This is a genomic window from Flavobacterium sharifuzzamanii (assembly GCF_003254585.1).
In the GTDB taxonomy this organism is placed as follows: domain Bacteria; phylum Bacteroidota; class Bacteroidia; order Flavobacteriales; family Flavobacteriaceae; genus Flavobacterium; species Flavobacterium sharifuzzamanii.
Window position 1 is genome coordinate 403,699 of sequence record NZ_QJGZ01000039.1, and the last position, 57,671, is coordinate 461,369.

Genomic DNA, 57,671 nt, shown 5'->3' on the forward strand with positions numbered 1-57,671 from the left:
AAATTTGCCAAAATATTATTCTGATCGGCTAATATTCCAGAGTAATATCTATTATCGTAAAAAAGCGTTAATCCGCCTACTGCATTGCCTTCAATTTCCATTTCAACTTCGGCGGAATAAGAATGTCCGCCCGGAACAATTACAAGCGGAGAACTGTTTCCTACTCCATCGCCTTTTCCTTCAATAGTCAAAGTGTTATTAGCCACTTTAAATCTTGAAGCTTCTACTCCACTATAAAATTTCCATTGCGGTTTAAGAGCCGAACCTCCAAAATTGTCACTCAGAGAAAATTCAGGAAGCGTTTTGCCTTCTGGTTTAGCAATTGGTTTATCGGTCTGAATGTTATCTGGAATTTTATACCAGCCGTCTTTTGTCCATTCAACAGGTTGCAATAAAGTCTGACGTCCTAAGTTGTAATAATCCTTTTCGTAACCATGAAAAATCATCCACCATTTTCCGTTTGCATCTTCAAAAACAGTGCTATGTCCTTTCGACCACCACGTTTCAGAACTGCTATTGGTTCTCACAATCGGATTATGAGGCGAGTTTTCCCAAGGGCCAAGCGGCGATTTTGATCTTGCCGAAATTACCATATGACTTGTTGCTGGACCCGCAGTTCCACCTTCGGCAACGGTTAAATAATAATATTCACCTCGTTTAAACAATTTTGGTCCTTCCATGCAAAAACATTCAATGCTCCATTCGCGCGGAATTTTCCATCCATCATAAACATGTTTTAATTCACTTGTTACCGAAAGTCCGTCTTTTGATAACGCCACATAACCTCCGTTGCTAAAATATAAGAATCGGTTTCCTTTATCATCAGTAACATGTCCAGGATCAATATTTCCGATTTTTAAATCCACAGGTTCGCTCCACGGACCATTGATAGAATCTGCTGTAACGACAAAATTGGTGTTATTGGCAGGAAAATAGATGTAATATTTATTGTTGTACTTAATTAGATCGGGCGCCCAAACAGCTCCAACATATTTATGAAGCGCATTGGTTACAGGTTCCCAATTCATTAAATCGGTCGAATGCCAAATTAAAAGTCCAGGATAATAATCGAAAGAAGAATGCACAACATAATAATCTTTTCCGTCGCGCAACAAACTCGGATCGGGATAATCGCCCGCAAAAATTGGATTTGAGTATTGGTTTTGTTTTAGACTTTTTTCTGGTTGTGATTGAGAATAACCGTAAAGCGAAAACAGTATTAAAAAGGTTAGATATATTTTATTCATGTTTTTGATATTTTTTTCAAATATAGTCAAAAAGACTATAAGATATAATTAGCCACAGATTAAAAGGATTAGAAATGATTTTTAAATTGCGTCCAGCTTTAGCTGGATGTAATAATAGACATAACAAAATGGCTTTAGCCAAAAATGATCATGTTTGGCTAAAGCCCTGCCACTTCATATTGCATAACCTCCAGCTAAAGCTGGAGACAATTGACATTTCAAACTAAAATCTTTTTAATCCTTTTATCCCGATAGCTATCGGGAGTGACTAAATAAAAACTTAGCCAATCTTTGTCGAGCTACTTGCGAAGATTTCTCCTTACGTCGAAATGACAATATTGAGGAAAAACTCTGTGAATCTTTGTGGAATCCTCTGCGAATCTCTGTGAAAATAAAAGTGAATCTCCACGTAATATTAAAATCTCAATTCTATTGCTTATTTTTGCACTCAATAAAATTGAGTTATGACACAGAATCCAAAGAGATATACTATCACAGCAGCATTACCTTATACTAATGGACCAATCCACATTGGACATTTGGCGGGAGTTTACGTGCCTGCAGATATATATTCGAGATATTTAAGATTGCAAGGAAAAGATGTAGCATTTATCTGCGGAAGCGATGAACACGGAGTTGCAATTTCGATGAAAGCTAAAAAAGAAGGAATTACACCACAGGAAGTTATTGATAAATATGATGGAATTATCCGCAAATCGTTTGAAGATTTCGGGATTTCATTTAACAATTATTCTAGAACTTCGGCAAAAATTCATCATGATACGGCTTCGGAATTCTTTAGGACTTTGTATGATAAAGGCGATTTTATTGAAGAAGTTACAGAGCAATTGTACGATGCAAAAGCAAATCAGTTTTTAGCAGATCGTTTTGTTGTGGGAACTTGTCCAAAATGTGGTAATGATGGAGCTTACGGAGATCAGTGCGAAAATTGCGGATCTACTTTGAACGCGACTGATTTAATTAACCCAAAATCGACTATTACAGGAGAAACTCCTATTCTTAAAGAAACAAAACACTGGTTTTTACCTTTAGACCGTTATTCTGATTTCTTAACAGAATGGATTTTAGTTGGTCATAAAAACGACTGGAAAACCAACGTTTATGGACAAGTAAAATCTTGGATCGATGCAGGATTAGAGCCTCGCGCCGTAACACGTGACCTTGATTGGGGAATTGATGTTCCTGTTGAAGGTGCTGAAGGCAAAAAACTTTATGTTTGGTTTGATGCGCCTATCGGTTACATTTCTTCTACTAAAGAATGGGCAGCGCGCGAAGGAAAAGATTGGGAACCGTATTGGAAAGATGAAGAAACGAAATTGGTTCACTTTATCGGGAAAGATAATATCGTTTTTCACTGTATCATTTTCCCAGCGATGTTAAAAGCTGAAGGAAGCTACATTTTACCAGACAACGTTCCTGCAAATGAGTTTTTGAACTTGGAAGGAAACAAACTTTCGACTTCTAAAAACTGGGCAGTTTGGTTACACGAATATTTAGAAGAGTTTCCAGACAAGCAAGATGTTCTCCGTTATGCTTTAACATCAAACGCTCCTGAAACAAAAGATAACGATTTTACTTGGAAAGATTTCCAAGCTAGAAATAACAACGAATTGGTTGCCGTTTTCGGAAACTTCGTAAATCGTGTTGTGGTTTTAACCAACAAATATTACGATGGTGTTATCCCGACTCTGAACGAATTTACAGAAGTTGACGAACAAACTTTAGCAGAATTAAAAGCGTATCCAGCTGTGATTTCAAGTTCGGTGGAACGTTACAGATTCCGTGAAGCTTTGGGCGAATTGATGAATGTTGCGCGTTTAGGAAATAAATACCTTGCAGACGAAGAGCCTTGGAAAGTCATGAAAGACAATCCAGAGCGTGTAAAAACTCAAATGTATGTGGCATTGCAAATTGCTGCAGCGTTGAGCGTTTTGGCTGAGCCATTTTTACCTTTTACGGCTGCGAAACTTTCTAAAATCTTGAATTTAGCTGACCTTAAAGAGCACTTTGCAGGTTTCAGTAAATTCTTGAAAGAGAAAGATCGTGATGCAAAAGATATTTTCCTTGATAAAACTTTAGGTTGGAATGATATTTCTGAAACTTCAGATTTACTTCCGGCAGGACATAAAATTGGCGAGGCAGAATTACTTTTCGCTAAAATTGAAGACGAAGAAATACAAAAACAAATAGACAAATTGGAAGCGACAAAAACCGCAAATATTGCTGAAAACAAACAAGCAGAACCACAAAAAGATTTAATTCAGTTTGAGGACTTTGCGAAAATGGATATTCGTATCGGAACTATTTTGGAGGCTGAAAAAATGCCAAAAGCAAACAAACTTTTAGTTCTTAAAGTAGATACAGGAATTGATGTTCGTACAATTGTTTCGGGAATTGCTGAAAGTTTTTCGCCAGAAGAAATCATCGGAAAACGTGTTTCTGTATTAGCAAACCTTGCTCCAAGAGCTTTACGCGGTGTTGAAAGTCAAGGAATGATCTTAATGACAACAAATGCTGAAGGAAAACTGGTTTTTGTAAATCCAGATGCTGATGCACCAAATGGAGCTACGGTAAACTAAAGTTCTTTCAAAAAATCGAAATATTAAAAACATGAGAAATTTCTCATGTTTTTTTTTCTTTTATATAAGTTTATAATTTGTAAGTTTGAACCGACAAAAAACCTTACAAATAATATTGAAACTTTATTAAAAGTTAAAATAAGCGAACTCTCGCCATGATGACCCTATGGAAACTCGGGAAAATCTATCTGTAAGGATATTTTGTCACATCTAAAGCGAGAGTTTCGTGCGTTTAATATTTTCGTATATGACAAAAGAAAATCAAAAACCGACACACCACGATGTAATGCCATCGATGGCAAAATTTCTTTCAGACTTATGGTTTGAAGGCGATTTTAGAGAACAACCCTATTATCTGTCTGAAATTTTCAGGCGAATTCTTGAAACAGATTTAGGAGATGACAAAGAGCTAAGATCCAAAATGATGGAATGCATCAAAACCAGTGAAATGCTTGCTGAAACACTCGAACCGTTTTCGGATAAACAAATTCAGAAAGCTTGTAGTAAAATTTTAGCTGCTTAAAACAACAAAAAAGCGTGAACCGATTACTATTTTTAATCGATTCGCGCTTTTTCCTTTCAAAATAGTCGCTTTCTAAGTTATCTTTGAAAAATAATACACGATTAAAATTCATTCAATGAAACTCACAAAACCAAGATTAGCCCTAATCTGCGGTATACTCTGCATATCTATTTTCCCGATATTGGTAAAATTACGTTTAACACCAGGATTAATTTCGGCTTTTTACCGAATGTTTTTTGCTGTGGTGCTGCTTTTGCCTTATGTTATTTTCAGCGGAAACTTCAAACTTCCAAAACTTAAATTTGCTCTTTTGGCAATACTTTGCGGTATTTTATTCTCGTCTGATGTTGCGGTTTGGAATATCGCCATTCAGGAATCAAGCGCGACTCAGGCTTCGTTGCTGACCAATTTATCTCCAGTTTGGGTTGGAGTTGGTTCTTTCTTTTTTCTGAAAGCAAAACCTGCCACAAATTTCTGGATTGGAACATTGGTCGCTTTATTCGGAATGGTAACTTTGGTCGGTTTTGAGTTTTTTATCGATTTAAACTTCGATAAAGCATTTCTATTTGCTGTTTTATCTGGAATTCTATATTCCATTTATCTTTTGGTCAGCAAAAATGTGCTTTCAGAAGTCGATGTTCTTTCCTTTATGACCATTAGTTTATTTGCTTCAAGCATCTATTTAGGAATTTTATGCTACGCATTAGGCGAACCTTTCACCGGATTTTCAAATACTGGCTGGTTTGTTCTCGTGCTTCAAGCTGTTATTTGCCAATTATGCGCTTGGCTTTCGATTAGTTATGCGACTCAGCACATGCGTGCAACGAGGGTTTCACTAAGTTTATTGAGTCAAGCTGTAATTACCTCAATTTTAGCTTGGTTGTTTTTGGAAGAACAAATAACTTTACAAATGGTTTTTGGCGGAATCATTCTGCTTTTCGGAATCCGAATTACTTTTTACGATAAAACAATTTCTTTGAAAGGGCTTTTTTCTAAGTAAAGAACAGCTCACAGATTTCCACAGATTTAAAGGATTAACACAGATTATTAATTAATTTTAAAAAAAGTTCTCCTGCTCCCGATAGCTATCGGGATGGCAGATTAAGCAAATAAAAAATCCTTTTAATCTTAATAATCTGTGGCTAAAAAATTAGTGCAATTCGAGTAATTCGTGGCTAAAAATAAACTTGACTCGTGGCTAAAAACCTGAAACAAAAAAACACTTGAAACAAAAAACGCTATGTTACATAAAACTAAAATACCAAACCTAAAAGTAATCGCATTTGATGCCGATGATACTTTGTTTGTCAACGAACCTTATTTTCAGGAAACCGAACATAAATTTTGTGCTTTGATGGAAGATTATCTTTCGCATCAAGGTATTTCTCAGGAATTATTTAAAATCGAAATTGCCAATCTTCCTTTGTATGGCTACGGAATTAAAGGTTATATCCTTTCGATGATTGAAGCGGCGATGAATATTTCGAACAATACCATTCCGATGGAAGTCATTGAAAAGATTATTCAATATGGAAAAGAATTACTAGAAAAACCAATCGAGCTTTTAGACGGAATTGAAGAAACTCTCGCTGCTTTAAAAGGCAAATACAAATTGGTTGTTGCTACAAAAGGTGATTTAAAAGATCAGCACAGCAAATTGCATCGTTCTGGTTTGGGGCATTATTTTCATCATATCGAAGTAATGTCAGACAAACAAGAAATCGATTATCAGAAACTACTAGGTCGTTTAGATATTGAACCGCACGAGTTTTTGATGATTGGAAATTCATTAAAATCAGATGTTCTTCCAGTTTTAGGAATTGGCGGTTATGCCGTTCATATTCCGTTTCACACCACTTGGGAACACGAAAAAATTAATCACACTATAGAACACGAACACTTTAGTTCATTTGAAACTATTGCAGAAGTCGTTCCGAATTTATTATAATGAAAACACTTTTAGACCTAGAAAATTGGAATAGAAAAGAGCATTTTGCCCATTTTAAACAAATGGAAGAGCCTTTTTTTGGTGTCACCGTAGAAATCGACTGTACCAAAGCATATCAAACCGCAAAAAGCATCGGTGCTTCTTTCTTCATTTTCTATTTGCATAAAACTTTGGCTGCAGTCAACGCCATTGAAAATTTTAGATATCGAATTTCAGAAGACAAAATATACATTAACGACCAAATACATGCATCGGCAACTATTGGTCGTGAAGATGGTACTTTTGGGTTTTCTTTAATTGAATATCACCCAGATTTTAAAACATTCGAACAAATTGCATTAACCGAAATCGAACGCATTCAAAACACGACTGGACTTTTCACAAGATCTTTTGATGATGATAATCTGATTCATTTTTCGGCAATTCCGTGGCTGAATTTTAGTTCGATAACTCATGCACGCAGTTTTACGTATCCAGACAGCTGTCCAAAAATTTCTTTTGGAAAGATGATGGTTTCAGAAACTGGAAAAAGAACGATGCCAATGGCGGTTTATGTTCACCATGGTTTGATGGATGGAATGCATGTTGGTCAATTTGTAGATCTTTTTCAAGAGCTTATGAATCAATAAAATAAGCGGAACGATTTTTGCGCCCAAAAGCCTATGAAACGAATTTTCCTTTTTTTGTTTTTAATCTCAAGTACTGTCTTGCTAAGTCAGACAGTGCTGACCTCTTATTCTATCGATTTAAAAAATAAACAAGGACAATCTGAAATCATGACTGGCGAAAATTCCGCTACTCACGACATATTTGTTTTTGCCGCAAGCGCAGACAGTCTTTCGATATTAAAATATAATAGCGCCTTATTTTTAAGAGATAAATTTGTCACAAACCGCCAGTATACTGAAAACAGATCTTTGATGGGCTATAGTTTCAGCGAAGACGGAAATCCGACTTTGTATTGGTTTTCGAAAGAAGAGAAATCAATCATTTTGATTAAATATTATCTGGAAAACAAAACTTCAAGAGCATTAAAATTTCAAATTCCGCTTGAAGAAAATTATCTCTTAACGCAATATCAAAAAGATAATAACTTCTATTTATTGTTGCAAAGCAAAACGAAACAGGCATTGACTGCTTTTGTTTTTAAAAACGGAATGGCTGAGGAAAGATTTCTAGATTTCAGCTCTTTCAAATTCATAGATAGAAAAACTCAGCCTAAAACATTCAACCAGATTTTGAATGAAAATCCGATTGAAAAAATGGATTCTGGCGAGTACAATCCGCTCTATAAAGTTAGCGCTAAAAGCAAAATCTATACGCTTCCAAACCGTTTGATTCTAACTTTGGATCAAAGTTTTAGAAAGACACAATTGTTTGATATTAATTTAGAAAATCAGGAAATAATAGAAAAGACGTTTATGAAGCCTGTTGGAGAGAAAAATCCAAAATCATCTAACTCTTATTACCATGAAAATAAATTATATCAGATTAATGTTAACGCTGACGAACTTTTGTTTGATATAAAAGATTATGAATCTGTTGAATCTATAAAATCATTTGCCGTTACCAAAAAAGATACAATCCGTTTTGCTAATTCACCTTTACTGATGCAGATTGAAGATCGCCAACCTAAGCAGTTAAAGAATACAGCAAAGTTTTTAAAAGTATTGTCTTCTCTTGATGCCGGGCTTTCGGTTTATAAAAATCAAAAAAATCTCTTTATTACTATAGGAGGTTCGGGCAGCGATTTAAAATCGATTTCTTTGAACGGTTTTAATTTTAATGACTCTTTTGGAGATTTCCCTTCAAACGGTTATTACAATATTGAAACAAACTATTCCGCTTTTTTCGAAAGCATTTGGAGCAAAAAGTTAGAATTAACCCAAGAAACGCACGAGCCTTTTGCTGCTGATAAAGTCTACTATTTTCTAGATTCACATAAAGAAGCTATTCTTCCAAATACGCTTAAACTTAGTAATTATACTATTTTAAGCTATTATGACATTGTTGCAAAACAACTGGTTCTGCGCAAATTTGCTGACGGATTCAACTAAACAAATCTTTCTCAAATACTTACAACAAAAAACTGCGCGTTTATTTTTATCATCCTTTCTGTTTAAAGCCTTGATTTTTTGGCTGTTGTCTTATTTTAATACTTTTTTGACTTTTAAAGAAAGTTTTTACTTACAATTTGTTGTTGTTTTGAACCAAATTTAAAATCAAAAAATAATGAAAAAAATTGTAATGACTCTTGCATTTGCCCTGGCGTTAACTGGAGTACATGCGCAAACAGAAAGCAATAACAATTTTAATAAATGGTCTATAGATTTAGGCGCAGGTTTTAATAAACCGCAACGACCATTTAATAGTGGTTATACGACTAACACTGTAAGTCCGTGGACTGGAGATTTAGGAGTGCGCTATATGTTTAACAACAAGTTTGGTTTGAAAGCAGACTTTGGGTACAACAGTTTTGATCCAAAAGGAAGCTCTATCGATTTTGATTCAAGATACTATAGAGTAGATTTACAAGCTGTTGCCAACTTAGGACGCATCATGAATTTTGAAACTTGGACTAAGACTATTGGCTTATTAGGACATGCTGGTTTTGGTTATGGTCAACTAAGAAGCGATAATTTTAAAGGAGCAGACGAGGTAGCTAACTTTATTGCTGGTGTAACTGGACAAATAAGATTATCAGACAGAGTCGCTTTAACTGGAGATTTCTCAACTATTCTAAATGCATCTCAAGATCGTACTTTTGATGGAGCATATGTTGCTGAAAACAGAGGTTTTTCTGGATTGCTTTTTAATGCAACTGTTGGTTTAAACATTTACTTAGGTAAAAATGCAAAACATGCAGACTGGACAGTAATGTCAAGCGAAGGTAACAATACCGATATTACTGCATTGGAAAACAAAGTAGCTGATCTTGAAACACAAATCAAAAACAGACCAACGCAAAAAGAAGTAGTTGTAGAAAAACAAGTAAATAATGCACAACCAACTGATAATGATTTAATCAAGAGAATGATTAATGACAAATATTACAGTGTGTATTTTGATTTCAATAAAACAACTCCAATTGAGAACTCAACTGCTGCGATCGATGTTGTTTTAAATTACTTAAGAAAAAATCCTTCTGCTTCTCTTGACCTTGTGGGTTATGCTGATCAAGTTGGAAAAGCTGAGTACAACGAAAAACTATCTAACACAAGAGCAACAAACGTAAAAACTATTTTTGAAAAGGCTGGAATTGCTTCTTCTCGTTTAAACGTTATTGCAAACGGTGCAGATACATCAATCCAAAAAGATTCTGATGAAGCTAGAAGATTAGCTAGAAGAGTTACTTTTATTGTAAAATAGTTTATTTTTAGACTTGAATTAAAAAGTCCTTAAGATATTTCTTAAGGGCTTTTTTTATTGCTCAATTGTAAGATGATGAAAACCATATTTTCAAATTCTGCTAATTTTATGAAAATTGATTCCAATTAATTTTAACGGAAATTAATCTCAAAGTCTAATGTTTTAGAGGTTTCTCAAAAGTGTAATGGATAATTTTTCTTAATTTTACCAAAAAGACACTTATTATGTTAGCAAAAAATATTGAATCGGCTTTAAACAAGCAAATCCGCATAGAAGCAGAATCTTCGCAAACTTATCTTTCTATGGCTTGTTGGGCTGAAGTACAAGGATTAGAGGGAATTTCTCAATTTATGTACACACAGTCAGACGAAGAGCGTGCACACATGCTTAAATTGGTTAAGTATGTAAACGAACGCGGAGGACACGCTCAGGTAACAGATCTTAAAGCACCAAAAACAACTTACACCACTTTCAAAGAAATGTTTGAGGAGCTTTACAATCACGAACTTTTTGTTTCAAAATCTATCAACGAATTAGTGCACATTACTTTTGAAGAAAGAGATTATGCTACACACAATTTCTTGCAGTGGTACGTTTCTGAACAAATAGAAGAAGAAGCTACAGCTAAATCTATTTTAGATAAAATCAACTTGATTGGAGATGATAAAGGCGGACTTTATTTGTTTGATCGTGATATTCAGCAATTAACCGTTACAAGTTCAATCGCTATCAATCCAAAATAAAAAAAGTTAAAGTTTATTTAGAATATTTAAAAATAACTTTTTTGGTTTATATTTGTCTCTGTTTTTAAAATTCAGAGGAAAAAGTGAGCAAGAAAGAAAAAGACAAGGACAAAAAAAAGGATAAAAAGAAAAAGAAAAACAAAGATATCCTTGATAAAATTAAGAAGATTGAGAACTGTAAATCTTCTTGCTGCGAGAAGTATAAAAAGAGCGAAAAGAAACGCTGCTCCCGCTGTCCTATGTTTGACTTATTCAAAAAAACTGCTTAACGCGATATAGAAAAACCCATCAGATTTCTCTGGTGGGTTTTTTAGTTTTAAATTGCAGTCTATTTTTCGATTTTTAAATTCAATTATGGAAAACACTATTACAATTCCAAAATCTAGTCTTGATTTTTTAGCTGAGCTGAAAATGAACAACAATAAACCATGGTTTGAAGAACATAAACCGCAATATTTAATAGAACTCAATCATATTGAAAACTTTGCTGGTGCGCTACTTAAGGAACTTTCCAAAACTGATGTTTTAGAAAATACTTCTGGCAAAAAAAGCGTTTACAGAATCTATCGTGACATTCGTTTTTCTAAAGATAAAACTCCTTTTAAGACATTTTGGGGCGGAAGTTATACTCGAGCAACCGCAGCAAGACGCGGTGGCTATTACTTTCATCTGGAAAAAGGAAATAGCTTTTTTGCAGGCGGTTTCTGGGGACCAAATGCTGGAGATTTAAAACGAATAAGAACCGAATTTGCCCACGATCCAGAAACTTTTCAGGAAATACTGAATTCAGATTCATTCAAAAGCAATTTTGGCACTCTTCAAGGAGAACAGCTCAAAACAAAACCAAAAGGTTTTGATGTTGATCATCCTGCTATCGACTTGCTTCGTTTCAAACAATTTTTGGTCATAAAACGTTTTACTGACGAAGAAGTATTAAGTCCGCAATTTTTAGAACTGGCTCTTGATGCTTTTAAAAACATGAGACCATTTTTTGATTATATGAGCGAAGTTCTTACTACTGATGCAAATGGAGTTTCGATTTTATAAAAAAAATTTGTAAAATATTAAACCCGACAGGTTTTAAAACCTGTCGGGTTTTACTATTTCGCAAAAGCGTTATTTACTTAGTAGTAAAATTTCATTTACTACAACCTCGGTTATATAACGTTTTTCTCCATTTTTATCATCGTAGCTTCTATGAGTTAGTTTCCCTTCAACGGCAATTTCTTTTCCTTTCACAACAAACTTTTCTATAATTTCTGCCGTTTTTCCCCAAGCAATTATGCGATGCCATTCAGTTTGTTCTACTTTTTCGCCTTTATCGTTTCTATAAATCTCATTGGTTGCGATCGTAAGGTGTGCTAATTTTCTACCGCTTTCTAATGTTTTAATTTCTGGATCATTCCCAACATTCCCAATTAACTGTACTTTGTTTCTAATTGCACTCATGGCGTATACTATTTTAAATGTTACTAATATATTGAATCGTTTATCGAATTCAACACTGCAAAGATGCAAAACCTCAACATTGACAGTCGGTTGTTAACTATTTACTATCGACTGTAACTATTTGTAACCGTTTGTAAATGGAATTTGTTTTTTGTATATTTGAGATAAATCTTACGATATGCAAGCAAAAATTAAAAAAGTAGAGTTAAGAAATCTTGAAATAGAAGACTATAAACAATTAAAGAAATCAATGATTGAATCGTATCCAGAAATGGCAGATTCTTATTGGAGATCTGAGGATATAGAAAGACTTCTTTCAATTTTTCCAGAAGGACAGCTGGTGATTTTGGTTGACGGAAAAGTTGTTGGCTCTGCCCTATCTCTTATTGTTGACGAAAAATTAGTAGAAAAAAGACATAATTATCAGCAAATTAGTGGCGATTACACCTTCTCTACTCATAATCCAAATGCAGAAATTTTATACGGAATAGATGTTTTTATTCACCCTAATTATAGAGGCTTACGTTTGGGACGCCGATTATACGATGCAAGAAAGGAACTTTGCGAACAGCTAAATTTAAAAGCAATTGTTTTTGCTGGAAGAATTCCAAACTATAGAGAACATGCCAAAAAACTTTCTCCAAAAGCATACATAGAAAAAGTGCGTACTAAAGAATTGTATGATCCAGTTCTTTCGTTTCAGTTAAGCAATGATTTCCACGTTCTGAGAATTATCAAAAATTATTTGGAAGGCGATGAAGAGTCCAAAGAGTTTGCTGTTTTGCTAGAATGGAACAATATTTACTATGATGATAGTCCGAAACTGATTAATGTTAGGAAAGAAATTATACGTTTGGGATTAATTCAGTGGCAAATGCGTCCGCTAAATAATGTCGAAGCCCTTTTTGAGCAAGCAGAGTTCTTCATTGATGCCGTTTCTGGTTATGGTTCTGATTTTGCCCTATTCCCAGAATTATTTATTGCACCTTTAATGGCCGATTATAATCATTTATCTGAAGCTGAAGCCATTCGAGAACTGGCGCGCCACTCTGATCCAATTCGCAAGCGTTTCCAGGAATTTGCCATTTCATACAATATCAACATTATTACGGGAAGTATGCCTTATTTGGAAGGCGGAAATCTTTATAATGTTGGATTTTTATGCAAAAGAGATGGAACTTCAGAAATGTATACCAAAATTCATATCACGCCAAACGAAGTTATACATTGGGGAATGAAAGGCGGATCTCAATTTAAAACATTTGATACTGATTGTGGTAAAATTGGAATTCTAATCTGTTATGATGTCGAGTTTCCAGAGCTTTCGAGGCTTCTGGCAGATGAAGGAATGGATATTTTGTTTGTGCCATTTTTGACCGATACACAAAATGGTTATACCCGTGTAAAACATTGCTCGCAAGCCCGCGCCATCGAAAATGAATGTTATGTAGCCATAGCAGGTTGCGTTGGAAATCTTCCGAAAGTAAACAATATGGATATCCAATATGCGCAAGCTTCTGTATTTACACCATCTGATTTTGCTTTTCCAAGTAACGGAATCAAAGCAGAAGCCACTCCGAACACAGAAATGACGCTTATTGTAGATGTCGATTTAACCTTACTAAAGGAACTTCACGAACATGGAAGCGTAAAAACATTAAAAGACAGAAGATCTGACCTTTACGAAATTAAAAAATTGAATTAATGAAAACATGCCTCGAATGTTCTGCCAAAATTTTCGGCCGAGAAGACAAGAAATTCTGCTCTGATAGCTGTAGAAATGCGTACAATAACAAAATAAATAAAGATAGCACGAATTTCATGCGAAATATAAACAACAAGTTACGCAAAAATTACCGTATTTTGGCAGAGTTAAATGTAGACGGAAAATCGAAAGCTTCTCGAGACAAATTATTAACAAAAGGTTTTGATTTTGAGTTCTTTACAAACATTTTACAGACCAAGACAGGAAATACATATTATTTCTTGTATGATCAAGGCTATCGTTCCTTGGACAATGATTATTTTATGCTTGTTAAAAAAGAAATATAGTTAGTATTTATTCACCATGAGAAAAAACCCCACCTCAATTCTAGCCATAGTCTGCGTTCTAGCTTTACTTGGCATTATATACGCCACGATGATGCCGCAAGGAATCTCTAAAGACGATGAAGCGCTTGCTGAATTTTCGACCGAAAGAGCCTTAAATCAGGTCGAGATTATAGCACAGAAACCGCACTATGTTGGATCTACCAATCACGAACTTGTTGCAAATTATCTTAAACTAGAATTAAACAGAATCGGATTAGAGACGAGTGTTCAGGAAGGTTTTACTCTAAATGACAAAGGCCTTTTGGTAAAGTCAAAAAATATTTTGGCTCGAATTAAAGGAACAAATAATACAAAAGCGCTTTTACTTCTTTCTCATTACGACAGTGCACCGCATTCTTTCTCAAAAGGTGCAAGCGATGATGCTTCTGGTGTCGCAACAATTTTAGAAGGTGTACGCGCCTTTTTATACTCAAAACATCCTCAAAAAAACGATATCATCATATTATTCTCTGATGCAGAAGAATTAGGATTAAATGGAGCTGCTTTATTTGTAAATCAGCACCCTTGGGCAAAAGACGTTGGTTTGGTTTTAAACTTTGAAGCAAGAGGAACTTCTGGCCCTAGCTATATGCTGATGGAAACCAATAAAGGAAATCAGGCTTTGGTTGAAGAATTTACTAAAGCGAAACCTTCTCATCCTGTTTCAAATTCGTTGATGTACAGCATATACAAAATGCTTCCAAACGATACCGATCTGACTGTTTTTAGAGAACAAGGAAATATTCAAGGATTCAATTTTGCTTTTATTGATGGCCATTTTAACTATCACACACAGCAAGACGATATTCAGCATTTAAACAAAACTACATTAGCTCATCAAGGCACTTACATTATGCCTTTGCTAAAATACTTTACAAACATTGATTTGAACCAAACTGCGTCCACAGAAGATAATGTTTATTTCAGTGCGCCTTTTTCATTCATTAGTTACCCGTTTACTTGGGTAATGCCAATGACGCTTATTGCTTTTGGATTATTGGTTTTATTCATTTTTGTCGGAAGAGTAAAAAGAATTATCACTTTCACAGAAATCTTCAAAGGATTTGTTCCGCTTCTAGGATCTATTATAATTGCTGGATTGGTTACATTTTTGGGATGGAAGCTTATTCTTGAAATTTATCCGCAATACTCTGATCTCCTAAATGGATTTACTTATAATGGACATGCTTATATTGGCGCTTTTGTTACTTTGAGCATTGCTATCTGTTTTGCTTTCTACCATCATTTCTCTGAGGCAAAAACTACTATGAACCATTTTGTGGCTCCTCTGCTGCTTTGGATTATCATTAATGCATTTTTAGCCAATAGCTTAACTGGTGCAGGTTTCTTAATTATTCCTGTTTATTTCGGAATATTGCTATTCGGAATATTTGTCTTCACACAACATTACAGTTTAGGAATGAATTTAATTTTCTCTATTCCTGCACTGGCAATTGTTGCGCCTTTTATCGTAATGTTCCCAATTGGTCTTGGACTTAAAATACTTTACGGAAGTGCTATTTTGACCGTTTTATTGTTCGGATTATTACTTCCGATATTTGGAGCTTTCGCTAAAAAAGGAGCTTGGATTGTGGTTTTCTTTATTGCTTCAATTTCATTTTTCGCTTACGCAGGATATAATTCGGGTTACGAATATGGCAAAGCCAAATCAAACAGCTTACTGTACGTTTACAATGCCGACAACAATTCTGCTGTCTGGACGACTTATGACACTAATTTGGACGATTGGACTAAATCGTATTTAGGCGAAAAAAATCAAAAGGCTGTTGGTTTAAACACACTGCCTCTTTCAAGCAAGTACAATACTACTTTTACTTACAGCGCTATTGCTCCTGTTGTTGATGTTCCGAAACCTACAATTCAGTTTTTGAGAGATAGTGTTATTGGAAATAATAGATATTTAAAAATCAAAATTACTCCAAACAGAAAAGTAAACCGCTACGATATTTATGCAAATCCAAAAATGACGTTCTATAATTTTAAAGCAAACGGAGTGTCAACTTCTGGTGAAAAAGGAAATCGTCTGGAAAGAGAAGACAGCAAAATTTTATGTTATTATGTTGTTGGCAACGAGCCGCTTGAAATGGAGTTTTACATCAACAAATCAACTGTTTTTGATATGGATTTGATTGAAAGTTCTTTCGATTTAATGAGCAATCCGCTATTAAATGTTAAACCAAGAGAAAATTGGATGATGCCAACACCATTTGTGTTAAACGATGCTGTTCTCATTCAGCAGAAGATCAAACGATATACACCGCCCGTAAAACCGATTGAACCTGTTGTTCCAGTAGATAGCTTAACTGTTCCAAAAGATAGCATCAAACCTGTTACACAACCGCAACCTTAATCAAAGCTAAAAACTAATGCTATGGCAACAAATATTTCTACAATCGTTTTGAATGCCCAAGTTGAAAAAGTTTGGAATGTATTGACAAAACCAGAATTAGTCAAGCAATGGCAATATGGAAGTGATTTAATTACTGATTGGAAAATCGGCAATGAAATAAGATTTAGGAATGAATGGGAAGGCCAAGTTTTTGAGCAATGGGGAACCGTTTTAGAAGTTGTTCAAAATCAGAAAATCAAATATTCTTTGTTTTTTCCAAGACCAGGATTAGAAGATAAACCTGAGAATTATTTCATAATGAGTTATGTTCTAACTGAAGAAGGTCAGCAGACAAAACTCGAAATAATTCAGGAGGATAATCGTCCTGGAGCAGTTCAGGAGAAACCACAAGGAGAAGAAAATCCAATTCTACAGGCATTAAAAGCCGTAATAGAATCGTAAATAATAGAGCAGATTTGTTAATCTGCTCTTTTTATTTGATTCATAGTTAAAAAACCTCTCTGACTCTGTAACTTTGCACTTTTAAAAGAAAAAATGACAAAAATTAGCATACTTGGTTGTGGTTGGCTGGGATTTCCTTTAGCGAAAGCATTACTTAAAAAAGGAATTTCGGTAAACGGATCAACAACCTCAGAAAACAAACTTCCTATTTTAAAAGAGGCTGGGATAAATCCTTTTTTGGTGACTGTCGAAAGCGAAGATGTTTCTGAAAACATTACTGATTTTTTAGCGGAAAGCGAAATCTTAATAATAGACATTCCGCCAAAATTGAGAACAGTCGATCCAAGTTCTGAGAAGAAAGCTTTTGTAGAAAAAATCAAGAATCTAATTCCCTTTATAGAAAAATCAACCATTAAGAAAGTCCTTTTTGTGAGTTCAACTTCTGTTTATGGAGATGATAATGGTTTGGTAACAGAAGAAAGCATTCCAAATCCAGACACCGAAAGTGGCAAGCAATTAGTTTTAGCCGAAAAGCTTCTTCAAGAAAATCAATATTTCGAAACCACAATTTTACGTTTTGGCGGATTAATTGGCGAGGATCGCCATCCTATTAAATTTCTTGCTGGAAAAGAAAACATTGAAAATCCAGACGCTCCCATTAATCTAATTCATCAAAAAGATTGCATTGGCGTTATTGAAGCCATCATAAATCAATCTAAAAGGAATGAGGTTTTTAATGCCGTTGCGCCTTTTCACCCAACAAGAGAAGAATATTACACTTCAAAAGCTATTGAAATGGATTTGGCTTTACCTAAATTCAGTTCTCAACAATCTGATATTAAAAAGGTTATTTCGAGTGAAAAGATAGAACGCAAATTACAGTATAAATTTATCTTAGAAGAATATTAAAACTTTCAAATAAAGATTAAATAAAAACACTATTTTTCCTTCATAAAAAATAAGTGTTTTCCCAGATGAAAAAATTCAGGTTTCTATTTTCAATCAGTATTTTACTGTTTACTTTCTTCCAAAGTTACTCCCAAAACGATTCTATTCCCGAGGAAGCAGAAAAAATAAAACAATTTCACGCCGATATCGTTGTTAAGGAAAATGGAAATCTAATTGTTACCGAAACTATTAAAGTTTATGCTAATGGCACACAAATACAGCGAGGCATCTTTAGGGAACTTCCCATAAAGAGCACTTCTCCAAAAGCGTCCCAAAACAATTACTACACGGTTTTAAATGTTACCCGAAACGGCTTTAATGAGCCATATCACGTGTCTTCAGGATTTGAAAAATTTGAAATCTATATTGGTAACCAAAAATATTCTATTGCAAAAGGAAATCACACTTACAAAATAACTTATGAAGTAGAAGCCCAACTGCATTCTTACAATGACTTTGATGAAGTTTACTGGAACGTAACGGGTAATTATTGGGATTTTGAAATTGACAATGTTACAGCAAAACTGACCTTACCAAAATCTGCAAAAGCATTTCAAACAGCTTGTTATACAGGTGTTTTGGGTTCGAAAGCGCACGAATGCGATTCAAAAATTATAGACAATACTGTCTATTTCACTTCCAAAAATCTAAAAAAAGAAGAAGGTTTTACCATTGCCGCAGGTTTTCCTAAAGGCATTGTTAATCAGCCGTTTTTTAGGCCTCACTATAAAATGGAGGAATTTTTAGAAGCTGATAAAATAGGGTTTGCAATTGCTGTTGTTTTTGCATGCTTCGCATTTTACTATTTTTCATGGAAGCGATATGGTAAAGACCCAAAGTTAAAAAGCGAACGCAGAACTATTGATTTAAAAAGCCTCTATTCGCCAACGTCTTTACAACACATACACGATCAAAGCATTAATTCTCAAACGCTTTTAGTTACCATAATCAGCCTTTCTTTAAAAGGCGCTCTCGAAATTTCAGATAATGGAAAAGAAACTTGGGCTGATGATTTTAAATATTCGCTTAAAGTCGGAAATAAAACAGAAGGTTTATCTAAAGAAGAAAATGCAGTTCTAAATACTTTATTTAGCGAAAAAGATTCTTTTGAATTAGATAAAGAAACGTATAAGATCTTTAACGAAGCAAAAATAGCACTTGAAAAACCGTTACAAGAGCAGTATAATTTAGAAGATTATCATTCTATTAATTTTAAACAAATGTCAATTGGCTTTGTAATTACAATTGGCGCTTTATTGGGTTATTGCCAATATTCAAAAGGTACTATTTATTGGGCCGTTATTTTCGGATTTACAATGCTCGTATTTACTTATTTATTGCTTAAAGGCGCTGTAGAAACATTTGTTCAAAAAGATTATAAATCAACCGCTTTTTGTCTTTTCTTATCGCTATTTACAGGCATTTTTTCTGCTGGCTGGTATCTTGCGAGTAATACTGACAAAAGTTATTCGGTTCTAACTTTGCTAGTGCTTTTTTTAATAATTATCGGATTTAGCATCTATTTAAGTCTAATAGGCGCTTATACAGAACTTGGACTTGAAACAAAAGCCGAAATCGAAAAGCTGAAAGAATATCTATTAAATTATAAACCAGAAGAAAGTTCCGCAATTAGTGTTTATGAAGAAAACCTGCCTTACGCCTTTGCATTAGGAATTGAAGATGAATGGAATCTCAAGTTTATTGATATTCTTAAAAAACTAAATTATACCAATAAATGGATTAAAACGGATAGTAGCGACTATGTTTCTTCTCCAGCGTTTTTCATGAGCTTTAGAACCTCGTACACTACTTATTCGACATCTTCCAGCAGTGGAAGTTCTGGCGGAGGAAGCTCTGGCGGCGGCGGTGGCGGCGGTGGAGGTGGAGGCTGGTAAAATCCTCTAAGATTTAACTTATATAATTTATTGGTTTAAAAAAACTTTGCGAACTTAGCGATAAACTTTTGCGCCCTTGCAGTTAAAAATTATGGAAACAGTCTATATCAATTCGCCTCTAGGAATCACCAAAATCATTGGAGATGAGAACGGCATTTCCGTAATTTCTGTTTCTGATGTTGGCACGAATGAAGTTTCTAAGGAAATTCCAGAAGTTTTAAAAGAAGCCGTTTTACAGCTAAATGAATATTTTGAAGGCAGAAGAACCGATTTTGATTTAAAACTGAATCCGCAAGGAACCGAATTTCAGCAGAAAGTCTGGAAATCTCTTCTTGAAATTCCGTACGGAAAAACGGTAAGCTACATGGATCAGACCAAAAAGCTGGGAGATATAAAAGCAATTCGTGCCGTAGCCTCGGCAAATGGCAAAAATCCACTTTGGATTGTAGTTCCTTGCCATCGCGTTATTGGCACAAACGGCTCTTTAACTGGTTACGCGGGAGGTTTATCTCGTAAAAAATGGCTTTTAGAACATGAAAGTCCGTCTTTACAGCAAAGTTTGTTTTAGTATTTTTTTGCCACGAATTTCACGAATTACGCTAATTTTTTTCCCTTTGATCTTTTTATTTTTAAATCTCAATATTTAAAATAAGAAAATTCACTCAATTAAACATTTCGTCATTTATAAAAAATCAAATTTGCGTATATTTATATCGGCAAAGAATTAGTGAAATTCGTGGCAGACACATAGCAAAAAATATGATTGAAAAAATTAATCTCAACAATATTCTCTTTCTTGATATAGAAACCGTTCCTGAAGAAGAAAACTTCAATTCGCTTGACGCGGAAATGCAGTCACTTTGGGATTTAAAAACGCAATATCAGCGAAAAGATGAGTTTTCTCCAGAAGAATTTTACGAACGTGCTGGAATCTGGGCAGAGTTCGGAAAGATAATCTGTATCTCGGTTGGCTTTTTTACCATCAAAGGCGATGTGCGCAATTTTAGAGTAACTTCATTTTTTGGTGAAGAAAAGAAAATCCTAAAAGACTTTTCAAATCTGATTAACAATCATTTTAATCAGCCTCAACATTTGCTGTGTGGACATAATTCGAAAGAATTTGATATTCCGTTTATTGCCCGAAGAATGATCATTAATCAAATGCCTATTCCAGATAAACTGAATTTATTTGGAAAAAAACCTTGGGAAATTCCGCATTTGGATACTTTAGAATTATGGAAGTTTGGCGATTATAAGCATTTTACTTCTTTAAAACTTCTCACTAAGATTCTCGGCGTGCCATCGCCAAAAGGAGATATTGACGGAAGCCAGGTTGCTCACGTATATTATGTCGAAAAAGATATTGACAGAATCATTACGTATTGTGAAAAAGATACAATTGCTGTAGCTCAGATTTTCCTTCGCTTGCGCCGAGAGGATTTACTAATTGATGATGAAATAATTCATGTATAACTTCTTTAGATGCTAAGGTTCTGAGTTACTAAGATTCTAAGATTCTTTTGCATGAACTTATATAACTTATATGGTTTAAAATGATTCATTCCGAAATTTCACATTATCGTATGGCTTCTCAGAAGCTTTATCTGGAAAACCAATGTTCTCCTGAGGAAATTGTACGTCATTTTGGTGCTATGCAGGCTCAGGATTATGCTATGGCAAAATGGGCAATTGGTTCTCGATGCAATTCTTCTGAAAAAGAAATTGAAGAAGCCGTTAATTCAGGAAAAATAATCAGAACTCATATTCTACGTCCAACTTGGCATTTTGTTTCTGCTGATGATATTTATTGGATGCTCGATCTTTCGGCTCCACAGGTACAAAGATTTACCATTTCTGCCGCTAAAAAATTTGATTATGATTTGAAGAAATTAGATCAAATCAATAATAAAATTCAAAAACTGTTATCAGGCAATAATCATTTGACTCGGGATGAAATCATGCTAGAACTTGATATTAAAAGAACTTCTAAAGAAGATTTTTTAAGCGCTGCCATTATGATGCATGCTGAACTGGATGGTTTGGTATGCAACGGAAGAATGAAAGGCAAACAGATTACTTATGCTTTGCTCGAAGAAAGAGTTTCTAAACCAAAAACTAAATTATCAAAAGAAGAAAGTTTAGCCAAACTCGCTTTGCGCTATTTTGAAAGTCATGGCCCAGCCACAGTACTTGATTTTTCTTGGTGGTCTGGTTTTGCGCCAACAATTTGCCAGAAAGCAATTAACGCAATTGAGTTGCAATTAAACTCCATTGCCGTTGATAATCAGACTTATTGGCTTGCTAAAAATCGTTCTTTAGAAGATAACTTTCGCGAAAGTGTACATTTTCTTCCAGCATTCGATGAAATTTTGATTTCATACAAATCGCGTGAAGTTTCATTTTCAGGAGATCATCAATCCAAAACTTTTACCAATAATGGCATTTTTAAACCTGTCATTTTAGAAAATGGAAAAGTGATTGGAATCTGGAAACGAACCATTAAAAAAGATCATGTGAAAATTGAAACGGAGTTTTTTAATGAAACTGAAACTTCAAAAAAGGAAATTTTGTTCGAAGGAATTAAAGCTTTTGAAACTTATTTGGAAACCAAAGTTATCATTGAGTAATTAATTTTCAAAAATAGATAATTAGATTTCGCCCCACTCGGGCTTTTTTTAATTTATAACCTGAATGATTTCTGTAAATATTTCGCTCTTCCAGAGCTTTTTTATTTGCATATAATTTTGTTTTATAAAGTTTACTAGCTCTGGAAGAGCGAAATATTTGTAGCAAATGAAATTTTCCTATTTCAAAAAGCCCCAGCGGGGCAACATATCAACTCAAATTCCCGTCTCATTACATAAAATATTTATGCATTTTATTGCTAAATAATTACATTTACAAAAAATTGTAATTATGGTATTGAGCAGATTTTGGTTAGTTATTTTTATTTCTTCGATTCTTTTTATTGTAGTCAGTCTATTTACTGCCAATACTTATACCATTGATTCTGTTTTAAATGGAAAAAAAGACGATCCTGTTTTAGTTTCTGAAAAATACGTTGAAGAACTTCCGGCTTTCATCAAGGACAGTATCCAAAAAGCTCCAGATCAAACCATGATCATCAATCGTGATACGCTAAATGCTGACACGACTTATGTTTACAAAAGCAAAACTGTAAAAATTTACAGCGGACTTCAAAAATCGGACGGTTTACTGCCTACTTGCAAAAGCACTTTAGTCGATTTAATTTTACCGCTTATTGCTTATTTAGCCTTTTTCTGCGGATTAATGGAACTTTTAATCGTTTCTGGAGCTTCTGGAAACTTAGCCAAAGCTTTAAGTCCGGTATTTGTAAAAGTATTTCCAAGCATTCCTAAAAATCACCCTTCAATATCCTACATGACATTAAACTTCGCTGCCAATTTCTTAGGATTGGATTCTGCCGCAACACCGTTTGGGTTGAAAGCCATGGAAAGTTTACAGGAAATAAACCCCGAAAAAGATAAAGCCAGTGATGCACAAATCATGTTTATGTGTCTTCACGCTTCTGGACTAACTTTAATCGCAACTTCGATTATCGGTTATCGAGCGGCCGCAAATGCAACCAATCCTGCCGATGTGATGCTGCCATGTATCATCACTTCGTTTATTGGAACTATTGCCGCTTTTTTAATTGTCGGAATTAAACAAAAAATCAATTTCAAAAGTGCTTCGCTTTTAATTGGTTTAATGGGATTAATTGCTGCAATTGTTGGTTTGTTGATGTATGTAAACCATTTAGATTTAATTGGAAAAAACTATTTCACTTCTAACCTTTCTGGATTAATTTTATTGGCGATTATTGTATTTACGCTGATTTTTTCATTTAGACATGAGAAAAAATTCAAAGAAGCAGACACTACTGTTTTCGATACTTTTGTCGTTGGTGCCAATAACGGTGTGAAAACTGGAGTTACAATTTTCCCTTATGTTTTAGGAATGTTGGTTGCAATCTCATTATTCAGAAACAGTGGTTTGTTCGAAATCATCAGTGATGCAATCGGATTTGTTTTCTCGAATCTAGGTGTAAGCAAAGAAATTACAAATGCTCTTCCTGTTGCTATGTTGCGTCCGTTTAGTTCTGCAGGTTCAAGAGGTTTCTTAATTGACTCTATGAATACTTTTGGTGCCGATTCTTTGACTGCCAGATTAAGCAGTATTTTCCAATGCAGTGCCGAAAGTACATTTTATGTTATTGCGGTTTATTTTGGTTCTGTAAATATCAAAAACACTCGTTATGCATTAGGCACAATGCTTTTGGTTGATTTAATTTGCGTCATTACAGCTATTTTTGTGGCAACTTGGTTTTTCTAAGACAAGCAAAAGCATCAAATTGGCCACTTCTTATTTTTCATAAACAACTTTAAAACAACAGATAAGATTTGTTGTTTTAAAGTTTTGATATAAGTTACTGGTATGAATCGGACGCATTATCCTACATTATTTTCATATTTTTTATAAAAAACCTCTTATAATTTTATACTTTAGCCTTCTAACATAAATAAAACAATTAAATATTCCCCCAAATATGTTTAAATGGTTTTTAAGTAAAAAAAAGGAATCTAAGAATTCCGAGAAAATCGAATGCGCTGAAGAGCCAAAACCTACAGAAAAAACTGTGTCAGCGCAAAACAAATTCGATACCAACAAAATGGACTGGCTCATTAATGATTCGCTTCTTGCTTTTATGCCTCGCGAATTATTTATGCACTATTCTGATTCTAACACCGCACCAGATCCTCAAGATCCTTCCTGGCAAAATCAAGGACTGTATTTTTGGAAAGAAAAGGAAGCTTTTGAAAACAAATCGCTCCCAGAGTTTTTTCGAAATATGGATCAGAGATTATTTCTTATCAACGAAGTGCCAGATTATATTTCGCTAGTTTCAGGAAAAGCGATGCCTTGGTTTGGAATGCCTGGAGGTGGAGAAAAATTCTTTTTCAGATATGATGAGACTACACCCGTAACTTTAGAAGAAGCCCACAAACTAAATATTATCAATTATGTTGAAATTGTGGAATTGAATCAAGATAATCTGAGTGTCTTAAACGACAGGGATAATTATTGCTTTTTAATTGATCCTTATGAAGTGAAATACGAAGACCAGCTTTTTTATCTTAACGGTGAAAAAATCTCGCTAGCTGAACTTTATCAAAAAAAGAAACTTTTAGTTCTATCTGTTGAATAAAATCACTTTTGAATTATAATTATGAAAATCCACACTCTTTTCTTCCTGCTTGTTTTAATAGGATGCCAAAAAACTAAACCTACAGATGCTGCAGCCCCAATTGCAGAAATTATTGAACCGCAAGAAACATTGGAGGTCACAAATGATGAAAAGATCATCAAAACCGACACCGTATCTATTTATACTGGCGAAACAGAATCTTCTACAGATTTTATCCTAGCGCATTTGGTAGATCAGCAGGCAGATAAAGACAGTATAGTTACTGTAAAATACCGATTAGACTTTTATCAGAATAAAACCAAAACCGCATCTTCTAAAGTTGCGATAAAAAGTTTTCAAAAAGGCTCTGAGTGGACAGCCTCTTATGGATTAACATCTGAAACTTCTAAAAATTCTCCATTCATACAAATCACATTTGGATACCCTGCTTGTGGTTATGCACATGACAACTACTTGTATTATCTAAAAAATAATGGATTACAATTGGTTCACCAATGGAGCTCAATGTCTGACAGCGGCTGGGGAAGCTGGGTTGAAATAGGAAACCCTTCTGCAAATTCTGACCCGAAATCTTTTTATTGCAAAACTGTTGCATTTGTGCCTGCAGACGAAGATGAAAACCTAGATATGGGAATTCTTTCTCACTCAGACTCAATATCTTTTGAATTAAAAGACAATAAATGGAAAAAGATGCTGCTTTCTGCGAAAGACAAACCTTACTTTGAAAAAAAGATGACGTTTGATCAATTTAATAACATCGAATAAAATCATAAATCTGTTGAAGACTTCTTATTCAAATTCTTTCTTAGGTAAATAATTTCTAAATTTGTAAAAAAACAAAACAATGATTGATTTTATATACCAAGATCCTTATCCGATCTTAAAGGATGATACGCAGTACCGCAAAATCACTTCTGATTTTGTAAAAGTTGAAAAATTTGGAGAACGCGAAGTTTTAACCGTTGATCCAAAAGGTTTAGAATTATTGGCTGAAGAAGCTTTGACTGATGTTTCGTTTATGTTGAGAACTTCTCATTTGCAAAAATTGAGAAAAATTCTAGACGATCCAGAAGCTACAGACAATGACCGTTTTGTGGCTTACAATTTACTTCAAAATGCATCTGTTGCTGCCGAAGGTCAGTTGCCAAGCTGCCAAGATACGGGAACTGCAATCGTAATGGCAAAAAAAGGAGAAAGCATTTTTACTGGTGTTGATGATGCAGAATGGTTAAGCCGTGGTATTTTCAATACTTACCAAAAAAGAAACTTACGTTATTCTCAGATTGTTCCGATTTCGATGTTTGAAGAAAAGAATTCAGGATCGAATCTTCCGGCACAAATTGATATTTATGCGAAAAAAGGCACTTCTTACGACTTTTTATTTATGGCAAAAGGCGGAGGGTCTGCAAACAAAACGTATTTATACCAGCAAACAAAATCTTTATTGAATGAAAAATCGCTTGACGAATTCATTCGCACAAAAATTAAAGATTTAGGTACTTCTGCTTGTCCTCCATACCACTTAGCATTGGTAATTGGCGGAACTTCTGCTGAAGCCAACTTAAGCGCTGTTAAAAAAGCTTCTGCAGGATATTATGATCATCTTCCAACTTCAGGAAACATGGCAGGTCAGGCTTTCCGTGATCATGAATGGGAAGAAAGAGTTCAGAAAATCTGCCAGGAAAGTGCCATTGGAGCACAATTTGGAGGAAAATATTTCACACACGACGTACGTGTAATCCGTTTGCCTCGTCACGCGGCTTCTTGCCCGGTTGGATTAGGGGTTTCTTGTTCGGCAGATAGAAATATTAAAGGAAAAATTACAAAAGACGGAATCTTTGTTGAGCAGTTAGAAGTAAATCCAAAACAATTTTTACCAGAAACAGCTCCACACTTAGAAGCGCCAGTAGAAATTGATTTAGATCAGCCAATGGCAGATATTTTGGCAAAACTATCTCAATATCCAGTTAAAACTCGTTTAAAACTAAACGGAACTGTAATTGTTGCTAGAGATATTGCTCACGCAAAAATTAAAGAATTGCTAGACGCTGGAAAACCAATGCCAGACTATTTCAAAAATCATCCAGTATATTACGCTGGTCCAGCAAAAACTCCAGACGGAATGGCTTCTGGAAGTTTCGGACCAACAACTGCTGGACGTATGGACGTTTATGTGGATGAATTCCAGAAAAATGGCGGAAGTATGATTATGCTGGCTAAAGGAAACCGAACTAAACAAGTTACTGACGCTTGCAACAAATACGGCGGATTCTACTTAGGTTCTATTGGAGGTCCTGCTGCTATTTTGGCTCAAGATAATATCTTAAAAGTAGAAGTTGTTGATTTTGAAGAATTAGGAATGGAAGCAGTTCGTAAAATTACAGTTAAAGATTTCCCTGCATTCATTATCACAGATGATAAAGGAAATGACTTTTTTGCTAATTTATAATTTTTCTTAACCGCAAAGAGCGCAAGGATTTACGCAAAGTTCGCAAAGAATTATATAAAACAAAAACCGCCTATTGGGCGGTTTTTGTTTTGATATATATAGCGTGCCTTGCGTAAATCCTTGCGCTCTTTGCGGTTAAAAATCATTAAGCACTTAAATCCTGTTTTTCAAAAGCTATAAAATGTGATATCTCGCCTTTTAGATTATATATTGGCAAAGCATCTATTTTGCATTTATAAGTCTGTCCGTTTTTTCTATAATTTTCAAGGGTCTTTGTAAAAGGAATCTGCTTTTTTACGGCTTCTCTTATATCTTTTAAATCCTTTTTGGAAGTTGCTGGGCCTTGAAACATTTTTGGGGTTTTCCCTAAGACTTCTTCCTCTTTGTAACCTGTCATTTTTTTTATTCCGCTTGACGCGAAAACAATTTTCAAATCTAAATCTGTCACCAAAACCACTTCATTCTTGATTCTTTCCTGAATGTTAAGCTTTTTTTCGTCCCAGATAAATTCATTCGAAATTTTGCTTACTCTTTTCAAGTCATCACTTAATCCTTTTAGCTCATTTAGATATTCGTAATGAAAATCCCAAGATAGTATTGGAACTGTATTTCGTTGCAGTGAATCATCAGAATTTTTATTTTTCATATCAAAACAATTCAAGAGATTGATAGATCCTTTTACTCAAAGATACAAGAAAAATCCTGTTATAAAAAGCTTAGAGTCTTAATATACGCTTAACAAGCGTTATCAAAATGTAAATTTTAACTGAACGACAACTGCTTTCTTCACTTCTGTGTTCAAGTTACTTAATGAAATTCCAAGCAGCCTTACTGAATCTTTCATTTTTTCCTGATACAATAGTTCTTCAACATTTTCCATAATCAGACTTTTATCAGAAATAAAATAAGGCAAGGTTTTACTTCTTGTCTGCTGCGTAAAATCGCTATATTTAATTTTGAGCGTAATGGTTTTCCCTGAAACATTATGTCTTTTTAAACGTTTTTCCAACGAACCTGCTATTCTTTCTAATTGTTCCATCATAAAAATTTCGGAAGACAGATTTACATCAAAAGTGTGTTCTGCCGCGACAGATTTAGCAATTCGGGAAGATTTTACTTCACTATTGTGAATTCCCCTCACTACATGATAATAAAATGCTCCTGATTTTCCGAAATGTTTCTCTAAAAACTCCAAAGACTTGCTTTTCAAATCGGTTCCTGTAAAAATCCCAAGCTGATACATTTTTTCTGTAGTAACTTTACCGACTCCATAAAATTTACGAATAGGCAAATCTTCCAAAAAAGCCTCTACTTCGTCAGGATTTACCGTTTTTTGCCCATTTGGCTTGTTATAATCACTAGCAATTTTAGCTACAAATTTATTGACTGAAATACCTGCAGAAGCTGTTAATCCCACTTCATTAAAAATTCTTGTTCTAATTTCCTGAGCTAGAAGACTTGCGCTTGGATTTCCTTTTTTGTTTTTAGTGACATCCAAATAAGCTTCGTCAAGCGAAAGAGGCTCAACCAAATCAGTATATTCATGAAAAATTTTATGGATTTTAGATGAAATCTCTTTGTAACGGTCAAATCTTGGTCTAACAAAGATAATTTCTGGACAGTATTTTTTGGCTAAGACTCCGCTAAGAGCACTTCGAACACCAAACTTTCTAGCTTCATAACTTGCTGCCGAAACCACGCCTCGATTCTCTGAACCGCCAACTGCAACTGGCTTACCTCTTAGCTCAGGGTTGTCCATCTGTTCTACCGATGCATAAAAGGCATCCATATCAATATGAATAATTTTACGATATGTTGGTGTTTCAGACATATTGCAAATTTAAAAAGGAAAAACAATAAAAAAACGCTGTAAATAGTTATAAATCATATCAAATTTTAAAGAATGTGAATTCGATGAGTCCAAACCAATTATTCTTTCTATTTTTGTTCTTCTACTCGAAAAATTAAATAATGCGAACATTTGTTATAGGTGACATTCATGGCGGATTACTTGCACTTGAGCAAGTATTAGCAAGAGCCGAAGTTACTACCGAAGATACTCTAATTTTTTTGGGCGATTACGTTGACGGCTGGAGTCAGTCTGTTGAAGTGATTGACTATTTGATTGATTTAAAAAGCAAACAAAATATCATCTGCATAAGAGGAAACCATGACCAACTTGCTTTGGACTGGCTTGAAGAAAGACACGATGATTTTGACGAAGAAATGTGGTACAAACATGGCGGAAAAGCTACTGTTGAAGGCTACGCTAAAATTTCTGAAGAGAAAAAGAAAACGCATATCGAATTTCTTGAAAATCTTCAGGATTATTATCTTGACGATCAAAACCGCTTATTTGTACATGCTGGTTTTACCAATTTGAATGGTGTAAAATGGGAATATTTTTCAAAACTATTCTATTGGGACAGAACACTTTGGGAAACAGCTCTTTCATTAGACCCAAAATTAAAAGAAGACGACATACACTATCCTAAAAGATTTACCGTTTATAAGGAAGTTTATATTGGTCACACTCCAGTTACCCGAATCGGCGAAACGGTTCCTGTAAATAAAGCTTGTGTTTGGAATGTAGATACTGGTGCAGCATTTAGAGGTCCGCTTACAATTTTAGATGTCGATACAAAGGAATACTGGCAAAGTGAACCGTTGAACGAACTCTATTTTAACGAAAAAGGTAGGAATTAATTTATTTAAAAATTACATTTGCGCCACAATAATTAATATTAAATTTTTATGAAAAAGGTTATTACACTTTTGTTTTTAGTGACATTCGGATTTGTTAATGCTCAAGAAGCTTTCAAAGGAAAGGGAGATATTAAAGTAAACGTAGGTGCTAATTTACAAGATGGTGGTTCTGGAATTCAAGGTTCTGTTGATTTTGGTTTAGGAGAAAATTTCTCTTTTGGTTTTGTTGCTAACTATATCCTAGGATTTGATAATTTTAATGGTTACTACCACGGAAGTTCAGATCTTTATCACGATGCTGACCCAGATTTCTCAGATCGTTTTGATGCAAAAGCAAGAATCAATGCTAACTTATCTAGCGTAATTGGCGTAAAAGAATTAGACGTTTACCCTGGATTAAGCTTAGGTTTACATAATTTCGGAGGTCACGTTGGTGGTCGCTATTTCTTTACTGACGGATTTGGTGTTTTCACAGAAATCGGATTCCCAATTGCAAAATACGGTTCAAACAATGATCCTTTTTATCATTTGAATAATCAAGCGACTTTTAGTTTAGGAGCTTCATTTAATTTATAATTTTTTCTTAGGCTCAAAGGCTCAAAGAAGCAAAGGAACAAAGTTTTTATAAATAGAAAACCGCCTTAACAGGCGGTTTTTGCTTTTTATAGTATTTTTATTTTTTAGCGAATTTCTTAACGATTCTTTTTGCACCGTTGTTTAATTCTAATACATAAATTCCCGTATTTAAGGCGCTTACGTCTATAGGATTTTCAGAAAGTTCACCTTTACTAATTTGCTGACCTAGAATATTGGTAATTCTAAATGTATATCCTTTATTGTTTAAAAATGAAACATTTAATTCATTTACAACAGGATTTGGATATAATGCAAATTCAGGATTTTCATTAGTCTCTATCAATCCCGTAACAATTTCTTCATTCACAACTGCTCCTGAAGCGGTTATGTTTATAGAATAATCTTCGACTTGTCCATAAGAAAAACTTTCGCAAGATGTTGGAATTCCATTATATTTCATAGAAACTCTAAGTCTTGTAGTTCCAAGAGCTGCCGTTGATGGAATTGTTATACTTCCCGATGCTGAAGTTGCTGTTGATGTAGCTTTTGTCCAAACCGTTTCGCCAGAATCTGCAAAATCACCATCTTGATTATAATCTATAAACACAGCATATCCTTCACTATAAACTGTAGATGTCCATTTCGGTGTAATCGTAATTGTATATGCAGTTCCTCTTGTTGCATTTGTCGAAATTGAAGTATAATTTTCATAACCCGTTGTTCCTGTAGATGTATTATTGATTGTACCGAATACAACTTTACCAATTTTTTCGTCGGCAGTACTATTTCCTTGTGATGTACAATAAGTTAACGCAGCAGAAGTAGTTGTAACATTTACTGTATTACTCGCCACCGAAACATTCCCTGCAGCATCTTTAGCTTTTACACTAAAACTATAAGCAGTTAATGCTGTTAAACCAGTTACTGTATAATTTGTTGTTGTAGACGAACCTTTTAATGTTGTTCCCTCGTAAATATCATATCCTGTAACAGCTACATTATCTGTTGATGCTGTCCACGATAAATTAGTCGTTGTCCCTGTAGTACCAGAAGCAGCAAGATTTGTTGGAGCTGTAGGCGCAACAGTATCATTAGACCCAACATAAGCAGCACCAATACCTACTGCATAAAATGCATTGGTTGTTGCTATAACTTCAGCCGAACCTGCACCATACAAATCTATTGCAGATTGTATCCCCGATGTTCTTGCATTTGCATAAGTAGAATTTGCGGTTAAATACACACTCTCTAAACGAAAGGCAATTTTTGCCGCTTTATCGATAGTTATACCTGTTACGTTATATGAGCTCCCAATATCATTTGTTCCAGATTTACCAACTGATAAAATGTAAAACCAATGATTCAAAACTCCCGAATTGGTATGAACGCCACAATAATCGTTACTGCTAGTTGGCGTACAGCTTTGGCTTACCCAATTGGTCCCTCCATAAGTATCTGGCTGCCCCTCTGATTTTGGATTACTCATAGAACGTAAAGCAAGATGTCCTGTTCTTCTTTCGATATCTTCTCCCACTAACCATGTAGATTTTGTTGGCGCAGCACGATATTCAATACAAGCTCCCCAAATATCCGAGAAACCTTCATTCATTGCCCCCGATTCTTTTTGATAAGCAAGATTTGCTGTATAAGTACAAACTGCATGTCCTATTTCATGTCCAGCAACATCAAGTGCCGTCAAGATATCAAATCCTCCAGTTCCCGTTCCGTCACCATAAGTCATAACGCTTCCGTTCCAGAATGCATTATTATTATTTGGATATCCAGCGGCCACTAAATTGTAGTGAACATAACTTTTAATTTTTGCTCCGGCATTGTCATAACTGTTTCTTCCATGAACAGCAGACCAATAATCGTATGTCATTTCAGCACCCCAGTGTGCATCCAATGCTCCATTATCTTTATTTGTATTATTATACTCAGCAGCTGTCCAATTATTGTCAGCATCAGTAAAATTAGTTGTTGGATATGTTGCGGTTCTTGCAGAGTTATAGGTTTGAATTCCATTTCCTCGAGTTCCATCAGATAAAATATAAGAAGATCCACTTAGAGTAGTCTGAATGGTCTGAGTTCCGCTATAACGGGTCGCCGCATTTGCCGAAACAATGGCAACTTTTGCATTAGATGTTTCCTTTTGATTTTCTTTAGCCGATTCCAATTTTCCTCCGTGACTATGTTCTCCAAGGTGTTTTATGGTAGCATTATAAAACAAGACTTTTCCATTTTCAGCGTCGATATAGAGATCACCTCTGCTTAACGGATTTGTAGCATAGATATCAAACTTATAAGCCAATCGAACTTTATCAGATTTTCTGTCCTCTCCTTGTTCTTCCATATCTGGTAATAAAACCAATTCCCCTTTTGGTTTTTCATAATCCATCGCAGCGGCGTCTTCGGGTTTTTCCCATAAGTATTCTTTTGCTCCCGTATAAGCAATCGCTTTAGCAAATGCATCCTGACTTGATAATTTTGGAGTAGTTTTTACATTTTTAAAAGCATAAAATTCGCCATTCATAGAAACTAATTTACCTTCTTTAGAATGTAATGAATAATTGGCAAATTCTACTTTGATTCCCTGTTCATACAACTGAAACTTTTCATGAGTAAAACCCTCTCTATCTGATTCGGTTTTAACTTTCAAAAAAGACTGGTTCTCTTTTAATCCAAGTTGCTCTTTAAAAACAGTATTGTAATCTGTTCCCTTGTAGGTAGATTTATCACTAAAAGTGATTAGACTTGGTTGTCCATTTTCTGATAAATTTTTCTGACTTACCCGCTTGTCTGTATTTTGAGCAAATACAGGCACTGAAAATGTAAGAATAATAACGGCTGACGCCATAATTTTAGGTAATTTTCTTTCCATAATAATGTGGTATTTAATTTTGGTTAAATGGATTACAAATAAAATACTTAATGTAGGTAAATACTTTATTTTAATGTAAAAATATTTTATTTGTGTTATATTATCGATTAAATTTGCCTTTAATCGATAAAAAGCAACATTTTTTACATTAATTCCATTTTTATTTAACAAACTGTAATAATCTTGTAACAAAACAGCTATAAAACCAATTATTTGATTGATTAATAAATACTTACATACAAAACCACGTATTAAACCTTATATAATTTGTTAAAACCAACAGCTACAAATCCTTTAATTAATTCCTACAAAAAAAGCCAGCTCTTTTAAAAGCTGGCCTTGAGCGGTTTTTTCTTTTTATACTTGATTTGGAGTTTATGATCTGCTGAACTTTCTTTTTAATGTGGCCATAAACTCATTAAGTGTAATGCCGTTATATTCGTATGAATCATCTTGTAACAAATCTGAAGATTCTTTTCTTATGCAAATAGTCATCATAAAATTATCAGGTTTCTTTTTAGACACTACTAACATAGTAATTAAAGAAAAACTAAACGCGAAAATTCTAACAAAAACAAATAGATTTCGAAAAACACCTCTATCATTTCTTTCTTTTATTGCTCTACTTGTAAAGTAAAACAATTGAATTACAAATGTTAACATAAAAACATAAGACAAATATCTTAAACTATGATAACCAATTAACAACACTAAAAGTGATATTACAATTGAAGCTACCACATTTGCTATAAACAAATAACTTCCCCATTTAATATCGATTTCAAACTTTTCCAAAGGCGTATTTTTTTAAATCAGAGCAAATGCAAAGAAAAAGATTACGTTTTAATTATACGCTCTAACAGAAAACAAAAAAAAGAACCTTCATTTAAGAAAGTTCTCTTATTTAAATTTATTTTTAGCACTTCAACTTTGAGCCTCCGCGCCTTTGAGCCTTTGAACCTTAAAAAACCATCTCAGGAATTTCACCTTCAATGATCAAATCGGCTTCGGTTGAGGCGATGATGTGCTCGACTGAGATGCCTGGCGCTCGTTCTAAGAGCTTAAAACCTTTTTCGGTCACTTCGAGTACTGCAAGTTCGGTTACAACCTTTTTAACGCATCCTACGCCTGTTAATGGCAAAGTGCATCTTTTTAAGATTTTTGATTCTCCTGCTTTGTTTACGTGCATCATGGCAACGATGATATTTTCGGCAGAAGCTACCAAATCCATTGCGCCTCCCATTCCTTTTACCATTTTGCCTGGAATTTTCCAATTGGCGATGTCTCCGTTTTCAGAAACTTCCATGGCTCCTAGAATCGTCAAATCTACTTTCTTGCTTCGGATCATTCCGAAACTAAAAGCCGAATCAAAGAAACTTGCTCCCGGAAGTGTCGTAATGGTTTGTTTTCCTGCATTAATAATATCGGCATCTTCTTCTCCTTCAAAAGGAAAAGGCCCCATTCCCAGAACTCCATTTTCACTTTGGAATTCAACTGCTATATCTTCTCTAACGTAATTTGCAACCAAAGTTGGAATCCCAATTCCAAGATTCACGAAATAACGGTCTTTTACTTCTTTTGCAATTCGCTTTGCTATATCTTCTTTACTAAGTGCCATAATTTTTTAATGTGTCTTTTTAATGTGCCAATTAGTCAATTTGATCATTAGAAAATGCTTAACACGATCTAAATTAATTATCTAATTGGCACATTGTCTAATTATCTAATAAAATAATCCCAAACTGCTTTTGTTAGGTCCGCTATTATTTTTTCTGTATCCTCTCTTTTCTCTGTAATATCTTTCAAGTAAACCGACAGAATGAAATGTTTTCCGTTTGGAAGTTTTACAATTCCAATGTCATTCATTGCAACTCTCAAGTTATTATCATTTGTTCCAGAAATTCCAGTTCTGTGTGCTAATTCGGTGTTTTCAGGAAGTCCAGCTTTCATCCAAGTAAGACCTCTTGAAGTTTCAACCATTAATTGATACAAATACTTTGTCGTTTCTTGTTTTAAAATTTCGCCTTTAAAAAACTTCTCGAGCAATTCTGTTGTTGCTATTGGAGTTGTGGTATTGACATAAAGATTTTTCCATGTCTTCATTTGGTCTTCGTTCATTTTAATAACGAAATCCCTGATACCTTGCTCATTTATAAACTTTTTAATGTACTTTGTACCTCCAACTAAATTGATCAAAATGTCGCATCCGTTATTATCACTATGCGAAACCGTGTAACGAAGTATTTTATCTAAAGTCAAATTCACATTTCCCTCTGGATAATCTACTTTCATCGGACTCCATGTATCTTCTTTTAAATCTTTCTTTTTTATAAAGATTTCCTGAGTAAGATTAAGTTTTCCTTCATCGACCTTATGCAAAACTGCTAAAGCAATATGAAATTTAAATACGCTCATCATTGGCATTTTTAAATTTCCATTGATGCTCAAAGTATCCTTATCTTCAATACCTTTCATAGAAAGACCTAAAGTTGCACTTTTATTCGAAATAATTTGATGTAATTGATTTCGAAGTTCATTTGTGCCTTGAGAAAAAACTTGAAACGATAAGAACGAAAAAAGAACTATGCTAAATTTAGTCATATTTTTAATGTGTCAATTTGATAATTAGATAATGTCAAAACAATTATCTAATTACCTCATTTTCTAATTTCTAGCTCTTACAGTTCGCTGTTCAATTCGTTTCTCAAACTTCTCTCCTTGAAAAATACGCTGTACCATAATTCCCGGAATATGAATCTGATTTGGATCTAAAGTCCCAACTGGAACCAATTCTTCTACTTCTGCAATTGTAATTTTCCCAGCACCCGCCATACAAGCATTGAAGTTTCTGGCTGTTCCTTTGAAAATAAGATTTCCTGCTTCATCACCTTTCCATGCTTTCACAATGGCAAAATCGGCTTTGAAAGCTTCTTCCATAATATGCATTTTTCCGTTGAATTCACGTGCTTCTTTTCCTTCTGCCACTTCCGTTCCGTAACCTGCTGGAGTAAAGAATGCTGGAATTCCTGCCTGAGCTGCACGACAGCGTTCTGCAAGAGTTCCTTGTGGAGTCAATTCGACTTCTAACTCGCCAGAAAGCATCTGACGTTCGAATTCTGCATTTTCTCCCACATAAGAAGAAATCATTTTTTTGATCTGTTTTTTCTGCAACAACAATCCTAAACCAAAATCATCTACACCTGCATTATTAGAAATACAAGTTAAATCTGAAATTGAGGTGTTTACCAACGCTGCAATTGTATTTTCAGGAATACCGCATAATCCGAAACCTCCAAACATGATGGTCATGCCGTTTTCAATTCCTTCAATAGCATCCTGAACGCTATTTACTTTTTTTGTTATCATAACAAACTATCTTTATTGCTGAATATTTTTGATAAAAATAAGATTTTTAGATTAAATTATAACGATTTCGTAAAAATAAAACCAAAAGAAAAATCCCTTTACAAATCTTTTAAAAGACTAGTAAAGGGATTGATATATAATTAAATAAGCTTTATTGCAACATTGTTACAATTCAAACTCATCAGTATTTTGTTCGGTCTGTGTGGTATCTTTTACGACAGCTGGTCTTTGATAGCAATCTACTTTGATAGAAAGATTTGCTGGACGTTCAAATTCAGATTTTGAAATCTGAAGATCTTTATCGGCATAACACTTTTTCATATAATAACCCCAAACTGGCAAAGCTGCTGTAGCTCCTTGTCCGTAAGTCAAACTTTTGAAACGTGCTGAACGATCTTCACATCCAACCCAAACTCCAGTAACTAAATTCGGAACCATTCCCATAAACCAACCATCAGACTGGTTTTGCGTTGTACCCGTTTTACCTGCAATTGGATTTGTAAACATATACGGATATCCTGTCCAACGGTTATCTCCACTTCCACCGCCTTGCGTACGTAAACGTACACCAGAACCACTTTCTGTTACCCCTTGAAGCAATTTGATCACCGCGAAAGCAATATCTTTATTTAAAACGTCGTGAGACTCTGGAATCGGTTCGTAAATAACCTCACCGCTTTTGTTCTCAATTCTACTTAAAAACTGTGGTTTTACATAAACTCCCTGGTTTGCAAATGTACTATATGCCGCAACCATATCCTCTACCGTGATATCTACAGCTCCTAAAGCAATAGATGGCTGAACTGGAATTTCTGTTTTAACTCCTAATTTTTTAGTCAATTCAACAACTGCTTCAGGACTTGTTCTATCAATTAATTTAGCCGAAACTGTATTGATAGAAGCCGCCAAAGCTTGCTTTAAAGTTACCATTCCGCGGTATTTGTAATCAGAGTTTCTTGGTTCCCAATCTTCTGTTACGTGGTGACGTCCTTTGTGAATCATAAACGGTCCATCAAGAATAGAATCGCAAGGAGACATATTCAATTCTTCGATTGCTGTTGCATAAACGAAAGGCTTGAAAGTAGAACCAACCTGTCTTGCTCCTTGCCCAACGTGATCGTATTGGAAATATTTGTAATTGATACCTCCAACCCAAGCTTTAATTGCTCCCGTTTGAGGCTCCATTGACATTAAACCAGATTGTAAAAAGTGCTTGTAGTAACGAATAGAATCAAGTGGCGTCATAGTTGTATCACGTTCACCTTTCCAAGTAAAGACACGCATTTTTGTTTTTACTTTGAATGAAGCAATAATATCGTCTTCGCTTTTGTCCATTTCTTTCATTTGTGCCCAGCGAACAGAATTCTTCATCGCCTGCATCATGATTCTATCTGTCTCAGCTTGTGTGATATTTACGAAAGGAGCATTTTTATTGTTTTTCTGATCAATAAAAAACTGCTGTTGAAGGTTTTGCATATGCGCCGCAACAGCTTCTTCAGCATAAGTCTGCATTCTAGAATCTATCGTAGTATAAATCTTAAGACCATCTTTGTAAATATCGTAATCCGATCCGTCTGGTTTTTTATTTTCTGCAACCCATTTCTTCATGTAATCACGAAGATATTCTCTAAAATAAGTCGCTATACCTTCACGGTGACTTTCCAATTTAAATTTCAAAGTAATTGGCAAAGCTTGAAGTCTTTCTTTTTCAGCTTCAGAAATCATTTTTGCTTTTGCCATTTGAGATAAAACCACGTTACGACGGTTTTTTACTCCTTCTGGATTTCTAACGGGATTGTATAAACCTGAGTTTTTAAACATTCCAACCAAGATAGCCGATTCGTCAACTGTCAAGTCTTTTGGATCTTTAGAAAAATAAGTCTGTGCCGCAGAACTTACTCCAACAGAATAATTTCCGAAGTCATAAACATTGCAGTACATCGCTAAGATTTCATTCTTAGTATATTGTCTTTCCAGACGAATAGCGATAATCCATTCTTTTATTTTTTGCACAATCCTGAAAGGAAGGAATTTAGACCCTTCACCATGAAACAACTGTTTTGCCAACTGTTGCGTCAATGTACTTGCACCTCCGTTTGTTCCCAAACTAAAAACGGCTCTTAAAGTTCCGCGTCCGTCAATTCCTGAATGCTCATAGAAACGTGCATCTTCAGTTGCAACAAGCGCTTCAACCAGATTTTTAGGCAAATCTGAATATTTAAGCTGAGATCTGTTGGTTTTGAAATATTTACCTAACACAACGCCGTCAGAAGAAATAATCTCTGTAGCAAGGTTTGAATCTGGATTTTCTAAATCTTCAAATGAAGGCATAGATCCAAATAAGCCCCATGAGGCAAATAAGAAGAAAGCTAAAACTCCTAATAAAGAGTACGCAAATACCCTCCAGAATTTCTTCTTGTAATAATTAATATCCTTAGTTTTATTTGATGGATTGTTTTTTTTAGCAGCCATAACTATTTTTCTAATCTTTTTGTTCTATTCTAAAACCAACGTCTGTAATTCCTTGTAAAGCTTCAACTCCAGGAATCTTACCTGATTGTCTAACAGCTTGTTTGATATGAACTTTATATTTTCCTGTAAATTTTACATCTTCTTTGTAAAAGAGTTTGCTTTCTTTTATATCCGAAAATCCGTTTCCTAATAAAGTCCCATCTGGTGCTGCCATTTGATATTCTAACGTATCTACTTTTGTGAAACCGCTTGGAGTTTCTAAAGCTACAATCAAAAACAAATTATTAAACGGATAATTATTGTTATCTCGTATGTTTACAAAGGCATTGTATTTTTTTGTAGAATCTAAAACCGGCAGATCAAAGCTTATAATACTGTCTTTGTGCCAAGCGCTTCCAACAGATTTATACTCATCAAATACTCTTTTTTTATCACAAGAAAAAAGAAGTATTGCTGCCAAGAGAAGAATTCCGCTATTTTTTATTCTCATTTTTAGTATTCGTTATTGGTTTTCTAGGTTCAGCAGGTTTATTTTCATTAGAATTCTGCTTATTCGGATTGTTTTTATTCGAATTATGCTTTTTCTTATGATTTGGCTTATTTGGATTGTTTGGTTTAGCCCCAGGATTACCATTGTTCGCATTTCCAGTGTTGTTTGGATTATTATTTCCTGCTGGTTTAGCGTTATTGGCATTTTTTTCCTGCTGTGGTTTTACCGGAGTTGCAACGCCAGCTGGTTCAGCATTTTGTTTGCGTTTGCGATTTGGTTTTTTCTTTCTTTTTGGCTGGTCAAAACGAGTTAAACTCTCTTGCCCCATAGCGTTATTGAAGTCTTTTTCTGGCTCTGAAGTAACCTCAACGGCAAAATCTTCTAAAGAAGAAACCTTGTTTTTCAGCTTGTTTTCGGCAATAATTTCTTTTACCTGATCAATTTTTAAAACATGCCAGTTTGCAAAATTATTGGTATAAGCAAACCACATTAAACCTTTAAAAATATCTTGTTTTTGACAGACAGCATCTCCTTTTTCCGTAATCAATTTAGTGTCGTAATCCGGAAAATCTTTTAATGCATCCATGTAAGTGTCTAATTCATAGTTTAGACAGCATTTTAATTTCCCACATTGCCCCGCCAATTTCTGCGGATTCAATGATAATTGCTGATAACGCGCTGCAGAAGTATTTACACTTCTAAAATCTGTTAACCAAGTAGAACAGCAAAGTTCACGTCCGCAAGAACCAACTCCACCTAAACGAGCCGCTTCCTGACGGAAACCTACTTGTTTCATTTCGACTCTAGTACTGAATTCTTTAGCAAAATCTTTAATCAGCATTCTAAAATCGACACGATCGTTTGCTGTGTAGTAAAAAGTCGCTTTAGATCCGTCTCCTTGAAATTCGATATCCGAAATTTTCATTTCCAGTTTGTGCTGAATTGCCAATTCACGTGCACGAACTTTCATTGGTTCTTCACGATCACGGGCAACAGACCAGATATCAATATCTTTTTGAGATGCTTTTCTGTAAATTTTTGGAACATCGTTACTTTCATAATTGACTCCTTTTTTCTTCATTTGAATCTTTACCAATTCTCCTGTAAGAGTCACAATTCCAATATCATGTCCTGGCGAAGCAACAGTTGCTACAATATCACCAATACTTAAAGTTAATTTCTCTGAATTTCTAAAAAATTCCTTGCGTCCGTTCTTAAAACGAACCTCAACACAATCAAAAATCGCCTCTCCATTAGACGGACTCATATTAGAAAGCCAGTCAAAAACCGTCAATTTATTGCAGCTATCGGTGCCGCAAGTCCCATTATTTTTACAACCTTTTGGTGCGCCACCATCTGAGGTTGAACAACTTGTACATGCCATAATTATATATGTAGTGCTGCCAGAATGCAGCTTAAGTTCATAAACGTTTGATCGGTAAAGATAGTATTTTTTTTATTTTGCTTTTTATGGATTAAAACTAATGGTTTGTTAAATAAAAAATGAATTGTTTTATAAATAAAATTCCTCAAAAAAAAAAGAAGTTTATTCTTACTTAATAATAAAAAAAACTTGCAAACAAGGTTTTCTGTCTGTTACAAATCATAAAAGGTCTTTTTAACTTTTAATCCTAAAATATATTTACGATTTTTATGTTTTATCTTACAGCATGGTTTGCGAAGCCAACAATTACAAGCCAAATTGCAATTAAAACTTATCATCATTTTTAAATACCACTCAAATGCAAACACAAAACCAGATTGAAAATTTCCTTTTTCAGGGAAAATTTGACGAGGCCAGAGAATGTCTAAATAACGGAGAAAAATTTAATGATCAATATCTTAAAAACAACTTTTCTCAAATATCCGCCAAAATTATCGAAGCCAAAGAAGTCGATTTTATCGAAAAACTGATCAAAGCAAGTTTTATTGAAACCGATATTTACGAACTAGACAGTTTTGACCAATCGATTTTTAAACCGTTGGCGCTATATTTAAAAGATGACGAAGAATCAATTGCTTTTTTCAAAGAATTGATGTCAAAAATGGATAACCTTAACGACGAAATCAGCGATAAAACTCTTCTTGGTTATTTTCTTGAAAAAGGAATTTCACCAAAAATAGTTCAAGTTTTAGTTGAAGATTTTGGACTTAACACACAGTATAAGAACAATGCAGGAGAAAATTTCATCTATAGCATTTTGAATACTTATGGTCTTGATCCAGAAAAAGTAAAAGAAAATATCACCCTTTTGATCAATAATGGCGTTGACATCAACGAGAAAAACATTGTTGGAACTACTCCCTTAATGTGCGCTGTTAAAAGAAACCGAAAAGAACTTCTCCCATTTTTACTAGAAAGCGGTGCCGATGCTAACGAAACCGACAACCAAAACAATACCGCTTTTTATTATGCTGTTGCAGAGCAACTTTCGTATGATATGTATGACGCTTTAGCATCTGTCTCTTCCCCAGATTTTAATATTGTGAATAAAGACGGACGAACTTTGTTTACTAATTTCATCAGTTCCGTTTCTGCTTCTCCAAACAATATAACTTTTTTAGAAAGATTATTATCTGATGGTGTCGATGTGAATTTCTGCGCGCAGTATTATGGACAACCCAAATCGGGAATTGATTTTATTGTCGAAAAGAAATCGGATATCTTGAAATCGGTTTTAGAGAATGTTTCTTTAGATGTGAACGAACAAGACAATCAAGGAAATACCATTTTACATAAAGTCTGTGCTTACAATGTCAATTACGACGCAGAAATGGCTAAAGAAACCTATAGAAAAGTAAAATTGCTATTAGATCAAGGAGCTGATATTTCGATTACAAACGACAAAGACGAAACGGCTTTAATGCTTGCTTCTGGAGATAATCTCAAAATTAAAACGGTCGAACTTTTAATGAAACAATAAAACAATCATTTACTAAAATACCACATACATGTCAATGTCATTTATAATTGCCTGTGAAAACGGCAACCGAAAAATAGCCGAATTGCTTCTTCAAAATAAAGAAGTAGATGTAAAATATACGGATGAAAAAGGAAGAACTGCTCTTCATTATGCCGCGCACCGTGGTTATCTTGATATTGTAAAAATTCTACACGAAGAAGGTGTCGATATTAACTACGAAGATCATCAGGGAGAAACTCCTTTGTATTTTGCTTGTCTTCAAAAACAGAAACAAACTGCACTTTATCTTTTAGAAAATGGAGTAGAAATAACAAAGAATGATAAATACGGAAATAGCCTCTTGCATTTAGTCGCTCAAACGGCTCAAACTGAAATTGCAACAAAGTTGCTTCAAGCTGGAATCGAAGTTAATTTATTGAATAACAATGGGGAAACTCCGTTATTATTAGCTTCAGCAAAATTAAATAGAGAAATTATACAATTGCTTTTAGACAATGGAGCCGATATTAACGTTACGGATAAACAGGGAAATACACCTCTTATTTACGCTTGTTATACCAAATCGATTCCGATGGTTACATTGCTTTTAGACAATGGTGCTGATATAAACCATATGAATCATTCTGGTGAAAGTGCACTATTAATTGCTTGTTACGAAACCAACCGAATGTTAGCTAAATTACTGGTAGAAAGAGGTTCAGATGTGTTTACTTCAAGCAATAATGGACATTCTCCTATTTGGTACGCTTGCGCGAATAATCAAAAGGAGATTGTGGCTTTGTTTTTAGAAAATGGTGTCGATGTGAATTACAGCAAACCAGTTGCCAATGATACTTCATCAATGAATGATTATCTAGATTGGATTATTAGCGCAACTAATATTTCTAACGAAGGTAGTTTTACACTTAACGGTTCTTATACTTATGGCGGAGAAAGCCTTCTGCACGTTGCAACCAAAAAAGGCAATCTAAGTATGGTAAAACTACTAATTGAAGCTGGCGCAAATATCAATATTCAAGATGAATCTGGAAATACGCCACTTCACTACAGCGCTGCAAACGGAAAGAAGGATGTTGTAAAATATCTATTGGATAATAAAGCCGATGCTTCAATTGTGAATGTAAAAGAGCAAAAAGCAATTGATTATTCGAATGTAAAAGGCTTTAATGAAATTACAGAACTTATTCTAAAATATGCTCCGTCTGGAACTGTTGTAACCTCAATAAATGTTTCGCAAGAAACACCAAAAACTGAAGCTTCAAATTCGATGGAAGCAAAGAAAAAAGCATTATTAGACTTAAAAGAGCTTTTAGATGCTGGAATTTTAACTTCAGAAGAATTTGATGCTGAGAAAAGTAAAATTTTAAAAGGATAAATATAAATAAACACAAAATGAAAAAAATCTTAAATGCCACAACTCTATTTTTAGTATTAATTGCTGGAAGCTTAATTTCTACATCTTGCACTAACCTTTCACCAGAAAAAACCTTTGAAATTGCTGCTTTAAATTCCAATTTATTATCTCGTTTTGGAAGTAAAGAAATCACCGAAAAACTGCAATCTGAAGCACAAGTTTATGATGAAAGTCAAAAAAAGATGATTCCGTCTACTTATCAAGATTCTTTTAAATATGATATAACTAATTTAGAAACGCGATTAAAAACGATTCAGGATATACCGGAAGATGAAGACAACAAAGAGCTTCTTCAGGCATCTAAAGACTTGTTTACTTATGCAATTGCGAAACAAAAAGAAGGTTATCTGCCAATTGCAAAGCTGAAAGATGAAAAGGCTTCTCCAGAACAAATACAAAAAGCAATTGCAGATTTCGATGCTTCAACTCAAAAAGATATAGATGCAAAGTTCACTAAATTGATGAATGTTGCTCAAACTTATGTTGATAAGCATAATATCAATGCTAAAATTGGAATTTAAAATTTCTATTATCATAAACAACAAACCCTATTTTGAAATGTTACAAAATAGGGTTTGTTGTTTTAATTTATAGATTTTAAGTCTCCTTAACTGTAATAATTTTCACTGGGCAGGCTTTTGCTGCCAATTCACAACTTTCAACAATTGCATGATTTGGAGATTTTAAAGTAAAAAATCCTTTTGCATTCTGCGAATGAATGAGAACCGATTTTCCGTCTTTTTTTGACATCTGAAAATGAACTGGATCCATTTCAACGCAATAATTACAGCCAATGCATTTATCTCTTTGTAATGTTATAACAACCATTATGCCTCAACAATTTTATATAGTTTGTCAGACATTCTGATTCTGAATGGCAATTTGAAACTGCAATCATCTCCTTTTGTGGCCTTTTCGCCTACAGCATCATTTACAAACATTTGATCGATAATCATTTCCTGAGCTCCTGTGCTTGGACCAGTTACTAAAATTTTATCGCCGATTTTAATATCATAAGCTTCAATCTTAAACTGTCCAACCTCAGCTTTTGGGAAATAATGGGTTCCTTTACCCACATAAACCTTTTTCTGCGTTGCGGCAGATCCTGGAATATCGCTCCATTCGCCTAATTCCTGACCTAAATAATATCCAGACCAGAATCCGCGATTGTAAACCGTTTCCAAGGCTTTCATCCATTCTACAGTTTTTTCTTTGGAAAAAGTGCCATCATAATACGCATCGATAGCTTCACGATAGGTTTTTGTTACTGTTGCCACATATTCTGGCGCACGGCCGCGTCCTTCGATTTTTAAAACTTTAATTCCAGAATCGATAACCTGATCTAAGAAATCCAATGTACATAAATCTTTAGGTGACATCATGTATTCGTTATCCAATTCGATTTCAAAACCAGTTTCCTGATCGATAACTGTATATTTTTTTCGGCAGTTTTGTTTGCAAGCCCCACGATTCGCAGATGAATTATGTGAATGCAAACTTAAATAGCATTTTCCCGAAACGGCCATACACAAAGCGCCATGTCCAAAGATTTCGATTTCTACTAAATTTCCATTTGGCCCTTTAATCTGTTCTTTTTCGATTTGATCTGTGATATTCTTTACTTGACGCAAGCTTAACTCACGGCTTAAAACCATTGTATCAGCAAATAAACTGTAAAATTTAATGGTTTCTATGTTGGTAACATTCAATTGAGTTGAAATATGAACTTCCATTCCAATTGATCTTGCCATAGCAATTACGGCTTGATCTGAAGCAATGACAGCTGTAATATTAGCGTCTTTGGCTTTGGTCAATAATGTTTTCACAACTGATAAATCGTGATCGTAAATAATAGTGTTTAATGTAAGATAGCTTCGAACGTTCTTGGCTTCACATCGATTGGCAATTTCTTTTAAATCGTCAATGGTAAAGTTCACCGTTGAACGCGCACGCATATTAAGCTGTTCAACTCCAAAATATACTGAATCGCAGCCATTATCTAAAGCAGCCTGAAGCGACTCAAAATCTCCAGCTGGAGCCATAAGTTCAATTGTATTGTTAATCGTCATTTTTGATTCTATTATTTCAATGAAATGTTTTTTAATCAGTCATCTAACAATTGACAAAAATAATGTGGGTATAGATTAGGTTCCTATGATTTATATCATAGTTTTTATTTTAAAAATTATTTGCAGTCGTAATAATATAGCCCTCGATTTCAAACACAACAAATGTGTTGTTGTCATTTCAAATTCAATTTTTTGTGCATTTCAAATTCAATTTTGAAAATACATAATCGTTGCGGAGATACGTTGCGTTCCTGCGATTGAAACCGCAGGCTATGTTTTTCTTTGCGCATCTATTCTCAAATATAACCCGTGGTTTCAACCACGGGGAACGTATTGCTGAGCATTTTAAAATTAAATTCTGAAAAATACATAATCGTTGCGGAGATACGCTACGTTCCTGCGGTTGAAACCGCAGGCTATGTTTTCTTTACATCACATTATTCAATATAACCATGGTTTCAACCACGGGAAACGTATTGTTTAATCGAACATTCTATTTATCTAATCCATGTAATTTTACAAAATCATCAAATTCATCTTGTCCATTTTTCTTAAGATGATGCTGTTTTTGATTTTTAATGTAATTGTAAACAGCATTTAATTGAGATTCGCTGACAGAGAATGCACCAAACCCAGTTTGCCATGCAAATTTTTCAAGGATAAATTCTCCTCTATTCATAAAATGAGAAGAACTTCCCTTAATTTGCTTTACAATATCTGTGAATGTTTTTTGTGGATTTTGCAAAAACAAAACATGCACATGATCTGGCATTCCGTTAATGATTCTAACAGGGCAACCAAGCTCTGTTAACTCTTGCCAGATACAATCATAGAGGTTTTTCTCAATTGAAAAATCAATTAGATCCTTGCGGTTTTTGGTAGCCCAAATTACATGAATCCATAATTTGGTAAACGATTGTGACATAAATAAATTAGCATAAAAATTTTGCTAATTTACAATTTTATACAATTTATCTGACAATCTAATTCTGAAAGGAACCTCAAAAGTGACCTTATCACCAATTTTAGCAGATTGAGTTTCTGCTCCGTTAACAATGATTCTATTCAAAACCAATTCCTGCTCTCCTGTTGTAGGACCAGAAATAAGGATTTTATCACCGCTATTTAGTTCTTGGTTTTCTATCGTAAATTGCCCAACTTGTACTTTTACATAATAATGTTCTGCTTTTCCAAGAAGTACTTTTTTTACTTTTATTTTCTGACGAATATCAGCTGGTTTTTGCGCTGTTGCCAAAGCCGTTTCTGGTAATTCTCCTGAGTGTTTAAATTTTAGATTTTCAGATTTACCTTTTCTAAAAACTTTATTTCCAACTTGTTTTCCTGTTCTTAAACGAACTTGGTCAACTAGAGGCATGTGGATGATTTCTAAACATTCTGTAGAACAGCAGTTTTCCATCGCTGCTTTACAATCGTCACACTGAATGAACAATAAATGACAACCGTCATTCTCGCAGTTGGTGTGATTATCGCAAGGTTTTCCGCATTGGTGGCATTGCGAAATAATATCATCAGTGATTCTTTCGCCTAGACGATTATCAAACACGAAGTTTTTACCAATGAATTTGCTTTCTAAACCTTCTTCTTTCAATTGTTTAGCGTAATTAATAATTCCGCCTTCTAACTGATAAACATTTTTGAAACCCTGGTGTTTGAAATAAGCACTCGCTTTTTCGCAACGAATTCCTCCAGTACAATACATTACCAGATTTTTATCGTCTTTGTGATCTTTAAGCTGCTCGTTGATGATTGGTAAACTCTCTCTGAAAGTTTCAACATCTGGAGTAATCGCATTTTTAAAATGCCCCACTTCACTTTCGTAATGATTTCTAAAATCCACTACAATTGTGTTTGGGTCATCAAGGATTTCATTGAATTCTTTGGCTTTTAAGTGAACGCCAATATTAGTAACATCAAAAGTATCATCGTTTAAACCGTCAGCAACAATTTTGTGGCGTACTTTGATGGTCAATTTTAAAAATGAATGGTCATCATGCTCTACAGCAACATTCAATCGTATACCTTTCATGAAATCGTAAGCTTCAAGAGTTTCTCTAAAAGCTTCAAAATTTTCGGCAGGAACACTCATTTGAGCATTTATTCCCTCACTGGCAACATAAATTCGACCTAATGCATCAAGGGCATTCCAGGCTACGAATAAATCGTTACGAAATTTTTGTGGATCTTGAATTTTGGCATACGCATAGAAAGACAACGTAAGTCGTTGTTGTCCTGCATCATCGATCATGATGGCTCTTTCTTCTGCGCTTAAAGTGTTATACAGTTGCATGCTATAAACAGTTTTAAGTTAAGAAATATATGTTTTTTTAGATTTTCTTTAAAATCTGCGGCAAATTTAAAGTTTATTTTGAGATTAAAAATGATCTTAACTTAAATATCTTTTTTTTTAACACCTTAAAACATTAATGCAACATTGTAACTTTAGCTTTTGTACACTAATATACAAGATTATTTGTGTTTTGAACTCTGTACCAAATCATCTACGGAAACAGAACGGCTAATATGCCCGAAGAGAATTTCAAGATTTTCTGCACGCAGGCTGTCTCTAACATCAGAACGGGCTTCGGCAATTTTTAGGGTAATATTTTTTGCCTGCAAATCAATAAACAAATTCTTTAAGAAACGAGCGCCTGCAATATCCACTCGCGGTGACGAATTGAGATCTAATATTACTGTTTTTAAAGAACTTTGCTCGCTGTAGATTTTTTCTAAAATTCGTTCTTTAATATATTCCGCATTAAAATAAAATATAGAAGATTCTACTCTAACAATCAATATATGCTCTATTTCCTCGTTATCGGGATGTCTTTTCAGGTCTGTGTAAATTTTCGTTCCTGGAATCCTTCCTAAAAAAGCCACATGCGGTTTTGATGCCGCTTTTAATAATAGCAATAAAGTTACAAGAGTTGCAAGCAAAACCCCCGCGAGAATTCCCCAAATCAATACTCCTGCAAGCGCAATCATCACAACAGCAAATTCTTGTTTGTTTATTTTATAAAGATGTCTCATTTCTTTCCAGTCAAAAAGCCCTCTTATGGCTACTAAAACAATAGCGGCCAGAATTACGGTCGGCAGATTTTGAAGATATCCAGTCAAAAACAAGAGACAGCAAGCAATTGTACCCGAAGCAAACAAAAGAGATAATGGTGTTTTGGCACCTGCCGCATCATTTACGGCTGATTGCGACAAACCACCCGCAACAGGATAGCCGTGTCCGAGTGAAACGGCAGCATTAGCGACTCCAAGTGCCAGAAGTTCCTGGCGCGGATCAATAACATATCCGTTTTTTTGTGCTAATGTTCTCCCAGCTGAAACGCTCTCAATATAAGACAATAGGAAACAAGCCATTGCAAGAGGCAAAACTCCCTCGACATCTCGAATTCGCAAAGAAGGCAAATGAAATTCAGGAAGTCCTGTGGGAATAATTCCAACTGTATTAAATTCTGCGTATTTTAAAGATGTAGTCGAAATAAGGATAATAGATAAAATGACAATCAATATTGCTACTGGAAACTGCGGAGCCACTTTTTCTCCTATTATTAATATTAGAATTGCAATTATTCCGAAAATAAAAATAGCCGTATTCATTTCTGGAATTTGATAAAAAAGAATGGTAATTCGTTCAAGGAAATTATCACCTCCACCTTTAACTCCAAATAATTTAGGCAATTGAGTTAAACCAATAGTAATGGCTGCTCCCGCTTTGAACCCAACCAAAACGGTTTCGCTGATAAAATTTATAATCCCACTTAATCTTAGCAGATAAGCAACAATTGCCATTCCGGCAAATACTAATGCCGTAAGTGAAGCAATTTCTGACCAGCGCTGTAAGTCGCCATTTGACATACCAGCTATAGTTGTGCCTACTAATAAAGAAATGGCAGATGTCGGCCCAATTGCAAGTTGCTTACTAGAACCTAACAAAGCATAAAATATTCCGCCAATGAGGTATCCGTAAATTCCGTATTGAGGTGGCAAACCTGCAAGTGTTGCATAGGCGAGAGAAACAGGAATTCCGTAAGCAGCAAGAGTTACCCCTGCAATAAAATCTCTTTTGAGATTCTGTTTTTCATAATTTTTAATCCAGTCTAGTGAGGGTAAAAGTTTTGAAATCATATTGAAAAAAGGTTAAGGTAGTAAGTAATTCACAATTATAAATCAATCTTTATAGTTGCAAAAGGTTACTCTTTCTCTTCTAACAATGCTTTTTTAACCTCATGTAATTCTGCTATTTTCTCTGGACTTACTTTAGGATACTCTAAATCCATTTCGTCTAAAGCATGAATGATTGCAGAAGCAATCGCAATTCGAGCATAAGACTTATCATCGGCCGGAATGACATACCAAGGCGATTTTTTGGTAGAGGTGTTTTTAATTAATTCTTCATACGCATGCATATAATCGTCCCAATAACCCCTCTCTTTGGCATCGGCAGCGCTGAATTTCCAATTTTTATCAGGATTGTCGACCCTTTCAATAAATCTTCTCTTTTGTTCATCTTTAGAAACATTTAGAAAAAACTTAATGACAACAGTCCCGTTTCTGTTTAGATATCTTTCAAAGTTTCGAATATCTTCAAAACGATTATCCCAAATATCTTTGGTTATCAATTTCTCAGGAAGTTTTTGCCCTCTCAATATTTGCTCATGAACGCGAACCACCAATACTTCCTCATAATAAGAGCGGTTAAAAATTCCTATTCTTCCTCTTTCGGGAAGATGTTTTTGACAACGCCATAAATAATCATGATCTAACTCTTCTGAACTTGGTCCTTTAAAAGAAGAAACTTGGCAACCCTGCGGATTTATACCCGACATGACATGTTTAATTGCGCCATCTTTTCCAGCTGCATCCATTGCTTGAAAAATAATAAGAACCGACCATTTATCTTGTGCGTACAAAATATCCTGCATGGCAGCGAGAGCCTTGACTCCCATTTTTAATGTTTTTTGAACCGAGACTTTTTCCGCTTCACCAGAATAAGATGTTGGTTTGTCCTTTAATGTGAAGTTCTTATCGTCTCCAACACAGTATTGCTCAGAAAATTTTTTTGCTCGATGTAATAATTCCTTTTTATTTAATTTTTTTAAATCATTATCATCCTCTCCATCCTTTTTATGCTTTTTCTTGTTATTTTTTGACATGATTACATAAGTTTTTTAAATTATTATTTCTTCTTCATTGAATAATTTATTCTTACAAAATTGCAGTTTATCGGCATTAAATGGCATTTCATCCGACTTTACATTATAAATTGATATACAGACAGATAAAATTTTAACTAAAATTAACAAAATTCGTACAATATTTAATCATCTAACCAAAAAAACGCTAACTTAGCTATTGCACTTTATTGGTTTTTAGTCAGTTGTATTTAATGAATTTTATCTAAAGAATTTAACAATGAACAAAATCTATTCTTCAGCAATTTTATTATGTTTCTTATTCTTTTCCTGCAAAAAAGAAACCCCGCCAGCGCCCAAACCTTTAGAAATTTCAGTTACTTCAGTTTTACAGCAAGATGTAGATTTAGAATCTGAATATACGGGGCAGACTTTTGGTCAATCTGATATACAAATTAACCCCCGAGTTGATGGTATTATCGAAAGTATGAATTTTAAAGAAGGAAGTTTTGTCAAGAAAGGACAGGTTCTTTATACAATTGACCCTTTACCATACAGAGCCAAACTTAACGAAGCTCAGGGTGTTGCTGCAGAATCGCAGGCGAGATTATCTAAAACCAAATCAGATTTGGACATGATTACTCCATTAGCTAAAATGAATGCTGTCAGCCAACGAGAATTAGTTTCTGCAAAAGCTGCATACAACGCTTCTTTAGCCCAAATAAAAGCTTCAGACGCTTCGGTTCAAAATGCTCAAATAGAATTGGGCTATTGTCAAATTTTAGCGCCAATTTCAGGATTAATCGGTATTTCTAAAGTCCGCGTTGGTGATTATGTAAGACCTGGCGCCATGTCTATTCTAAATACCATTTCTGATCTGGGTGATGTAAGAGTACGGTTTACGATTAGCGAACAAGAATTTCTGCGCCTTTTTAGAGAGTTTAGCAAACCAAATTCTGCTTTAAAAGGCTCTGGCGCTACTGTAACTATAAAACTATCTGACGGTTCTATCTATCCAGAAAAAGGAAAAGTAAGTTTTGCCGACAGACAAATCGATCCGTCTACGGGAGCAATCACATTTGAAGCAACATTTCCTAATCCTGACAAATTACTCCGTCCAGGTCAATATGTAAAAGTTGCATTGCTTACAGATATTCGCAAGGATGCAATTGTGATTCCCCAACGCGCCGTTATCGAAGTTCAAGGAATCTATCAAGTCTATGTAGTAGGCAATGATAACAAAGTGCAAATGCAGATTGTAAAACCAGGCCCTTCTGTTAAAAACGGCTATATTATTGAAGAAGGATTAAAACCTGGTGACAAGATAGCCATGGGAGGTACTTCGCTATTGAAAAACGGAAGTGTCATTACCCCTAAAATCGTTCAATGGCAATTGGGCGATCCAGAAACTGTAGCTGCAAAGTAATCTAAATCACGTACTATTATGGGAGAATTTTTCGTCCGAAGACCGATTGTTGCCATTGTAATTAGTATTATTATTGTGATACTTGGATTGCTGGCATTACAAAAAACACCTATTTCGCAATATCCGGATATTAATCCGCCTGTTGTAAAAATTACTACTTCTTTTACTGGAGCAAACGCGCTGAATGTTGAACAAGCAGTTGCCACTCCGATCGAGCAAAAGGTAAACGGTGTTGAAAATATGTTGTACATGAAATCGATCAATACTTCTGATGGTGCTTGTACCATTGAGGTAACTTTCGACGTAGGAACAAATCTCGACAACGCCAATATGCTTACCCAAAACAGACAAAACCAGTCTGCTCCCTTTATGCCGTCGAGTGTAAAACAACAGGGGGTCGTGGTAAAAAAGTCGCTTTCGTTTCCGATGATGCTTTTTACGATCACATCTACCAATCCGAAATATGATGCTAAATTTTTAAATAACTATGCAAGTATCAATGTTGTTGATCAGCTAGCTCGTATCAAAGGAGTTGGGGAGGTTGCTCTTTTTGGAGGTAGTGATTACTCGATGCGTATTTGGTTGAAAGCCGACATGATGAGCAAACTTGGCATAACGGTTGAAGATGTCAAAAATGCATTGAACGCACAAAATATGATTAGTCCAGGAGGAAAATTTGGAGCTGAACCAGCACCTCCTAATACTGAATTTACATACGGTGTAACGCTTCAAGACCGATTGGTAACCGAAAAAGAATTTGGAAATATCGTAGTTCGAAGCAAAGAAGATGGAGCACAAGTTTTACTTGCCGATATTGCCCGAATCGAATTAGGAACTGAAAATTACAGCTCAACAGCCAGAAGAAATAGTTCACCTAGCGCCGTTGTTGCTTTATACCAAATGCCAGGAAGTAATGCTCTTGATGTAGCAGAAACTGCAAAAGCAACAATGAAACAATTGTCTGAAAGATTTCCTCAAGACATTGTATACCAAGAATCTTTAGATACCACACTTGCTATTACTGCGGGTGTCGATGATATTGTTCACACTCTTTTTGAAGCCATTATATTGGTTATTCTGGTGGTATTTATATTCCTGCAAAATTGGCGTGCCACTTTAATTCCGTTAATTACGGTTCCAGTTTCGCTGATAGGTACTATTGCAGTCTTCCCAATGTTGGGATTTTCAATCAATACCCTTTCGCTTTTAGGATTAGTATTGGCAATTGGTATTGTGGTCGATGATGCGATTGTGGTTGTAGAAGCAGTAATACATCATATCGAACATGGAAAAACTCCTAAAGAAGCAACTGTTCAGGCGATGAAAGAGGTTTCTGGACCCGTAATTGCCATTGCATTGATTCTATGTGCCGTTTTTATTCCGGTAGCTATGACTCCAGGAATTACAGGACGTTTTTATCAGCAATTTGCCATAACCATTGCCGTCTCGGTCGCCTTTTCGGCATTTAGTGCTTTGTCTTTGAGTCCGGCACTTTGTGCTATGCTGTTAAAACCAACAAAACCTCTCGATCAGCAAAAAGGATGGCTTGCTAAATTCTTTTCTTGGTTTAATAGAGTTTTCGAAAATGTTACAGGAAAATATATTGGCGGAGCAACATTTTTTGCCAAAAAAGCAATGCGTATCATTGTTTTACTGGCTGTTATTCTTGTTTCGATTGTTCTTTTAGGCAAAAAGATTCCTTTAGGTTTTATTCCTGAAGAAGATCAAGGATATGTTTTAGTAAATATTGCCTTGCCGCCTGCATCATCTTTACAGCGTACCGACGAAATATCTAAAAAAGTAGACAGTTTCCTTAAAGAAGAAAAATCGATTCTGTCTTATACCACAATAAACGGATTTAGTATGCTTACAAACTCTTATCAGCCAAATAACGCTTTCATCTTTATTTCTCTAAAACCTTGGGAAGAAAGAGCAGAAACGGCCAAACAGTTTGTAGACCGATTCAATAAAAAACTGGCCACTCAAATTACAACTGCTACTTGTTTTTCATTTGGTCCGCCCGCCATTCAAGGTTTAGGTGCTTCTGCTGGATTTAGTTTAATGCTGCAAGACCGTGGAGGAAATACGCCTCAATACTTAGCAGAGCAAACACAGAAATTTATTGCCGCAGCACAGCAGCGTCCTGAAATAAAACGAATTTACACCACTTTTAATGCTGGTACTCCACAAATTAAGCTGGATATTGACAACGACAAAGCAATGAAATTAGGAATACCTGTTTCTAAGGTCACTGAAGCGCTTGGAGCATTTTTGGGAGGAAGTTATGTAAATGACTTTAACCGTTTCGGACGTCAATATAAAGTGTATGTGCAAGGCGAAGCTTTTAATCGTGTAAAACCAGAAGATTTAAACATGATTTATGTCAAAAATAATAAAGGCGATATGCTTCCGGTTTCGACATTGGTTACAGCAACCAAAGTATCTGGTCCTGATTTTACGAATCGTTTAAACTTATTCCGATCTGCCGAAATTGGAGGAAGCCCAAATGATGGTTACAGTAGTGCTCAGGCTTTGACTGCATTGGAGGAAGTTGCCAAAGAGACTTTGCCTGCAGACATGAGCTACGATTACATCAACTTATCGTATCAGGAAAAACATTCGCCTGGAGGATCTTCTGTATTTATTATGGCATTGGTTTTTGTGTTCTTAATCCTAGCTGCACAATACGAAAGCTGGAAACTGCCATTTAGTGTACTTCTTGGAGCGCCTTTTGCAGTATTTGGAGCGTTTTTAGGACTTCTTTTGGCAAGATTTGGAAGTGACGCTTATGTCAACAACGTTTTTGCTCAAATCGGACTCGTTTTACTTATTGGATTAGTAGCGAAAAATGCCATTCTTATCGTTGAATTTGCTAAAGAAGAATATGAAAAAGGGAAACCTCTTTACGAATCGGCAATGTATGCGGCAAGACTTCGTTTTCGACCAATCCTTATGACTGCTTTTGCTTTTATCCTTGGAGTTGTTCCATTATTGACTGCTACGGGTGCAGGTTCACAAGCCCGTATTGTAATGGGAATGGCTGTATTTAGCGGTATGTTAATCGCCACCGTTTTGGGTGTATTAATTGTACCAGGTCTATTTGTTATGATTGAAAAAATTGGTCACAAGAAAGAAGAAACAATCGTAGCTGGAGAAAACAATGTAGAATCAAATACTACAGACCATGAGTAAGAAATATAAAATAATCGTTATTGTATTGGTTCTTTCCTTATTTCCGGCAGGATGTATGGTTGGACCAAAATATAAAAAACCTGAGCAGTTAAAATCAGATTCTTACAGAAACGAAAGAAATTTAGACAGTCTCGCTTCGGTAACCAATTTAAAATGGTTTGATTTGTTTAATGATGATGTTTTAAAAGGTCTTATTCAAAAAGGTCTTGAGAATAATTACGATTTAAAAATTGCAGTTTCAAGAATTGAACAGTTTCGTGCTGAATTAGGGTATTCCAAAGCCGATTTATTTCCGGCTTTTCAATATGGAGCTACTATAAACAGCAACAAGAAATACATTACTCCATCAACCGCTGGTGCAAGTATGTCTTGGGAACTTGATTTCTGGGGGAAATTTCGCCATGAAAACAATGCTGTCAAAGATGAACTTCTCGCTACAGAAGAAGCTCGTAAAGTAATATTGTCTGATATCGTTGCCAATATTGCAATAGCGTATTTTCAGATGCGAAATTTTGATGATCAGCTGGAAATAACCAAGCATACTCTTGAAACAAGAGAGAAGTACTATCAAATCATAAGTGAGAGATTTGAAAAAGGATACATCTCAGAAGTTGACAAAGTACAGATTGAACAGCAGGTCGCCATTGCCGAAGCAGCAATTCCTAACATTGAAAGACAAATAACCTATCAAGAAAATGCCATTGCGTTGCTTACAGGTCAGCTACCTACTGAAATTCCGAGAGGAAAAAGCAATACCGAGTTGCAAATCGTCAGTAAAATTCCATTATCAATTCCGTCTGCCTTATTAGAAAACAGACCAGATGTAAAAGCGGCCGAATTAAGATATGCTGCTGCCAACGAAAGAATTGGCGTAGCTCAAGCAATGCGTTTTCCTTCTATCAATCTAGCAGCAATTGCTGGATTTGCCAGTGCCGATTTGAGTAATCTGTTTCTAGGAAGCTCATATATGCAAAATGCTTCTGGCGGAATTGCAGGACCAATATTTGCATTCGGAAAAAACAAAAGAAGAGTTGAAATAAACAGACAACAAGCAGAACAGTTCAAATTTCTTTATCAACAAAAATATATTGATGCTGTCTCTGAAGTAGAACAGTCTATACAAAACGTTAGAACTTATCAAGAAGAATGGAAAGCCCGTAATAGACAAGTGCAAGCTGCTTTAATAAACTACAAACTATCTCATGAAAGATATGATAGCGGTTACGTTTCTTACCTAGAAGTTTTAGATGTAGAAACTAATCTTTTTAATGCTCAATTAAGCTTGGCACAATTATCAGAAAGACAATTGAGCTCAATGGTTGAATTGTACAAAGCACTTGGCGGGGGATGGAATCTTTAAGAAAAGATTCTGAGTTGCTAAGATTCTAAGGTACTAAGGTTTCAAAAATTGTATAAATAACAAAAGCACTATTTTCATAGTGCTTTTGTTTTTATGTTTTGTGCCTATGCTACTTTGTGTCTAAAACCTTAGAACCTCAGTAGCTCAGAACCTTAGTCCCTTAAATTAGCAGAACTCGTTAAACGCATCCTGTAAATTCTCAGCAATTAATTCAGCCGGACGTCCCTCGATGTGGTGACGCTCTAACATGTGAACCAATTCTCCGTTTTTAAACAAAGCCATAGATGGCGAAGATGGAGGGAATGGGAACATGTGTTGTCTTGCAGCAT

50 protein-coding genes (2 of these 50 only partly in view) are annotated in these 57,671 nt (G+C 34.9%); 31 read left to right on the forward strand and 19 right to left on the reverse strand.

Annotation, left to right across the window (positions count from 1 at the left end; genetic code table 11):
• Positions 1–1,247: the 5' portion of a family 43 glycosylhydrolase gene (locus DMA14_RS14535; protein ID WP_111425324.1), read on the reverse strand. It extends 256 nt beyond the left edge of the window; only the first 1,247 of its 1,503 coding nucleotides appear in the window; the start codon lies at positions 1,245–1,247; its stop codon lies beyond the left edge, outside the window.
• Between the two features lie 464 nt (positions 1,248–1,711).
• Between DMA14_RS14535 and metG the strand changes: the two genes are divergently transcribed.
• The 10 genes from metG (at position 1,712) to DMA14_RS14585 (ending at position 11,477) form a co-directional block, all read left to right on the forward strand.
• A complete protein-coding gene (metG, locus tag DMA14_RS14540; RefSeq protein WP_111425325.1) occupies positions 1,712–3,847 on the forward strand; it encodes a methionine--tRNA ligase in 2,136 nt (711 codons plus the stop codon).
• Positions 3,848–4,094: 247 nt separating this feature from the next.
• A complete protein-coding gene (locus tag DMA14_RS14545) occupies positions 4,095–4,370 on the forward strand; it encodes a hypothetical protein (protein WP_111425326.1) in 276 nt (91 codons plus the stop codon).
• Between the two features lie 115 nt (positions 4,371–4,485).
• Positions 4,486–5,370 carry a DMT family transporter gene (locus DMA14_RS14550; RefSeq protein WP_111425327.1) on the forward strand — a complete coding sequence of 295 codons (885 nt, stop codon included), beginning with the start codon at positions 4,486–4,488 and terminating at the stop codon, positions 5,368–5,370.
• Positions 5,371–5,610: 240 nt separating this feature from the next.
• Entirely contained in the window at positions 5,611–6,318 is a 708-nt protein-coding gene (locus DMA14_RS14555; protein WP_111425328.1) for an HAD family hydrolase, read from the forward strand.
• Positions 6,318–6,947, forward strand: coding sequence for a chloramphenicol acetyltransferase (locus tag DMA14_RS14560; protein ID WP_111425329.1), 630 nt, complete (start codon positions 6,318–6,320; stop codon positions 6,945–6,947). The genes DMA14_RS14555 and DMA14_RS14560 overlap by 1 nt, the downstream gene beginning before the upstream one ends.
• Positions 6,948–6,980: 33 nt before the next feature.
• Positions 6,981–8,375: a hypothetical protein gene (locus DMA14_RS14565; protein WP_111425330.1), complete on the forward strand. Its 1,395-nt coding sequence runs from the start codon at positions 6,981–6,983 to the stop codon at positions 8,373–8,375.
• Positions 8,376–8,550: 175 nt separating this feature from the next.
• Positions 8,551–9,687, forward strand: a complete 1,137-nt coding sequence (locus DMA14_RS14570; protein WP_111425331.1) for an OmpA family protein — start codon at positions 8,551–8,553, stop codon at positions 9,685–9,687.
• Between the two features lie 224 nt (positions 9,688–9,911).
• On the forward strand, positions 9,912–10,430 hold the full coding sequence (locus DMA14_RS14575) for a ferritin (protein ID WP_008465537.1): 519 nt from the start codon (positions 9,912–9,914) through the stop codon (positions 10,428–10,430).
• An 83-nt stretch (positions 10,431–10,513) separates the two neighbouring features.
• The gene (locus DMA14_RS14580; RefSeq protein ID WP_029271150.1) at positions 10,514–10,699 is read left to right on the forward strand and encodes a hypothetical protein; all 186 of its coding nucleotides are present in this window, start codon (positions 10,514–10,516) and stop codon (positions 10,697–10,699) included.
• Positions 10,700–10,784: 85 nt separating this feature from the next.
• Positions 10,785–11,477, forward strand: a complete 693-nt coding sequence (locus DMA14_RS14585; protein WP_111425332.1) for a DUF2461 domain-containing protein — start codon at positions 10,785–10,787, stop codon at positions 11,475–11,477.
• A 69-nt stretch (positions 11,478–11,546) separates the two neighbouring features.
• On the opposite strand, the gene DMA14_RS14590 is transcribed toward DMA14_RS14585, so the two are convergent.
• A complete protein-coding gene (locus tag DMA14_RS14590; RefSeq protein ID WP_111425333.1) occupies positions 11,547–11,879 on the reverse strand; it encodes a single-stranded DNA-binding protein in 333 nt (110 codons plus the stop codon).
• Positions 11,880–12,057: 178 nt separating this feature from the next.
• Here DMA14_RS14590 and DMA14_RS14595 point away from each other — a divergent pair, with 178 nt between their 5' ends.
• From DMA14_RS14595 to DMA14_RS14655, 13 genes are all read left to right on the forward strand, one after another.
• On the forward strand, positions 12,058–13,584 hold the full coding sequence (locus DMA14_RS14595) for a bifunctional GNAT family N-acetyltransferase/carbon-nitrogen hydrolase family protein (RefSeq protein ID WP_111425334.1): 1,527 nt from the start codon (positions 12,058–12,060) through the stop codon (positions 13,582–13,584).
• Entirely contained in the window at positions 13,584–13,931 is a 348-nt protein-coding gene (locus DMA14_RS14600; protein WP_008465546.1) for a hypothetical protein, read from the forward strand. Before DMA14_RS14595 ends, DMA14_RS14600 begins: the two co-directional genes overlap by 1 nt.
• Before the next feature lie 16 nt (positions 13,932–13,947).
• Positions 13,948–16,341, forward strand: a complete 2,394-nt coding sequence (locus tag DMA14_RS14605; RefSeq protein ID WP_111425335.1) for a M28 family peptidase — start codon at positions 13,948–13,950, stop codon at positions 16,339–16,341.
• 21 nt (positions 16,342–16,362) lie between these two features.
• Positions 16,363–16,782: an SRPBCC family protein gene (locus DMA14_RS14610; protein WP_111425336.1), complete on the forward strand. Its 420-nt coding sequence runs from the start codon at positions 16,363–16,365 to the stop codon at positions 16,780–16,782.
• A gap of 93 nt (positions 16,783–16,875) precedes the next feature.
• On the forward strand, positions 16,876–17,691 hold the full coding sequence (locus DMA14_RS14615) for an SDR family oxidoreductase (RefSeq protein ID WP_111425337.1): 816 nt from the start codon (positions 16,876–16,878) through the stop codon (positions 17,689–17,691).
• Positions 17,692–17,756: 65 nt separating this feature from the next.
• Positions 17,757–19,625 (forward strand): DUF2207 domain-containing protein, encoded by a 1,869-nt coding sequence (locus DMA14_RS14620; RefSeq protein WP_111425338.1) that lies wholly within the window; start codon positions 17,757–17,759, stop codon positions 19,623–19,625.
• A 91-nt stretch (positions 19,626–19,716) separates the two neighbouring features.
• Positions 19,717–20,193, forward strand: coding sequence for a methylated-DNA--[protein]-cysteine S-methyltransferase (locus DMA14_RS14625; RefSeq protein WP_111425339.1), 477 nt, complete (start codon positions 19,717–19,719; stop codon positions 20,191–20,193).
• A 191-nt stretch (positions 20,194–20,384) separates the two neighbouring features.
• The gene (locus DMA14_RS14630) at positions 20,385–21,098 is read left to right on the forward strand and encodes a 3'-5' exonuclease (RefSeq protein WP_111425340.1); all 714 of its coding nucleotides are present in this window, start codon (positions 20,385–20,387) and stop codon (positions 21,096–21,098) included.
• An 80-nt stretch (positions 21,099–21,178) separates the two neighbouring features.
• Positions 21,179–22,252 (forward strand): winged helix DNA-binding domain-containing protein, encoded by a 1,074-nt coding sequence (locus tag DMA14_RS14635; RefSeq protein WP_111425341.1) that lies wholly within the window; start codon positions 21,179–21,181, stop codon positions 22,250–22,252.
• 289 nt (positions 22,253–22,541) lie between these two features.
• Positions 22,542–23,981: a nucleoside recognition domain-containing protein gene (locus tag DMA14_RS14640; RefSeq protein ID WP_111425342.1), complete on the forward strand. Its 1,440-nt coding sequence runs from the start codon at positions 22,542–22,544 to the stop codon at positions 23,979–23,981.
• Between the two features lie 214 nt (positions 23,982–24,195).
• Positions 24,196–24,855, forward strand: coding sequence for a hypothetical protein (locus tag DMA14_RS14645; RefSeq protein ID WP_111425343.1), 660 nt, complete (start codon positions 24,196–24,198; stop codon positions 24,853–24,855).
• A 21-nt stretch (positions 24,856–24,876) separates the two neighbouring features.
• On the forward strand, positions 24,877–25,620 hold the full coding sequence (locus DMA14_RS14650; protein ID WP_111425344.1) for a hypothetical protein: 744 nt from the start codon (positions 24,877–24,879) through the stop codon (positions 25,618–25,620).
• A gap of 79 nt (positions 25,621–25,699) precedes the next feature.
• A complete protein-coding gene (locus DMA14_RS14655; protein ID WP_111377667.1) occupies positions 25,700–27,304 on the forward strand; it encodes a fumarate hydratase in 1,605 nt (534 codons plus the stop codon).
• A 145-nt stretch (positions 27,305–27,449) separates the two neighbouring features.
• On the opposite strand, the gene DMA14_RS14660 is transcribed toward DMA14_RS14655, so the two are convergent.
• Together DMA14_RS14660 and dinB are read right to left on the reverse strand one after the other, a co-directional pair.
• Positions 27,450–27,950, reverse strand: a complete 501-nt coding sequence (locus DMA14_RS14660; protein ID WP_111425345.1) for a PAS domain-containing protein — start codon at positions 27,948–27,950, stop codon at positions 27,450–27,452.
• A 102-nt stretch (positions 27,951–28,052) separates the two neighbouring features.
• Positions 28,053–29,135 carry a DNA polymerase IV gene (dinB, locus tag DMA14_RS14665; protein WP_111425346.1) on the reverse strand — a complete coding sequence of 361 codons (1,083 nt, stop codon included), beginning with the start codon at positions 29,133–29,135 and terminating at the stop codon, positions 28,053–28,055.
• Between the two features lie 140 nt (positions 29,136–29,275).
• Here dinB and DMA14_RS14670 point away from each other — a divergent pair, with 140 nt between their 5' ends.
• Together DMA14_RS14670 and DMA14_RS14675 are read left to right on the forward strand one after the other, a co-directional pair.
• Positions 29,276–30,010, forward strand: a complete 735-nt coding sequence (locus tag DMA14_RS14670; RefSeq protein WP_111425347.1) for a metallophosphoesterase family protein — start codon at positions 29,276–29,278, stop codon at positions 30,008–30,010.
• 48 nt (positions 30,011–30,058) lie between these two features.
• On the forward strand, positions 30,059–30,586 hold the full coding sequence (locus tag DMA14_RS14675; RefSeq protein ID WP_111425348.1) for a DUF6646 family protein: 528 nt from the start codon (positions 30,059–30,061) through the stop codon (positions 30,584–30,586).
• A 97-nt stretch (positions 30,587–30,683) separates the two neighbouring features.
• Here DMA14_RS14675 and DMA14_RS14680 read toward each other — a convergent pair whose 3' ends face one another.
• The 8 genes from DMA14_RS14680 to DMA14_RS14715 all read right to left on the reverse strand — a co-directional run bounded on the left by DMA14_RS14680 (position 30,684) and on the right by DMA14_RS14715 (position 41,179).
• A complete protein-coding gene (locus DMA14_RS14680; protein WP_111425453.1) occupies positions 30,684–33,467 on the reverse strand; it encodes a M4 family metallopeptidase in 2,784 nt (927 codons plus the stop codon).
• 375 nt (positions 33,468–33,842) lie between these two features.
• Positions 33,843–34,262, reverse strand: a complete 420-nt coding sequence (locus tag DMA14_RS14685; RefSeq protein WP_111425349.1) for a hypothetical protein — start codon at positions 34,260–34,262, stop codon at positions 33,843–33,845.
• A 166-nt stretch (positions 34,263–34,428) separates the two neighbouring features.
• Positions 34,429–35,085: a CoA transferase subunit B gene (locus tag DMA14_RS14690; protein WP_111425350.1), complete on the reverse strand. Its 657-nt coding sequence runs from the start codon at positions 35,083–35,085 to the stop codon at positions 34,429–34,431.
• Positions 35,086–35,186: 101 nt separating this feature from the next.
• Complete coding sequence (gene bla / locus DMA14_RS14695) at positions 35,187–36,068, reverse strand: class A beta-lactamase, subclass A2 (protein ID WP_111425351.1); 882 nt, start codon at positions 36,066–36,068, stop codon at positions 35,187–35,189.
• A 63-nt stretch (positions 36,069–36,131) separates the two neighbouring features.
• Complete coding sequence (locus DMA14_RS14700; protein WP_111377676.1) at positions 36,132–36,833, reverse strand: CoA transferase subunit A; 702 nt, start codon at positions 36,831–36,833, stop codon at positions 36,132–36,134.
• Positions 36,834–36,998: 165 nt separating this feature from the next.
• Entirely contained in the window at positions 36,999–39,305 is a 2,307-nt protein-coding gene (locus tag DMA14_RS14705; protein ID WP_111425352.1) for a penicillin-binding protein 1A, read from the reverse strand.
• Positions 39,306–39,315: 10 nt separating this feature from the next.
• On the reverse strand, positions 39,316–39,795 hold the full coding sequence (locus tag DMA14_RS14710; RefSeq protein ID WP_111377678.1) for a gliding motility lipoprotein GldH: 480 nt from the start codon (positions 39,793–39,795) through the stop codon (positions 39,316–39,318).
• On the reverse strand, positions 39,779–41,179 hold the full coding sequence (locus DMA14_RS14715) for a PSP1 domain-containing protein (RefSeq protein WP_111425353.1): 1,401 nt from the start codon (positions 41,177–41,179) through the stop codon (positions 39,779–39,781). The genes DMA14_RS14710 and DMA14_RS14715 overlap by 17 nt, the downstream gene beginning before the upstream one ends.
• Before the next feature lie 358 nt (positions 41,180–41,537).
• Here DMA14_RS14715 and DMA14_RS14720 point away from each other — a divergent pair, with 358 nt between their 5' ends.
• Genes DMA14_RS14720 through DMA14_RS14730 form a run of 3 tightly spaced genes read left to right on the forward strand, consistent with a single transcriptional unit; the run spans position 41,538 to position 44,654 of the window.
• Positions 41,538–42,719 (forward strand): ankyrin repeat domain-containing protein, encoded by a 1,182-nt coding sequence (locus tag DMA14_RS14720; RefSeq protein WP_111425354.1) that lies wholly within the window; start codon positions 41,538–41,540, stop codon positions 42,717–42,719.
• A gap of 28 nt (positions 42,720–42,747) precedes the next feature.
• Entirely contained in the window at positions 42,748–44,094 is a 1,347-nt protein-coding gene (locus DMA14_RS14725) for an ankyrin repeat domain-containing protein (RefSeq protein WP_111425355.1), read from the forward strand.
• Positions 44,095–44,111: 17 nt separating this feature from the next.
• Positions 44,112–44,654: a hypothetical protein gene (locus DMA14_RS14730; protein WP_111425356.1), complete on the forward strand. Its 543-nt coding sequence runs from the start codon at positions 44,112–44,114 to the stop codon at positions 44,652–44,654.
• Positions 44,655–44,730: 76 nt separating this feature from the next.
• Here the strand turns inward: DMA14_RS14730 and DMA14_RS14735 are convergent, their stop codons facing one another.
• From DMA14_RS14735 to DMA14_RS14760, 6 genes are all read right to left on the reverse strand, one after another.
• Entirely contained in the window at positions 44,731–44,961 is a 231-nt protein-coding gene (locus DMA14_RS14735) for a ferredoxin (protein WP_111425357.1), read from the reverse strand.
• Complete coding sequence (locus tag DMA14_RS14740; protein ID WP_111425358.1) at positions 44,961–46,202, reverse strand: peptidase U32 family protein; 1,242 nt, start codon at positions 46,200–46,202, stop codon at positions 44,961–44,963. The genes DMA14_RS14735 and DMA14_RS14740 overlap by 1 nt, the downstream gene beginning before the upstream one ends.
• Positions 46,203–46,695: 493 nt before the next feature.
• Positions 46,696–47,127 (reverse strand): IS200/IS605 family transposase, encoded by a 432-nt coding sequence (gene tnpA, locus DMA14_RS14745; protein ID WP_111425359.1) that lies wholly within the window; start codon positions 47,125–47,127, stop codon positions 46,696–46,698.
• Between the two features lie 24 nt (positions 47,128–47,151).
• Entirely contained in the window at positions 47,152–48,510 is a 1,359-nt protein-coding gene (gene trhO / locus DMA14_RS14750; protein WP_111425360.1) for an oxygen-dependent tRNA uridine(34) hydroxylase TrhO, read from the reverse strand.
• 179 nt (positions 48,511–48,689) lie between these two features.
• Positions 48,690–50,357 (reverse strand): SulP family inorganic anion transporter, encoded by a 1,668-nt coding sequence (locus DMA14_RS14755; RefSeq protein WP_111425361.1) that lies wholly within the window; start codon positions 50,355–50,357, stop codon positions 48,690–48,692.
• A gap of 65 nt (positions 50,358–50,422) precedes the next feature.
• On the reverse strand, positions 50,423–51,385 hold the full coding sequence (locus DMA14_RS14760) for a polyphosphate kinase 2 family protein (RefSeq protein WP_111425362.1): 963 nt from the start codon (positions 51,383–51,385) through the stop codon (positions 50,423–50,425).
• Between the two features lie 259 nt (positions 51,386–51,644).
• Between DMA14_RS14760 and DMA14_RS14765 the strand changes: the two genes are divergently transcribed.
• Genes DMA14_RS14765 through DMA14_RS14775 form a run of 3 tightly spaced genes read left to right on the forward strand, consistent with a single transcriptional unit; the run spans position 51,645 to position 57,342 of the window.
• The gene (locus DMA14_RS14765) at positions 51,645–52,790 is read left to right on the forward strand and encodes an efflux RND transporter periplasmic adaptor subunit (protein ID WP_111425363.1); all 1,146 of its coding nucleotides are present in this window, start codon (positions 51,645–51,647) and stop codon (positions 52,788–52,790) included.
• Positions 52,791–52,808: 18 nt separating this feature from the next.
• The gene (locus DMA14_RS14770; RefSeq protein ID WP_111425364.1) at positions 52,809–55,982 is read left to right on the forward strand and encodes an efflux RND transporter permease subunit; all 3,174 of its coding nucleotides are present in this window, start codon (positions 52,809–52,811) and stop codon (positions 55,980–55,982) included.
• A complete protein-coding gene (locus tag DMA14_RS14775; protein ID WP_111425365.1) occupies positions 55,975–57,342 on the forward strand; it encodes an efflux transporter outer membrane subunit in 1,368 nt (455 codons plus the stop codon). Before DMA14_RS14770 ends, DMA14_RS14775 begins: the two co-directional genes overlap by 8 nt.
• 165 nt (positions 57,343–57,507) lie before the next feature.
• Here the strand turns inward: DMA14_RS14775 and DMA14_RS14780 are convergent, their stop codons facing one another.
• Positions 57,508–57,671: the end of a BrxA/BrxB family bacilliredoxin gene (locus DMA14_RS14780; RefSeq protein ID WP_111284876.1), read on the reverse strand. Its footprint extends 247 nt past the window's final position; only the last 164 of its 411 coding nucleotides appear in the window; its start codon lies beyond the right edge, outside the window; it ends in the stop codon at positions 57,508–57,510.

Bases quoted from the DNA above. Each gene is read 5' to 3' on its own strand.
- metG (WP_111425325.1), top strand. From the start codon at position 1,712: ATGACACAGAATCCAAAGAGATATACTATCACAGCAGCATTACCTTAT.
- DMA14_RS14545 (WP_111425326.1), top strand. From the start codon at position 4,095: ATGACAAAAGAAAATCAAAAACCGACACACCACGATGTAATGCCATCG.
- DMA14_RS14550 (WP_111425327.1), top strand. From the start codon at position 4,486: ATGAAACTCACAAAACCAAGATTAGCCCTAATCTGCGGTATACTCTGC.
- DMA14_RS14555 (WP_111425328.1), top strand. From the start codon at position 5,611: ATGTTACATAAAACTAAAATACCAAACCTAAAAGTAATCGCATTTGAT.
- DMA14_RS14560 (WP_111425329.1), top strand. From the start codon at position 6,318: ATGAAAACACTTTTAGACCTAGAAAATTGGAATAGAAAAGAGCATTTT.
- DMA14_RS14565 (WP_111425330.1), top strand. From the start codon at position 6,981: ATGAAACGAATTTTCCTTTTTTTGTTTTTAATCTCAAGTACTGTCTTG.
- DMA14_RS14570 (WP_111425331.1), top strand. From the start codon at position 8,551: ATGAAAAAAATTGTAATGACTCTTGCATTTGCCCTGGCGTTAACTGGA.
- DMA14_RS14575 (WP_008465537.1), top strand. From the start codon at position 9,912: ATGTTAGCAAAAAATATTGAATCGGCTTTAAACAAGCAAATCCGCATA.
- DMA14_RS14585 (WP_111425332.1), top strand. From the start codon at position 10,785: ATGGAAAACACTATTACAATTCCAAAATCTAGTCTTGATTTTTTAGCT.
- DMA14_RS14590 (WP_111425333.1), bottom strand. From the start codon at position 11,879: ATGAGTGCAATTAGAAACAAAGTACAGTTAATTGGGAATGTTGGGAAT.
- DMA14_RS14595 (WP_111425334.1), top strand. From the start codon at position 12,058: ATGCAAGCAAAAATTAAAAAAGTAGAGTTAAGAAATCTTGAAATAGAA.
- DMA14_RS14600 (WP_008465546.1), top strand. From the start codon at position 13,584: ATGAAAACATGCCTCGAATGTTCTGCCAAAATTTTCGGCCGAGAAGAC.
- DMA14_RS14605 (WP_111425335.1), top strand. From the start codon at position 13,948: ATGAGAAAAAACCCCACCTCAATTCTAGCCATAGTCTGCGTTCTAGCT.
- DMA14_RS14610 (WP_111425336.1), top strand. From the start codon at position 16,363: ATGGCAACAAATATTTCTACAATCGTTTTGAATGCCCAAGTTGAAAAA.
- DMA14_RS14615 (WP_111425337.1), top strand. From the start codon at position 16,876: ATGACAAAAATTAGCATACTTGGTTGTGGTTGGCTGGGATTTCCTTTA.
- DMA14_RS14620 (WP_111425338.1), top strand. From the start codon at position 17,757: ATGAAAAAATTCAGGTTTCTATTTTCAATCAGTATTTTACTGTTTACT.
- DMA14_RS14625 (WP_111425339.1), top strand. From the start codon at position 19,717: ATGGAAACAGTCTATATCAATTCGCCTCTAGGAATCACCAAAATCATT.
- DMA14_RS14630 (WP_111425340.1), top strand. From the start codon at position 20,385: ATGATTGAAAAAATTAATCTCAACAATATTCTCTTTCTTGATATAGAA.
- DMA14_RS14635 (WP_111425341.1), top strand. From the start codon at position 21,179: ATGATTCATTCCGAAATTTCACATTATCGTATGGCTTCTCAGAAGCTT.
- DMA14_RS14640 (WP_111425342.1), top strand. From the start codon at position 22,542: ATGGTATTGAGCAGATTTTGGTTAGTTATTTTTATTTCTTCGATTCTT.
- DMA14_RS14645 (WP_111425343.1), top strand. From the start codon at position 24,196: ATGTTTAAATGGTTTTTAAGTAAAAAAAAGGAATCTAAGAATTCCGAG.
- DMA14_RS14650 (WP_111425344.1), top strand. From the start codon at position 24,877: ATGAAAATCCACACTCTTTTCTTCCTGCTTGTTTTAATAGGATGCCAA.
- DMA14_RS14655 (WP_111377667.1), top strand. From the start codon at position 25,700: ATGATTGATTTTATATACCAAGATCCTTATCCGATCTTAAAGGATGAT.
- DMA14_RS14660 (WP_111425345.1), bottom strand. From the start codon at position 27,950: ATGAAAAATAAAAATTCTGATGATTCACTGCAACGAAATACAGTTCCA.
- dinB (WP_111425346.1), bottom strand. From the start codon at position 29,135: ATGTCTGAAACACCAACATATCGTAAAATTATTCATATTGATATGGAT.
- DMA14_RS14670 (WP_111425347.1), top strand. From the start codon at position 29,276: ATGCGAACATTTGTTATAGGTGACATTCATGGCGGATTACTTGCACTT.
- DMA14_RS14675 (WP_111425348.1), top strand. From the start codon at position 30,059: ATGAAAAAGGTTATTACACTTTTGTTTTTAGTGACATTCGGATTTGTT.
- DMA14_RS14680 (WP_111425453.1), bottom strand. From the start codon at position 33,467: ATGGAAAGAAAATTACCTAAAATTATGGCGTCAGCCGTTATTATTCTT.
- DMA14_RS14690 (WP_111425350.1), bottom strand. From the start codon at position 35,085: ATGGCACTTAGTAAAGAAGATATAGCAAAGCGAATTGCAAAAGAAGTA.
- bla (WP_111425351.1), bottom strand. From the start codon at position 36,068: ATGACTAAATTTAGCATAGTTCTTTTTTCGTTCTTATCGTTTCAAGTT.
- DMA14_RS14700 (WP_111377676.1), bottom strand. From the start codon at position 36,833: ATGATAACAAAAAAAGTAAATAGCGTTCAGGATGCTATTGAAGGAATT.
- DMA14_RS14705 (WP_111425352.1), bottom strand. From the start codon at position 39,305: ATGGCTGCTAAAAAAAACAATCCATCAAATAAAACTAAGGATATTAAT.
- DMA14_RS14710 (WP_111377678.1), bottom strand. From the start codon at position 39,795: ATGAGAATAAAAAATAGCGGAATTCTTCTCTTGGCAGCAATACTTCTT.
- DMA14_RS14715 (WP_111425353.1), bottom strand. From the start codon at position 41,179: ATGGCATGTACAAGTTGTTCAACCTCAGATGGTGGCGCACCAAAAGGT.
- DMA14_RS14720 (WP_111425354.1), top strand. From the start codon at position 41,538: ATGCAAACACAAAACCAGATTGAAAATTTCCTTTTTCAGGGAAAATTT.
- DMA14_RS14725 (WP_111425355.1), top strand. From the start codon at position 42,748: ATGTCAATGTCATTTATAATTGCCTGTGAAAACGGCAACCGAAAAATA.
- DMA14_RS14730 (WP_111425356.1), top strand. From the start codon at position 44,112: ATGAAAAAAATCTTAAATGCCACAACTCTATTTTTAGTATTAATTGCT.
- DMA14_RS14735 (WP_111425357.1), bottom strand. From the start codon at position 44,961: ATGGTTGTTATAACATTACAAAGAGATAAATGCATTGGCTGTAATTAT.
- DMA14_RS14740 (WP_111425358.1), bottom strand. From the start codon at position 46,202: ATGACGATTAACAATACAATTGAACTTATGGCTCCAGCTGGAGATTTT.
- tnpA (WP_111425359.1), bottom strand. From the start codon at position 47,127: ATGTCACAATCGTTTACCAAATTATGGATTCATGTAATTTGGGCTACC.
- trhO (WP_111425360.1), bottom strand. From the start codon at position 48,510: ATGCAACTGTATAACACTTTAAGCGCAGAAGAAAGAGCCATCATGATC.
- DMA14_RS14755 (WP_111425361.1), bottom strand. From the start codon at position 50,357: ATGATTTCAAAACTTTTACCCTCACTAGACTGGATTAAAAATTATGAA.
- DMA14_RS14760 (WP_111425362.1), bottom strand. From the start codon at position 51,385: ATGTCAAAAAATAACAAGAAAAAGCATAAAAAGGATGGAGAGGATGAT.
- DMA14_RS14765 (WP_111425363.1), top strand. From the start codon at position 51,645: ATGAACAAAATCTATTCTTCAGCAATTTTATTATGTTTCTTATTCTTT.
- DMA14_RS14770 (WP_111425364.1), top strand. From the start codon at position 52,809: ATGGGAGAATTTTTCGTCCGAAGACCGATTGTTGCCATTGTAATTAGT.
- DMA14_RS14775 (WP_111425365.1), top strand. From the start codon at position 55,975: ATGAGTAAGAAATATAAAATAATCGTTATTGTATTGGTTCTTTCCTTA.